A 57,127-nucleotide genomic window follows, 5' to 3' on the forward strand; every position below is an offset into this window, starting at 1 on the left:
GCCCGGCGCCCGGCGCCGCCATCAAGACGCTGGGCGATGCCCTGTGGTGGGCCGTCGTCACCGTGACGACGGTCGGCTACGGCGACGAGGTGCCCATCACGCCGCAGGGCCGGCTGATCGCGGCGGCGCTGATGTTCTGCGGCATCGCCCTCCTCGGTATCGTCACGGCCACGTTCGCCGCCTGGATCATCGAGAAGATCGCGGTGCAGGATGCCGCGCAGCAGGCGGCGACCGTCGCCCACATCAAGGATCTCGAGGCCAAGATCGACACGCTGCACGAGATGATCTCGACCCTCCGGCGGTGAGCGGGCTCAGTCGGGCCGGCGGCGCATCCTGATCGCCCGCACGTCCATCTCGATCCTCGCCGATCCATCGGCCGCGAACCCGTGCCGGCGATAGAACGCCTGTGCGCGCGGGTTCGGGTCGGCGACCCACAGGATGACGTCCTCTTCCGCGGCCACGACGGCCTCGAGCAGCGCGGCGGCGGCGCCCGTGCCCTGATGCGCGGCGAGCAGGTAGAGCACGTACAGCTGGCGCTGCGCATCCGCGGTCTCGGAGGGCCCGGACAGCGCGATGCCGACGATCTCTCCGTCCACCTCTGCGACCGCGGGGCGCGCTCTGCCGGTGTCGGCGACGGCGTTCGCCCACATCCGCTCGCGACGCTCCACGAAGCCGGGGTCGTCGAGCACCGCATCGGGGAACATCCCGCGGTACGTCTCCTGCCACGACCGCACATGCACCCGGGCCATCGCCGCCACGTCCTCGGGGCGTGCCGCGCGTACGCGGAACGACGCGAGACCCAGCGCGGCGGCCGTGCGCCGACCGATCCCGTGGGCGACGGCGGTGTCGAGCTGCTCGACCGTGTCGACGTCGCGGCGGAGGGTCGAGGCATCCGGGACCGCCAGCGGCACGCAGCCCAGCGCGACGTGGCGTGCGAACGAGCCGGCGCCGAACGCGCTCGCCCACGGCGTGCCCGGGGCTGCGGTGACGAGAGTCGTGCCGGTGCCCTCGGCATCCGCGACCACGCCCCGATCGACGGAGGTCGCCTCCGCGAGCGCCGCGGCCAGATCCTCCGGGCGCAGGGCGGGGAGGTCGCCGAGGAGTGCGGCGCGGAACCCGCCGGCCGGCGCACCCGCGGCGACAGCCGCATCGATCCCGCCGCCGGGGTCGTCGACGACGCGTGCGCCGAGCCGTGCCGCCTCGGCCGAGATCGTCTGATCCGCGGTCACCACGACGACCCGCGCTGCCTGTACGGCGGCGGCGATCGTATCCAGTGCGATCGCTCGAGCCAGCTCGGCGCGCCCGGCACCCGGCACCGTCAGCCGGGACTTGCCGTGATCCGCGCGTTTGACGGGGATGACGACGGTCCACTCCGTCCGGAATTCAGTCTGCGTGTCGATTCCGGCACCTCGCCTTCGCCTCGGGCCGCGGGATCGGGCGCCGACGCCCACCGTCGAGACTGAATCCCGAACGCGCCGGCGGCGTCACTCCCCGTACCGTGCGCGCAGACGCGGCAGGATCTCCGCCCCGTACATCCGCAGGAACTCGGGCTGATCGAAACCGGGGTCGTGGAAGACGAGGTGCCGGAAGCCGAGGTCGATGTACCGCCCGATCGCCTCGACATGCTCGTCGGGGTCGGTCGACACGATGAACCGCGAGGCGACGCGCTCGATCGGCAGCTCGGCGGCGCGCTGCTGCATGTCGATCGGGTCGTGCACGTCGCGCTTCTCCTCGGCCGACAGTGCGAGCGGCGCCCAGAACCGCGTCTTCTCGAGGGCGACCTCCTGGTCGGGATGGTGCGAGACCTTGACCTCCATCAGCGTGTCCACGGCGCCTGTGGCGCGACCGGCCTTCTCGATGCCCTCGCGCAGCGCCGGCAGCAGCGTGTCCGTGTACAGGGACGGGTCCTTGCCGCTCGTGGTGATGTAACCGTCGGCGATGCGACCGGCCAGCCGTGTCGCGGCGGGACCGGAGGCGCCGATGTAGATCGGCACGGGGTTCTCGGGGCGGTCGTAGACCGTCGCATCCTTCACCGAGTAATACGTGCCGTCGAACGTGACGCGCTCGTTCTCCCACAGTGCGCGCATGAGCGAGATGGCCTCCTTCATGCGCTGGAAGCGCTCAGGCGGCTCCGGCCAGTCGAGGCCGAGCGTGACCTCGTTGAGCGCCTCGCCGGTGCCCACACCCAGGATGATCCGGTCCGGGTACATCACGGCGAGGGTGGCGAAGGCCTGCGCGATGACCGCCGGGTGGTAGCGGAACGTGGGCGTCAGCACCGACGTGCCGAGCAGCACGCGCGAGGTCCGCGCGCCGACGGCGCCGAGCCACGGCAGCGCGGCCGGGGCATGCCCACCGTCGTGCATCCAGGGCTGGAAGTGGTCGGACAGGAAGACCGAGTCGAAGCCCATCTCCTCGGCGAGCACCGAGAACTCGATGAGCTCGTTCGGCCCGAACTGCTCGCTCGATGCCTTGTATCCGAACCGCAGCGGTTGCTGCCGGTCAGCCTGTCGAACCATCATGCGACCTCTTTCTGAAGGGGGGATGAGCCCGCACGCGTGGGCGCGGGGAGGAATTCCGACCCCTCGGCCTGGGCCAGGCGCTGGCGGAACGCGGTGACCGTCCCCGGCCACAGCAGGGTGAGCCGGCCGGAGCGCTCGTCGACGTACCAGTTGCGGCATCCGCCGGTGATCCAGGGAGTGGATGCCGCGGCCCGGTCGATCTCGGCGGTGTAGGCGCGCTCGGCCGCGGGGTCGACGCGCAGCACGCCGTCGAGGGTCGCCTCGTAGCGGAAAGCGAGCGTGCGCGCGAGGTAGGCGGCCTGCTCCTCGATCATCAGCACGGACGAGTTGTGTCCGAGCGACGCATTGGGGCCGTCGAGCACGAAGAGGTTCGGAAAGCCGCTCACCATCGTCGAGGCGTACGACGTCATGCCGTCCGACCAGTGCTCGGCCAGCGTGCCGTGCTCGCCCGTCACGAGGTCTGCGTAGGGCTGCTGCGTCGAGACGAACCCGGTGGCGAAGACGATGGCGTCGGCCTCGTGCCGTCGGCCCGAGGCGGCGACGAGCGTGCCGCCCTCGACGGACGCGAGCGCCGAGGCTTCGAGCGTGACGGCGTCGGACGCGACGGCGGGGTAGAAGTCGTCGCTGAGCAGCACGCGCTTGCACCCGAAGGCGTAGCCGGGCGTGAGGCTCGCGCGCAGCGCGGGCTCGGAGACCTGGTCGTGCAGGTGGTCCAGGGCGACATCGCGGGCGAGGGCCGATGCCGCGGCATCCCCCGATCGCGATGCGAAGCGCGCCTCGCCCTCGGTGAAGAGGTCCTCGCGCAGCGCTGCGAGCAGCTCGGGGCGCTCGCGGAAGCGGCGGCGCTCGGCGTGCGTGTACGCACGGGCGCCGCGCGGGACGATCCACGCCGGGCTGCGCTGGAACAGGGTGACGTGGGAGGTGCGGGCGAGCTCGGGCACGAGCTGGACGGCGCTCGCGCCGGTGCCCACGACCGCGATCCGCGCGCCGTCCAGGTCGATGTCGTGCCGCCAGCGCGACGAGTGGAAGACCGGTCCGTCGAACTCCGCGAGCCCGGGAACATCCGGGATGCGCGGCTCGGTGAGCCGCCCGCAGGCGAGGACGAGGGCGTGTGCGGTGACGTCGACGGGATGCGGTCCCCCGATGTGGAGGCGCCACACGCCCCACTCGTCGTCCCACGCCGCGGCGGTGAGCGGGCTCTCCAGCCGCGGGACGATGCCCTCGTCAGCGGCGACGCGCTCCAGGTAGGCGCGGATCTCCCGGCCCGTCGCATAGACGCCGGACCAGTCGGGGTTCGGGTGGTCCGCGAAGCCGTACAGGTGGCTCGGAATGTCGCACGCGACTCCCGGGTACGTGTTGTCGCGCCACGTGCCGCCGAGGGATGCTGCGCGCTCGAGGACCAGCACATCGTCGATGCCCGAGTGGCGCAGCGCCATCGTGGCGGCGAGACCGGCGAAGCCGGCGCCGACCACGACCGCCTCGTAGGGGCCTACGCGCCCAGAGGCTCCGCGGGACGCGCCGGCGGCGTCCGGAGGCGGTGTGGGGAGGGTCAGGGTCATCGAGCGACCCACCGGTAGTCCGTCGTGCGCAGGCGGAACGGCCGGAACATCCGGGCGGCGAGCGCCGCCGCGTCCTTCACGGGCAGCTCGAGGCCGTGCTCGATGCCCGCCGCCGGCTTCACGCGGCCGTCGAGGAGCACTCCTCCGAGGTCGTCGCCGCCCGAGCGCAGCAGCACGCCGGATGCATCGAGCCCGAGGCGGGTCCACGGAATCTGGATGTGCGGGATCGACCCGCTGAGCATGAGCCGCGCGACGGCGACCATCGCGCGGTGCTCGTCGAGCGGACTGCGTCCCGGGACGAGCGGCACGCCGCCGTCCGGACGGGGCAGGGGGATCGGCACGAACTCCGCGAACCCGCGGGTGTCGGCCTGGATGCGCAGCAGCTCGCGCAGATGCGCGATGCGCTCGGCCGCCGTCTCGACATGGCCGTAGAACAGGACGCTCGTGGAGCGGAAGCCCGCGCGGTGGGCGGCGGTGATGCCCTCGATCCAGCGGTCGATCTCGAGGTCGCCGGGTGCGACGAGTCTGCGGACGCGCTCGCTGAGCACCTTGACGCCGGTGCCGGGGACGGTGTTGACGCCCGCGTCGCGCAAAGCGCCAAGCGCTGCGTCGAGGCCGAGTCCGCCGCGGTCGGCGAGGTCCCACACATCCTGCGGGCGGTAGGCGTGCAGGTGCAGTGCGGGGTCCGCGGCGCGGGCGGCCCGCACGATCTCGACATATGCGGACGGGTCTTCGGATGCCGGCAGCCTGCCCTGCACGCACAGCTCGGTGGCGCCCAGGGCCGCGGCATCCATCGCGATCGCCGTGACGTCGTCGAGGGTGAAGGTCGCCGGATCGGGATCGGAGCCCAGCGCGGCGCGGAAGCCGGTCGACGTGAGGTTGCGGTTGACGACGAGCGTGACCGCCTCGCCGACCGTATACCGCCGGACGTCGTCCGCCGTCGCCGCGAGTGCATCGAGGTCCTCGCCGGCAGCGAGGAGCAGACTGCCCCACTCGGCGTCGTCGAGAGAGGCGGGGGATGCGGCGGCCCGCTCGATGAGCGCCTTGGCCGCGAGCCCACGCTTCATTCCCGAGCCCACATCGATTGTGCGCGAATCGGATGAGGGCTCGGGCATCGGATGTGGGTTCGCGGATGCGGCGGGGGATGCGGCGGCGGGGGTGACTGCCGCGAGGCCGTCAGGGGCGGCCAGGGACAGCACCTGCGGACGCAGTCCCTCATCGATCCACTCCTCAGCCGACACGACGTACGGCGGCTGGGCCGTCAGGCGCTCGCGCAGCTCGAACCCCAGCTCCGCCGTCCTCGCGGCGAGGTCGTCGAGGTGCGGCCACGGTCGTTCGGGGTTCACATGATCCGCGGTGAGGGGCGACACGCCGCCCCAGTCGTCGGCGCCGGCGCGGACGAGGAGCTCCAGCTCGGTCGGATCCGAGAGGTTCGGCGGCACCTGGATGCGCATGTCCGGTCCCATGACGACCCGGGCGACCGCGACGGCGGCCACGTACTCCAGGGTCTCGGCATCCGCCGCCGCGCGCATCGCCGTGTGGTCCTTGGCGCGGAAGTTCTGGACGATCACCTCCTGCACATGCCCGTGCCGTTGATGCGCGTCGCGGATCGCGACGAGCGACTCCGCGCGGTCGTGCGCGGTCTCGCCGATGCCGATGAGCACACCGGTCGTGAACGGGATGCGGGCGCGACCGGCATCCTCGATCACCGCGAGGCGGACCGCCGGATCCTTGTCGGGCGAGCCGTAGTGCACCTGACCGGGCTCCTCGAACAGGCGCCGGGACGTGGTCTCGAGCATCATGCCCATCGACGGCGCCGTCGGACGGAGGGCGACGAGCTCATCGTGCGACATCACGCCGGGGTTGAGGTGCGCGAGCAGACCCGTCTCGGCCGTGATGAGGCGGGCCATCGCGCCGACGTAGTCGAGCGTCGAGGCGTAGCCGTGCTCATCGAGCCAGGCGCGCGCCTCGGGCCAGCGCTCCTCCGGGCGGTCGCCGAGGGTGAGCAGAGCCTCCTTGCAGCCGAGCGCGGCGCCCTGGCGTGCGACGGAGAGCACCTGCTCCGACGTCATGTAGACCGGCTTGTGGAGCGTGCGCAGCTGCCCGGGCGTGTCGACGAAGATGCAGTAGTGGCAGCGGTCGCGGCACAGGGTCGTCAGCGGGATGAACACCTTGCGCGAGTACGTGATGACGTCGGGGCGGCCGGATGCGGCGGCCCCCGCATCCCTCGTCTGCGACGCGATGACGAGCAGGCGCTCCAGCCGGTCGCCGCGTGCGTGGAGCAGGATCTCGGCCTCGTCGGCCTCGACCCGTTCGCCCCGCGCGGCGGCATCCAGAACCGTTTCGATGTCGCTGTCGATGCGGTCCATGTCGGCGAACAGGGTCACCACCCCAGTCTTGCACCGTGCAGAGTGCGCACGGGTCGGAGGCCGGTCCAGGATCGTTGCCGCTCCGTGAGGAAACCGGGGTCCCGCCCGGGAGGAGCGCTGGCAGACTAGGGGCATGGTCACGCTGCTGCTCGATTCCGCGCAGCTGGAGGTCGTGCTCTCTCGCACTGAGCGGGCGGTCGCGTTCCGTCGCCGGAATATCACCATCGAACGGTCCACGATCGCGAAGGTGCAGCTGACGGACGATGCGTGGACGTGGCTGCGCGGCGTCCCCGACCCGGGCACCTACCTGCCCGTCGCCCTGGCCGCGGGCTCGTGGAAGTCCGCGGGCGGCCGCGATTTCGTGCTGCTGCGCGGACGCAAGCCGAGTGTCGTCATCGACCTCGAGGGCCACCCGGAATTCCAGCGGATCATGCTGACGACGCGCCACGGCATCTCGCTCGTGCAGGCACTGCGGCTCGCCACCGGCGACCTCGGCGACGAGCCGGCCGACGTCGCCGAACTCGTCGCGGAGTAAGCGCGCTCAGCTGACGTCGCGGCGCCAGCTCGCCAGGTAGCCGAGGATGAGGAAGAAGACGGCGTAGCCGAGCAGGACCAGTCCGCCGACCCACCACTCGAGCGGGTGGCTCGCCGCGGCCTGCGTGCCGCCCGGGCTCGCGAGGGCCGAGTTGTAGATGCTCTGCCCGACGAGGGTGTCGCTCGCCGCCCCGGGAAGGAAGCGGGTGACGTCCGACAGGCCCGTGACGAAGGATGCCGCGACCCGTGCGATCGGCTCGAAGAACTGCGTGAACGCGAGCACGATGACGATCGCGGCGACCTGGTTGCGAACCAGCGTGCCGACGCCGATGCCCACGAGGGCCCACACGATGAAGGCCAGGACGATCCGGCCGAGCAGGGCCCACGTGTCCGTCTCGCCCAGCTTCGCGTCGATGCCGAAGCCCGTGAGCACGCCGGCGGCGGGACCGACGGTGGAGATCACCGCGAACACCGCGTAGAGCGCGCCGAGCAGGATGCCGACGAGGACCTTCGCGAAGAGCACGAGGCCGCGCCGAGGCGTCGCGAGGAACGTGGGGGTCAGCGTCTTGTGGCGGAACTCCGCCGTCACCATGAGGGTGCCGATCAGCAGCGGGAAGACGTATCCGACCGACGCGGCGAGGCTGTACAGCACGGGGACGATGGTGTCGGCAGGCAGCCGCGGCGCGTTCGCACCCGAGAGCTTGCCCGCGGCGGATGCGCCGAGCACGGCGCCGAGCCCCGCGGCGGTGCTGCCCACGTAGATGACGAGCACGAGTGCGAGCACCCACCACGCGGCTGTGGAGAACTGCTTCGTGATCTCGGACCGGCTGGCTGTACTCAGGCTCATCGCTCGGCCCCTTCCTCGTCGTGGCGAACTTCGGCGGAGTGCTCGTCTGGGCTCTCGGAGTGTTCGTCTGGGCCGTCTGCCTGGGCGTCGGTGCTCTCGGAGTCTTCGTCCGGGCGCTCGGCGTGCTCGGGGGAATCGTCGCTCGGCGCGGAATCGTCGCCTGCGTCCGCCGGATCCGAGGGCATCTCACCGCGGTCGAAAGCGGCGAAGAACGCATCGGCCGCGAGATCGGATTCGGTCCGTTCGTCCTCGCCGGCGTGTGCGGAGTTCGTCACGTACGCGGACTCGACGTCGTCCGATTCCTCGTCGTCATCCTCGGGCTCGTCGCCCTCGGGCTCCTCCTCCACGGGCTCGTCGCCCTCGGAGTCCTCCTCCTCGGGCTCCTCCTCGGGCTCCTCCTCCTCGGGCTGCTCGTGGACGGGCGGCAGGGGCGTCGCGACGATGTCGATCACGCCCGTGCCGGCCACGGCGAAGGCGGGCCGCGGTGCCGGTGCGGGTTCGGGCTCCGGCTCGGGTTCCGGCTCGGGTTCCGGCTCGGGCTCCGGCTCGGGTTCCGGCTCGGGTTCCGGCTGCGGCTCGGGTTCCGGCTCCGGCTGCGACTCGGGTTCCGGCTCGGGTTCCGGCTGCGGCTCGGGTTCCGGCTCCGTCAGCGCCGTCGGCACGTCGGCATCCTGATCCGGCGCCGGCGCATCGAATTCGGTCTGTTCGTCCGGGGTCTCGGCGGCTGCCGCGATCGTGGGGGCGACGACGACTCCGCCGGTGATCACGGCATCGTCGGCTGCGGCGTCAGCCTCGGGGGTTTCAGCGGCTGCAGGCTCCGCGGCCGCCGGTTCGGAGGACGCGGAGGCCCGGGACACCGCCGCGGCAGCGTCCACCGACGTCGTGCGATCGTCGTGACCCGCATCGGCGCTCGGGTGCACCCGGACACCGCTCACGAGATCGAGGAAGACCTCCTCGAGGGCCGGTCCGCGACGCTGCAGCGCGGTGAGCGGGATGCCGGCGGCAGCCGCGGCACGGCCCACCTCGGCGGGGTCGGCGGTGCGAACCGTCACGCCCGAGCGGAGCACCTCCGATGCGATCCCGGCGTCCCGGAGGGCCGCGACGAGCCCCGCGCGGTCGCCCGAGTCGACGACCGTGACCTGCTCTTCGGGATCGACGAGGTCCGAGATCGAGCCGTTGAACACGCGCCGCCCGTCGGCGAGGATCAGCACGGCGTCCGCCGTCTGCTGCACCTCCGTGAGCAGGTGCGAGGAGACCAGAACCGTGCGGCCCTCGCGGGCGAGCTGCTGCAGGAAGCCGCGCAGCCACTTGATGCCCTCGGGGTCGAGCCCGTTCGCGGGCTCGTCGAGCACGAGGACGCCCGGGTCGCCCAGCAGGGCGTACGCGAGTCCGAGGCGCTGGCGCATCCCGAGCGAATAGCCGCCGACTTTGCGCCCCGCCGCATCCGCGAGACCGACGAGCCCGAGTGTCTCGTCGATGCGCGAGCGCGAGAGGCCCGCCGCCTGCGCGTAGATCTTCAGGTGGTTCGCTCCGGTGCGACCGGGATGGAAGCTGGATGCTTCGAGCACCGCCCCGACCGTCTGCAGGGGCTTCTTCAGCGTCGCGTAGGGGGCGCCCCCGATGGTGGCCGTGCCGGAGGAGGGCCGGACGAGTCCGAGGAGCATGCGGAGGGTCGTCGTCTTGCCCGCGCCGTTCGGGCCGAGGAAGCCGGTGACCGCACCCGGCTCGACTCTCGCCGTCAAGTCGGAGACCGCATGCACGGAGCCGAACCGTTTGCTGAGACGCGCGAACTCCAGCACCAGTCCTTCGGGCATGCGGCACCTCTCCGTCGTCGCGGGCGTTCCCCCTATCCTGCCGGAAAAGCCCCGCCCGGACAGGGTGATTCGCGCGTGACGACACGCCCCCTCCGGCGCGCCTCTCGTCGGCTTCGCGCTCGCGCTCCGAGCGGGCGAGGCAGCGCAACACGCTCGCACACAGCACCCGGCGGTAGCGTTGCGTCGTGACCGACGACGAACCGACGGTCCTCGTCCGCGCCCGCGCGGGACTTGGCCGCATCACCCTGAACCGCCCGCGCGCGATCAACGCGCTGGACGTCGACATGCTCCGGACGATCGGAACCGCGCTCGAGGAGTGGCGGAACGACCCGTCGGTGGATGTCGTCCTCCTCGACGGCGCCGGCGACCGCGGCTTCTGCGCGGGCGGCGACGTCCGCAGCTTGCGCGAGATGGTCCTCGGCGGGCACGCGGATGCGACGGGCGAGTTCTTCCGCGTCGAGTACGCCGTGAACGACCTCATCGCCGAATATCCGAAGCCGGTCGTCGCCTTCGCCGACGGTGTCACGATGGGCGGCGGCATCGGCCTGGCGGGCCACGCATCCATCCGCGTCGTGACGGAACGCTCGCGCCTCGCGATGCCCGAGACCCGCATCGGCCTCACCCCCGATGTCGGCGGCAGCTGGCTGCTCGCCCACGCTCCCGGCCGCCTCGGCGAGTACCTCGCCCTGACCGGAGCGGTGATGGATGCCGCGGACGCGATCTACGCGGGACTCGCCGACACCCTCGTCCCGTCGGAGAGCCTGCCGGCCTTCCTCGACGCGCTCGAGACGCGCGCCGACCCGGGCACGTCCGAGCTCGTGCTGCTCTTCGACGAGACGCCCGAGCCCTCGAAGCTCGAGGCGGCCCGCGCCTGGATCGACGACGCCTTCTCGGCCGACACGGTCGCCGAGATCGTCGAGCGGCTGCGTGCGCGACCCGAGGCCGATGCATCCGCGGCCGCCGACACCCTCGCCGAGCTGTCGCCCACCTCTCTGGCCGTCACGCTCGGCGCCATCAGGAGCGCACGCGAGTTGCCGGACGTGCGTGCGGCCCTCGCCCAGGAGTACGGCCTCGTGCTGTGGTTCGCCCACACGCAGCCCGACCTGCCGGAGGGCATCCGCGCGCAGCTCGTCGACAAGGACCGCTCGCCGCGCTGGCAGCCGGCCACGATCGAGGAGGTCGCGCCGGATATCGCCGCATCCGCCCTCGCGTACGTGCCGCACGTGCCGCTCTGGGGCCACGGGGCGACGGGCCCGGGCGGCTCCGCCCTGCGCGGCGGCGACGGGTCGAGGGGGCGCGGGGAGGGCTAGATGTTCGACAGTCCGCTCTCCGCATCCGCCTACGAGATCCTCGGCGTCACGCCCGACGTCGACGACGAGGCGCTCCGGAAGGCGTATCGCCTGCGCTTGCGCGTGACGCATCCGGACACCGGGGGAGACGCCGCGCTCTTCGTGCAGGTCCAGCTCGCGTGGCAGCTGCTCGGCACGACGGATGCGCGTGCCGCCTACGATCGCGGGCACGGTTTCGCAGCGGCCGCCGCCCCGGAGTGGGGTGGATGGCGTGCGCCCGCAGCCCGCCCCGACACCCGCCCCCGTGCGCGCTCGTTCGGGCAGCCCGGCGGGTGGCGCCGCGAGCGGTACCTGACCCTCATCCGGGAGTGGGCCGGGCGCGGCGTCGAGCTCCCCGACCCGTACGATCCTGCCCTCGTCCGCACTGCTCCGTTCGAGGTGCGGCGCCTCCTCGCCGACGCGCTCGCCGAGGAGGCGACCGCTCGGACCGTGGGCGACCTCGGCATGGGCTACACCGTGTGGCACGACGTCGCGACCGACGGCGACCCCGAGGAGAAGCTCGACCACGTCGTTCTCGGGCCGAGCGGACTCTACGCCGTGATGTCGGAGGACTTCGGCGGTCCGGTCGGATTCCGCCGCGGCGAGATCGTCGGACCGGCGGTCGTCGGTGCGCCGGTGACGCGCCTGCTCGCGCGTGCGCGGTTCATCGCCCGTGCGGGCCGCGTGAAGTTCGGTGCGGCGCTCGTCGTGCTGCCCGACGAGGATCTGCCCCAGGCCATCACGGAGCTCGGACGCATCCGTGGGGTGCCGGTCGCCGTCGTCAGCCGATCCGGCCTGTCGACGGCACTGCGCCGGGGCATCAGCGGAGGGCGCGACATCGGCGGCAACGAGCTGTTCGACGTGCGCACGCGCCTGCAGGCCACCGTTCGCTTCGTCTGAGGCAGCGTGAGGGTCAGCTCGCGCCGAGCAGCGCGAGCGGGTGCGTGAGCCGCCACCACAGGCTCGGGCCGTCGAGGTCCGCCGCGAGCGCCACATCCGACGACGCCTTGTCGACGGGTCCGGCGACGCTCAGCGTCCCGACCTTGTCGCCCTTGGTCGCGGCATCCTTCAGGGCGAAGTCGGTGGCGACCGTCCCCTTGGCTCCGTTCCAGAGCACGACATCCGCGTCGGACGTCGTCACGATCGGGACCGTCTCGCCCCACTTCGTCGTGACCGTTCCGACCTTCGTGCCCTTCGGCACCGACGTGAAGGGCGTCAGCTCCTTCTGCAGCTCGGCGAAGAGGGCGTTCGCCGCGGCGACGCGTGCCTTGTCGTCGGCCTGCCCCAGCGTCGTGGCGTAGAGGCGGACCTTCGTGTCGCCGACGGTCACATCCTTCGCGGCGAGGAGGTCGTAGGTGTCCAGGGTGCCGGTCTTGATGCCGACGACTCCCGGCTCCGCCAGGAGTTCGTTCGTGTTCTGCACGAGACCCGCGCCGGGGAGGGTGACCGATCTCGTGCCGACGATCTCGGCGATCACGGGATTGGCCATCGCGAGCTTGCCGAGGGGGATGAGGGATGCCGGGTCCGCCTTGTTGAGCTTGCTGATGCCCGTCGGCCCGACCAGGCTGATGCCGCTCAGGCCGTGCTGGCCGAGCCACACGCCGGCCGCGCCGGCGAAGTCGGAGTCGTTCGCCCAGATCGATCCGGCGAGCTTGGCCGCATAGTTCCCCGCGGAGCCGATGAGCATCCCCTGCAGCAGCTGGTACTCGCTCAGCGAGCTGCCCACGGGGACCTTGAGGACCGACTCGCCGGCGTTCAGCATGCGGCGGTAGGTGGCGGCATCCGCCGACGTCATCCGATAGGACGGACCCTGCTCACCGACCTTGAGCGGCTTCTGGTCGAGCACCATGAGGGCCGTGACGACCTTGGTGATGCTCGCGATGGTGGTCGCATTCTGCGTCGAGGCGAGGGGTGCGCCGAATCCGTCCACCGCGACGGCGGCGCTGCCCTGCGTCGGCCATGCCGGGGCGGCGGCCGCGGCAGCGACGCCGTCGACGGCCGCGGGCGAGACCTGCGGGCGGAGGGCGTCCAGCGGCCACGCGGCCGCGGCGCCGACGTAGGCGAGCACGAGGAGCAGCACGACCACGATCGGCAGCACCGTGACGGGACGCAGCGCGGAGCGTCGCGGACGCTCGGCCAGGAGGTCGCCGTCGGATTCGGCCAGCCAGCTGGTCGAGCTCGAGCGGCCTGCGGCGAAGACGCGCTCATCCACCCACGCGAGCGCCGTCGGCGAGGGCGCCGGCACCGTCGTCGACGTCGTGGACACGGGCGAGGGCGCGAGCAGCGGCATCGTCGACGCCGTGACGTCCCCGTCCCCCCCGGCGGAGGAAGCCGCACGCCCGGAGGCGCCGGGCACTGCACCGGCGGCGTCGGGAGAGGGCGTGGGAAGCACGACCCAAACCTACTGGACAGGCGGGTTATACTCTCCCCACACACACGGGAGCCCGCTTGGGCTGAGAGGAAGCACCCGGCTTCGACCGTCGAACCTGATCTGGATAATGCCAGCGCAGGGAGGAGAGGAATATGCACGCGTCCGCGCCTGCCGAAACGTCCGCCGCCACAGCCCGCCCCGGGCGACTCCGCTGGAGAGTCGTCGACATCGTCGTCGCCGCCGTGCTCGGCGTCGCGATCGGGCTGATCTTCTGGGCATGGAACACCATCGGCTATGCCTGGTTCACCGCGATGGATGCCCTGACCCCGGGGCTCGGCGGCATCGCCGTCGGCATCTGGCTGCTCGGCGGAGTGATGGGCGGCCTCGTCATCCGCAAACCCGGGGCCGCGATCCTCGTCGAGGTGATCGCGTCGGTCGTGTCGATGCTCATCGGCAACGTGTGGGGCGTCTCGACGGTGTTCGAGGGCTTCGTCCAGGGCGTGGGGGCGGAGCTCGTCTTCGCGATCTTCCTGTACGCCCGGTTCACGCTGCCGGTCTCGATGCTGGCGGGCGCCGTCGCCGGCGTCGGCTCGTGGGTCTTCGAGCTCTTCTACGGCCCCGGCGCGAACATCCAGAAGTCGCTCGAGTTCAACCTCATCTACCTCGGCACGATCCTCGTCTCCGGCGCACTGCTTGCCGGACTCGTCGGGTGGCTGCTCGTCCGGGCGCTCGCCGCCACGGGGGCCCTCAGCCGCTTCGCCGCCGGGCGGGAAGCGCGCCGCGAGGTCTGACATGACCCGCATCCCTGCGGGACGGCTGACCGCGGAGGGCTGGGGCTGGCGGTACGCCGGCCGCCGCGCGCCCGCCGTCCGCGATGTCACCTTCACCGTCGAGCCCGGCGAGCGGGTGCTGCTTCTCGGAGCCTCCGGCTCCGGGAAGTCGACCCTGCTCGCCGGGATCGCAGGCCTGCTCGGCGGTGCCGACGAGGGCGAGGAGACCGGCGCTCTGCTGGTCGACGGCGAACGGCCCGAAGCCCATCGCGGGCGGGTGGGACTCGTGCTCCAGGACCCCGACACCGGGATCGTCCTGTCCAAGGTCGGCGACGACGTCGCCTTCGGATGCGAGAACCTCGGGGTGCCGGCATCCGATATCCCCGCCCGTGTCGCCGAGGCGCTCGAGGCGGTCGGACTCGACGTGCCGCCCTCCCGCGCCACCAACGCGCTGTCGGGTGGCCAGAAGCAGCGGCTCGCGATCGCGGGCGTGCTCGCGATGCGGCCGGGAGTGCTGCTGCTCGACGAGCCCACGGCGAACCTCGACCCCGACGGCGTCCACGAGGTCCGGCGGTCGGTCGAGCATGCGGTCGGCGAGTCCGGCGCGACCCTCGTCGTGATCGAGCACCGCACGGAGGCGTGGGTCGACCTGATGACGCGGGTGATCGTGCTCGATGCCGGGGGAGGCCTCGTGGCCGACGGCACTCCGGACGCGGTCTTCGCGCGGCACGGCGCCGCGCTCGCGGCGGCGGGGGTCTGGGTGCCGGGGCACGCGATCGAGCTTCCTGTGCTCGATCCGGTGCCGAGCGGGACGGATGCCGTGCTCTCCGCCGAGGACCTCGCCATCAGCCGCGACGGCCGGACCGTCGTACGCGGCGGCATCCATCTGCGGGTCCCCCGCGCCGCAGCCACCGTGGTCACGGGTCCGAACGGCGTCGGCAAGTCCACTCTTGCGCTGACCCTCGCCGGGCTCCTGCCCGAGGCCGCAGGCGAGATCCAGTCCGCGCCCGATCTCGCCGGACGGTCGGGCCGGCGCCCCATCCGCTGGACATCCCGCGAGCTGCTCACCCGCATCGGCACGGTGTTCCAGGAGCCCGAGCATCAGTTCCTCGCCCAGACGGTGCGCGACGAGCTCGCGGTGGGTCCGCGGGCGCTGAAGCGCCCCGCGGCGGAGGTCGACCGCATCGTCGACGAGCTGCTCGAGCGCCTGCACCTCGCACCGCTCGCCCTGGTCAACCCCTTCACCCTGTCCGGCGGGCAGAAGCGGCGGCTGTCCGTGGCGACGGTGCTCGCCGCATCCCCGCCCGTCGTCGTCCTGGACGAGCCGACGTTCGGCCAGGATCGGACCGGATGGATCGAGCTCGTGCGCCTGCTGCAGGACGAGATCGCGCGGGGCACGTCGATCGTCGCCGTGACGCACGACGGCGGGGTCGTCCACCACCTCGGCGGGCAGCGGGTCGCCTTCGAGGCCGAGGTCCACGCATGACCCTCGTCGAGGCTCCCGCGCGCCGCGCCTGGCTCGACGGGGTCAATCCCGTCACCAAGGTCGTGGCCGCGCTCATCCTGGCCGTTCCGCTCATGGCGTCGATCGACGCGACCAGCGCGGCGCTCGTCATCGTGCTCGAGCTGCTCTGCATCCCGCTCACCGGCCTCGCTCCGGCGGCCGTCGCGCGTCGCATCCTGCCGGTCGTCCTCTTCGCCCCGATCGCCGGCGTGAGCATGCTGCTCTACGCGCAGCCGTCCGGCGAGGTCTACTGGAGCTTCGGCTACGCCACCATCAGCAGCGGCTCGATCGTCCTCGCGATCGCCGTGAGCCTGCGCGTCTTCGCGCTCGCCCTTCCGACGATCCTCCTGTTCGGCCGTACGGATCCGACCGAGCTCGCGGACGGTCTGGCGCAGGTCGCGCATCTGCCCAGCCGCTTCGTGCTCGGTGTGCTCGCCGGGGCCCGCACTCTCGGGCTGTTCCTCGACGACTGGCGAAGCATGGGTCTTGCACGTCGCGCGCGCGGCGTCGGCGATCGCGGAGCGCTCCGACGTCTCGTCTCGATGGCCTTCGTGCTGCTCGTGTTCGCGGTCCGGCGCGGCACCAAACTCGCGACGGCGATGGAGGCGCGCGGGTTCGGCTCTGGCATCCCGCGCACATGGGCGCGGCGGTCCACGGTGGGGCACCGGGATGCGGTCGCCCTCACAGGCGCCGTCGCGATCATCGTCGTCGCGCTGAGCGTCGCCGTCGCCCTCGGCACCTTCCGCTTCGTCTGGAGCTGACGGCGGCGGCGTTTAGGCCGCTTCCAGGTGCTTCGCAACCCCCTTCCAGGCTGACCGGATCGGCGTAGCATCCCGGGGCATGGAGAACACGAAGGCCGGGCTCCTGGAGGCGCTCGACACACGCGACATCGGCCGGTTCTACATCTACCTGGCGGTTCTGGCCACCATCGGCGGATTCCTGTTCGGGTTCGATTCCGCGAACATCGGCTCCGCCCTCGTCTTCCTCCCGTTCACCCTCAGTCCGCTCGCCATCGGCGTCATCGTCGCCGGCGCGTCGCTCGGCTCGTTCGTGGGGGCTCTCGCGGCGGGGCCGCTCACCGACCGCTTCGGTCGCAAGTCCCTGCTGCTCATCGACTCCGGCCTGTTCGCGCTCGGGTCGCTCATCTCGGCGTTCGCGTTCGAGCCGGTCACGCTCATCATCGGGCGGCTGATCATCGGCATCGCGATCGGCGCCGACTCCGCGATCGCGACGGCCTACATCTCGGAGTTCGCGCCGAAGCGCAGGCGCGGCTCGCTCGCGATCATCCAGCAGTGGATGATCACGATCGGCATCCTGGCCGCCTACGTGATCGCGCTCATCGTGCTGTGGATCGCGCCCGGTGCCGCGAAGAGCGTGGACTGGCGCATCCTCCTCGGCGTCGGATTCATCCCCGCGATCATCTCGCTCGCGATGCGCGCCAGGATGCCGGAGTCCCCGCGCTGGCTGCTGGAACGGGGCAAGGAGGACAAGGCGCTCAAGGCGTTCCAGACCCTCGGAATGGACGTCACCCCGGCACAGGTCCACGCCGAGGCGGTGGCGGCGCACGAGGCGAAGACGCGGGCCGAGCACCAGACGACGTGGACCCGTCCGGTCAAGCGCGCCCTCCTCGTCGTGTGCGTCTTCTTCGTCCTCCAGCAGATCACCGGCATCAACGTCGCGTTCTACTACGGCCCCCACCTGCTCACGCCGTACTTCGCCGGTCACGGGACGTCCGCGATCCAGTCGGAGATCTCCGGGGTGGTCGCGGCGGGCATCCTCGCCGTGGTCAACGTCATCGCGACGTATTTCGCGTTCCGCTTCATCGACACCGTCGGACGCCGCCGGCTCGCGATCGGCGCCTACATCGGCATGGCGGTCTTCCTCGTCATCGGAGCGTGGGGCGCCTCGTTCCTCTCCGGTGTCGCTCAGCTCGTCGTCATCATGATCGGCTTCGCGCTGTTCATCTCGTGCTTCGCGATCGGCATCGGCGGAACCGGATGGCTCCTGCAGGGAGAGGTCTTCCCGACCGGGGTGCGCGGCCGCGCATCCGGGATCGGGGCGGCGGTGGACTGGCTGGCGAACTACGGGCTCGTGCTCGCCTTCCCGCTCATGCAGGTGGGCATCGGCCTCGGCTGGACGATGATCGTGTTCGCGATCCTGTGCGTCGTCGGCATCTTCTTCGTCTACTTCTTCCTGCCGGAGACGAAGGGAAAGTCGGTCGAAGAGGTCGTGCAGCTCTTCGAGGGGCCGGTCAACCGGAAGGATCCCTCGACGCCGTCCGTGGTCCGCCGCTGAGCGGGCCTCGCCGGATCACATGGCGTTCCACAGGTCGCGGTAATACGCGAGGCGCTCGCGGTCGGGCGGGATTCCGTATGCCTCGATGAGCGCGTCGGCCCAGCCCGGCCCGTAATTCCATTCGGTGCTCATGGATGCGACGGCGATGTCCGCCCACCGATCGGCGACGCCGAGCGAGCCGAGGTCGACGTGCGCCGTCCATCGGCCGTCGTCGCCGAGGAGCGTGTTCGGGCAGCACGCATCCCCGTGGCACACGACGAGGCGGTCGATCGCGGGCGGGTCGCGCAGCGTCTCGGGGATCGGGATGCCGCGGCCCTCCGCGCCGCGGATGCGCGTCGCCACGCTCCAGTCGAAGGGGCACTCGTCGACGGGGAGCGCGTCGTGAAGCGCGCGCAGGCCCTCGCCGACGGCGCGAACGGCGACGGCGGGCTCCGCGATCCACAGCGGCGCGACCGCGGACTCCCCGCGGATCGCCTGCGTCACGAGCCACTCGTGCTCGTGGTCGGCGCCGACCTCGAGCACGCGCGGCACGGGCGTGAACGCACGCGCCCATTCGAGCCGCTGCACCTCGTCGATCACCGACGTCTCGACGTTGTACGGCTGCCACTTGACGTAGCGGCCGTCGCCGATGCGGAACGTCCTCCCGCCGAGCTCGTTGAGCCAGACGGCATCCACCGGCGCCGCGCCGGCGAGTTCGCGCACGGCGGCCGGCACGGCGACCGGCTCGATCGGGATCGTCACTCGGTCGCGGCTCCAGGCTCGAGGGCACGGTCGATGAGAGCCTCGCGCAGCAGCACGGCGTGGTTGTGCTCGGCGTCGTGGACGCTGTGCAGCAGCGTCACGACGCCGTGCCCATCCAGCTCTTCCCGCAGCCCGGGGACCGCGGGGTTCTCGGCGAGTTCTGCGCGGTAGGCGGCGGCGAAGGCGTCCCACGACATGTCGTCGTGGTGGAACGCCTTGCGCAGCTCCGTCGAGGGCGCCACCTCCTTGGCCCAGAGGTCGAGGGCGGCCCGCTCCTTCGAGAGACCCCGCGGCCACAGCCGGTCGACGAGGACGCGGAATCCGTCCGAGGGCGACGCATCCTCGTACACGCGCTCGATCCGGATCTCCATACGTTCCAGTGAACACCCATCGGTAGCCTGGTGGGGATCGGATGCGGTCCGCGGTGACACCGAGTCTCGCCTAGACTGACACGCGATCCCAACCCTGGCAGTTCGAAGGAGAGCGCATGGACATCGCAGGAGCCGCAGCCCTCGTCACGGGCGGCGCGAGCGGACTCGGCAAGGCCACGGCGGAGCGCCTCGCAGCCGCCGGCGCCCGGGTCACGATCGTCGACCTCCCCACCTCGACGGGCTTCGAGGTCGCCGGCGAACTGGGCGGCATCTGGGCCCCCGCCGACGTCACGAGCCCCGAAGAGATCGCACTCGCGGTGGATGCCGCATCCACCGCCGGCCCCCTCCGTGCCGTCGTCAACTGCGCGGGCATCGCCCCGCCCGCCAAGGTGCTCGACCGCGACGGCAAGCCCTCGTCGCTCGCGGACTTCGAGCGGATCATCCGCATCAACCTCGTCGGCACGTTCAACGTCATCGCCCAGGCGGCCGCGTACATGTCGCGCACCGAGCCGACCGCGGACGGCGACCGTGGCGTCATCGTCAACACCGCGAGCGTCGCCGCGTTCGACGGCCAGATCGGCCAGCCGGCGTACTCGGCGAGCAAGGGCGGCGTGCACGCGATGACGCTGCCGATCGCGCGCGAGCTCGCCCGCTACGGCATCCGTGTGTGCACGATCGCCCCCGGCATCATGGAGACGCCGATGCTCATGGGCCTCCCCCAGGCGGCGCAGGATTCGCTCGGCCAGCAGGTGCCGCACCCCGCACGCCTCGGCCGGCCCGACGAATACGCGCGCATGGTCATGGCGATCGTCGACAACGGCTACCTCAACGGCGAGACGATCCGCCTCGACGGCGCGATCCGGATGGCACCGCGATGAGTGACAGCCCGATCCTCTTCTCCGTCGAGGACGGCTTGGCCCGGCTCACCCTGAACCGGCCGACGCGACTGAACGCGTTCAACGCCGAGCTCGCGCACGCGTGGGCCGAGGTCACGGTCGCGGCCACGAGTCGCGACGACGTCGGTGCGATCGTGCTGGATGCCGCGGGCCCCGCGTTCTGCGCGGGCGGCGACGTCCTCGACATGGCCCAGACGATGGGCTCCGGCAGCCAGATCGAGGAGCTCGCCGGCGTCATCAACCGCGGCATCCGGGCGCTCACCGAGTCGTCCATCCCGGTCGTCGCGGCCGCGCACGGCACGACCGCCGGCGGCGGACTCGGCATCCTGATGTGCTCGGACTATGCGATCATCGGCGCCGACTCACGCATCGGCAGCCTGTACGCGAACATCGGCCTGACGCCCGACCTCTCGGTGTCGGCGCAGCTCGCGCACGCCGTGGGCCAGCGCCGAGCGCTCCAGCTCGTGCTGCAGGATCGCCTGCTCACCGCGCAGGAAGCGCTCGACTGGGGGCTCGTCGCGGAGGTCGTCGGCGCAGACGGTGCGGCGTCCACCGCCGCCGACATCGCCGCCGCGGTGAAGGCCCGTGCCGAGGAAGTCGCCCGCTTCTGGCTGTCCAACGCATACGCCGCGTACGGCCAGGCGAAGCGCCTCGTGCGCTCGCAGCCCGCCCGCTCCTTCGAGGAGCAGCTCGCCGAGGAGGCGCGCTCGATCGGGGCGGCCTTCGAGACGGCCGACGCGAAGGCGCGGGTCGCGGCGTTCGCCGCCGCATCCTCCCGACGACCTCAGCGCCCGAAGACCGAGGAGACACCATGATCCCCACGCCCCCTCCAGCCGCCGCCGGCGCGTCGCCCGGAGCCTCCGGGCGCGTGGGCCCGCTTGCCGGCAAGACCATCCTGATGTCCGGCGGAAGCCGCGGCATCGGCCTCGCGATCGCCCTCCGCGCGGCGCGGGACGGCGCGAACGTCGCGCTCCTCGCGAAGACCGATACCCCGCACCCGAAGCTCGAAGGCACGGTGCACACGGCCGCCCAGCAGATCCGGGATGCGGGCGGCAACGCCCTCGCGATCGTCGGCGACGTGCGCGAGGACGACGACATCACCCGCGCCGTGCTCGAGACGAAGGGCGAGTTCGGCAGCATCGACATCGTCGTGAACAACGCCTCGGTGATCGACCTCTCCGGCTCGCTCGACCTCGCCGCGAAGAAGTACGACCTCATGCAGGACGTCAATGTCCGCGGCACCTTCATGCTCAGCCGCGCGGCGCTGCCGGTGCTGAAGGAGGCGCCGAACCCGCACATTCTGTCGCTGTCGCCGCCGCTGAACATCACACCGCGCTGGCTGGGCGCGCACACCGGCTACACGCTGGCGAAGTTCGGCATGACGATGGCGACCCTCGGCATCGCCGCCGAGTTCGCGAACGACGGCATCGCCGCCAACACGCTGTGGCCACGGACCACGATCGCGACGGCGGCCGTGCAGTTCGCGCTCGGCGGCGACCGGATGATGAAGGTCAGCCGCACGCCGGAGATCTACGCCGACGCTGCATACGAGGTGCTGCAGCAGCCGGCGCGCGAGTACACGGGGCAGACGCTGATCGTCGAGGACGTGCTGGAGGCGGCCGGAATCACGGACTTCTCGGGCTACGCGGCTGCGCCGGGCACACCCGACGACGAGCTGTTCCCGGACATCTTCCTGTAGCAGCCGGGCGCACACCGGCTCGGAGGCTCAGGACTTCGAGCCGGTGAAGAGCAGGATGCCGCCGAGTCCGATCATCATCCCGCCGCCGGTCGCGGTCAGTCGCTCCATGCGCCGCGGGGAGCGGCCGAACCAGTCCCGCGCCCCAGACGCGATGAGGGCCCACGTGCCGTCGGACAGCAGCGCGAGAACGAAGAAGACCAGGCCGAGCTCGATCATCTGCGTCGGGACCATGCCGGCGTTCAGATCGACGAACTGCGGCAGCACGGCGACGAAGAAGGCGATCGTCTTCGGGTTCGTGATGCCGACGACGAAGCCCTGACCCAGCTGCTTCCCGTGCGACCGCGGCATCTCCGCGGCGGCGGCCGCGCGCTCCTTGCGGTGCCGGATCGCCTGCACGCCGAGATAGGCGAGGTAGAGCGCGCCGACCACTTTGAGGATCGTGAACAGCACAACCGACTCGGCGACGATGCCGCCGATGCCGAAGGCGACCGCCGCGATGATGGGCAGCAGCCCGAGGGCGTTGCCGAGCACGCTCAGCAGGCCGCCGATGCGGCCGAGGGCGAGGGAGCGGCCGATCGTGAAGAGCACGCTCGGGCCCGGGATCACGATCAGCACGAGCGCCGCGGCGGTGAAGGCGAGGAGGTGGTCGGTGGGCACCATCGCGCCAGGATAGTACCGTCGCGAGCCCACCCCCGATTCCCGAGCCCATACCCGATCGACCTCATTCGAGTGAGGGTTCGGGAAACGAATGAGGGCTCGCGCAAGGGGGATGAGGGCACCCGGCACTCGTCCAGTGGCCGCCGGTAGCCTGGACGTATGACCGACACCCCTCCCGTCCGCCCCACGAAGGCCCGCCCGGCGGATGCGGCTGCACCCCAGGTGCGGCCGAAGACGGAGGGCTGGTCGCAGAAGAAGGATGCCGACGGCCGGCCGCTGCTGCAGTTCGCGAGTCCCCGCCGAGGCAAGCCGCCGGTGCACCTCGCCGACCTCACGCCCGACGAGCGCGTCGCGAAGGTGATGGAGCTCGGGATGCCCGGCTTCCGCGCGAAGCAGCTCGAGAAGCACTATCTGAACCACTACACGTCGGATGCCGCGGACATGACCGACCTGCCGGCATCCGGTCGCGACGAGCTGGTCGCGGGACTGCTGCCGCTCCTGCTCACCGAGGTGCGACGGCTCGAGACCGATCGCGGCGACACCATCAAGTTCCTCTGGCGCCTGCACGACGGAGCGCTCGTCGAGTCGGTGCTCATGCGCTACCCCGGGCGCATCACCCTGTGCGTGTCGTCCCAGGCCGGTTGCGGCATGAACTGCCCGTTCTGCGCGACCGGCCAGGCGGGGCTCACCCGCAACATGTCGGCCGCCGAGATCATCGAGCAGGTCGTGCGTGCCAACGCGCTCATCCGCGCCGGCGGGCTCGGCGATCCCCGCGGCGTGGGGCACGACGAGGAGCGCGTGACCAACATCGTCTTCATGGGCATGGGCGAGCCTCTCGCCAATTACGCCCGCGTGATGCAGGCCGTCCGCGTGATGACCGACAAGAAGCACGGCATGGGGATGAGCGCCCGCGGCATCACGGTCTCGACCGTCGGTCTCGTACCCGCCATCAAGAAGCTCGCCGACGAGGACATCCCGGTGACCTTCGCGCTCTCGCTGCACGCCCCCGACGACGAGCTGCGCGACGAGCTCATCCCGGTGAACTCGCGCTGGAAGGTCGACGAGGCGCTGGATGCCGCGCGCGGCTACTTCGAGCGCACCGGCCGCCGCGTCTCGATCGAGTACGCGCTCATCAAGGACATGAACGACCACGCCTGGCGCGCCGACCTCCTCGCGGACAAGCTCAACGCCCGCGGCCGCGGCTGGGTGCACGTGAACCCGATCCCACTGAACCCGACTCCGGGTTCGATCTGGACGGCGTCCGAGAAGCACGTTCAGGACGAGTTCGTCCGCCGCCTCAACGACGCGGGCATACCGACGACGCTGCGCGACACGCGCGGCAAGGAGATCGACGGCGCCTGCGGTCAGCTGGTCGCGACCACGGAGGACGAGGCTGCGGCGGCCGCGCTCGCCTGACGCGCCCCAGAGGATGTCCCGCTGAGCGGACGTGCGCGTGAACGCGCGGTGGATGTGCAGCTTTGCACATCGCCCCTGCCTCCGACCCTGCATTAGTGTGCAGACATGGCGACGGGGCTGGGGACCGCAGTGGGGGCCGAGTTGGAGGGCCGTACCGCACTCGTGACGGGTGGGGGAAGCGGCATCGGCGCCGCGTGCGCGGTCGCACTCGCGCGTGCGGGAGCGCACGTGGTCGTCGTGGACCGCGACGCCGATTCGGCAGCCCGGGTCGCCGCGGAGATCGGTGGCGAGGACGTCACACTGGACCTCAGCGATGTCGACGCTCTGGCGGAGCGGTCGTTCGACGCCGACATCCTGGTGAACAATGCCGGCATCCAGACGGTCGCCCCGATCGTCGAGTTCGACCCGGCCGTCTTCCGGCGCATGCTCGATCTCATGGTCGTCGCGCCGTTCCTTCTCACCCGAGCGGTCCTGCCGGGAATGTACGAGCGCGGCTGGGGCCGCATCGTCAACATCAGCTCGCTGCACGGCCTGCGCGCGAGTCCCTACAAGGTGGCGTATGTGACCGCCAAGCACGCGCTGGAGGGCCTGTCCAAGGTCACCGCGCTCGAGGGCGGGCCGCGCGGCGTGACCAGCAACTGCATCAATCCCGGCTACGTGCGCACGCCGCTCGTGGAGAAGCAGATCGCCGATCAGGCGCGGGTGCACGGCATCCCCGAATCCGACGTCGTCGAGAAGGTCATGCTCGTGGAAGCCGCGATCAAGCGCCTGCTGGAACCCGAGGAGGTCGCAGACCTCGCTCTCTGGCTCTGCGGGCCCACCGCGTCCTCGGTCACCGGTTCGTCGTACACGATGGACGGCGGGTGGAGCGCCAAATGAGTCTCGCCGTCACGACCTTCGGTCCGGAGTCCGGGGGACCGGCCATGCTCGCCGTACACGGGATCACGGCGAACGGACGCTGCTGGGACACCGTGGCGGCCCACCTGCCGGATCAGCGGATCATCGCGCCGGATCTGCGTGGCCGCGGACGCAGCAACAGGATGCCCGGTCCCTACGGACTCCGCCGGCATGCAGCCGACCTCGCCGAGCTGATCGACGCCGACGCAGGCGGAGGGAGGACGGTGATCGGGCACTCGATGGGTGCCTTCGCCGTGGTGATGCTCGCGGCCCAGAGGCCCGACCTCGTCGACAGGCTCGTGCTCGTCGACGGCGGCTTCCCGCTCGAGCTGCCGCCCGGCGCCACGAGCGTGGACGACCTCGACCCCGGCGTGCTGCTGGGTCCGGCGGCCGCCCGGCTCGCCATGGAATTCTCCGACCCGGAGGCCTACCTCGACTTCTGGCGCGCGCATCCGTCGTTCGCGCGGGACATGACGCCCGCGGTCGAGGCGTACGCCCTGTACGACCTGGAGGGCGAGCCGCCTCACCTGCGGCCCTCCACCGTGGCCGCAGCCATGATGCAGGACGCCCTCGAGCTGTACGGACCGGAGTGGTACCTCGACGCCCTGCGCGGGCTGCGCATGCCCGTCACCGTGCTGCGCGCTCCACGCGGTCTCCTGGATGCCGAGCCCATCTACGCGCCCGGCGTTCTCGAGTCGTTCCGCGACCTGATTCCCCAGCTCGAGATCGTCGAGGTCGACGACGTCAACCACTACACGATCCTCTTCGCGGACCGCGGCGCCGAGCGCGTGGCCGAAGCCGCATCCCGCTGAAGCCGCATCCCGCTGAACCCGCATCCCGCTGAACCCGAGCCGAAGGAGCCGACATGACGGAGCTGTTCGAGGGCATCACCGTCTACCGCATCGAGACGGACCGCTATACGGCCAACGTCCTCGAGCGGCCGGCATCCGATCCCTCCGCGCCCGACACGACGGTCGTGTTCGTGCACGGCAACGTCTCGTCGTCGCTCTTCTACCAGCCGACGATGCTCGCACTTCCCGCGGCGGTCCGCGCGCTCGCGATCGACCTGCGCGGCTTCGGCGACAGTGAGACGAAGCCGGTGGATGCGACGCGAGGCCTCCGTGACTTCGCGGACGACGTCCGTGCTGTGCTCGACGCCCTCGACCTCGACGCCGTGCACCTGGTGGGCTGGAGCATGGGCGGGGGAGTCGTGCTGCAGGTTGCGCTCGATGAGCCGGAGCGCGTGCTGTCGCTCGTCCTCGAGTCGCCGGTCTCGCCGTACGGCTTCGGCGGCACTCATGGACCCCACGGTGAGCGCAACGACGCCGAGGGAGCGGGCACGGGCGGCGGCGGAGCCAACCCGGACTTCGTCGCGCGGCTGGAGGCCGGGGACACCTCTGCCGACGCCCAGACCTCTCCGCGCACGGTATACCGCACGGCGTACGTCGCCAAGCCCGAACTGCAGGATGCGTACGAGGACGCGTGGGTCGCCTCGATGCTCACCACGAAGACGGGCGTGGACAACTACCCGGGCGACGCGGCCGTCTCGGAGAAGTGGCCGGGCTTCGCCGCAGGAACGAGGGGCGTGCTCAACACCATGACCCCCCAGCACCTGAATCTCTCCGGGATCGTCGAGCTGGAGGTGAAGCCGCCGATCCTCTGGATCCGCGGCGAGAAGGACGCGATCGTCTCCGATGCCTCGTTCTTCGACCTCAACCAGCTCGGCCTGCTCGGCGTCATCCCGGGATGGCCGGGAGCCGAGGTCGCGCCGCCTCAGCCGATGGTCACGCAGACGCGCGCGGTGCTCGAACGCTACGCGGCGAGCGGCGGCACGTACCGTGAGGTCGCGCTGCCGGACGCCGGTCACGCGCCGCACCTCGACGAGGCCGAGACGTTCGATCGGGAGCTCGCCTCGCACATCGGCGCCGCCTGACGCCGAGCGCACAGCGGGGGCCCCGGGGCGGTCGCCCATAGGCGGCGTCCAGGGGACGCCCACGAGATGCCCAGGCGGGCTTCTCTAGCGTGGTGGGATGTCGTTCTCCGCGCACCGCCCCGGCCGCATGGACTCCCAGGGACGGATCTCGTTCGAACTCGACGAACCCGGCAGCGGCGAGGACGCAGATGAGTGGGCGTTCCTGAGGGAGTTCGAGCCGGACGCGACGCAGGCCACCGAGCCGGTCGAGCCGATCGCGGTCGAGCCGCAGGCTGCCCCGCATCCCGAGCCCCGCGCGCCGCGCCCGCCGCGCGAGAAGCGGGAGCGCATGCCGCTGCGGCCCGCGCGCACCCTCGCGATCCTCGGCGGCGCGGAGGGTGCGATCCTCGACCGCGTGCCGGGCGAGACCCCCAAGTTCGTGCAGATGTTCTTCGTGCTGCTGGGCACGGCGGTCGTCGCCGCGATCTCGATGCTGTTCGCGCTGACCACCGGCGCGCAGGCGTGGCTCTGGATCGCGATCCCGCTCGCCCTCCTCTGGGCGCTCCTGATCTTCAACCTCGACCGCTTCCTCACGTCGACGATGTCGTCGACCCGCAGCATCCCGAAGCTCATCGCCCTCGCCATCCCTCGTGTGCTGATGGCCGCGCTGATCGGATTCGTGGTCGCCGAGCCCGTCGTCCTGCAGGTCTTCCACAACGACATCGCCCGGGAGGTCGCCTCGACCAACATCGTGCAGGCGCAGTCCGACCAGAACGCGCTGGAGCGAGGCCCGGAGAAGAAGGCGATGGATGCCGCCGCCCAGCGGGTCTCGGCACTCCAGCAGCAGGCCAAGACCGGCATCGTCGCGGGCACATCGGGCAACTCCGCATCCCAGTCCGCCGCCCAGAGCACGGTCGACGACCTGACCGCGAAGCTCGCTGCCCAGCAGAAGGTCATCGACGCGGCCCGTGCGCTCTACCAGTGCGAACTGACCGGGCAGGGCGTCGGCACCGTCCCGGGCTGCACCGGAGTGAAGGGTCAGGGCGCGAGCTCGTCGGCCGCCCAGGCTCAGCTCGCTCAGGCCCAGCAGACCTACGACGCGCTCGCCGCCCAGCTGCGCGATGCGAACTCGCAGCTCGGCGCGGCGACCGCGGCCGAGAAGAGCCAGACCACGGCATCCGAGTCGACCAACCGCGCCGCGGCCAAGAGCGAGCTCCCCGCCGCGCAGAGGCAGTACGACGCTGCGCTCGCGGCCTACAACGCGAGAGCGGATGCGGTGGCCCAGGGCAACGCCGGCGCGGTCGGTCTGCTGAGCCAGATCACGGCGCTGGGCACGCTGGGCGAGAAGCAGCCGGCGATCCTCTGGGCGCACTGGCTGATCGCGGGGCTGTTCTTCATGATCGAGCTGCTGCCGGTTCTCGTGAAGGTGCTGACGAGCTACGGCGAGCCCAGCCTGTACGAGCGCACGGCGGCCATCCGCAAGAGCGTCGAGCTCGACCGGGTGAGCGCGGAAGGGTTCCGCGACAGGGCGGCCATCGTGACGACCGCCGCCCAGGAGGCGGAGCCCGCCTGAGGACCGAGCCCGCGCCCGGAACGCGCTCTGGGAGGTGTCGTCGACACGGTTCGAGGGTGCAGGATGTCCGCATGGAGACCTGGGACGCGATGAGATCACGGCGCAATGTCCGGCAGTTCACGGATCAGCCCGTCAGCGACGACGCGCTCGACAGGATCCTCGAGGCCGGAAGGCGCGCACCGTCTGCGGGCAATTGGCAGCCCTGGGATTTCGTGCTCGTGACGGACGGGGCGCAGCTGGGCGAGCTGTCCAAGGTCTGGCGAGGAGCGGGGCATGTCGCGCGAGCCGCCGCGGCGATCGCGATCGTCGCGCCCGAGCCGAAGGACGCCCAGCAGGCGGCCCTGCTGCATTACGACCTGGGTCAGGCGACATACGCCATGATGGTCGCGGCCGCGGACCTCGGCGTCGGAACCGGTCATGCCGCGGTCGCCGATCAGGAGCAGGCGAAGCGGGTGCTCGGCTTCCCGGAGGGACGATTCCTCGCCTATGTGCTGTCCGCCGGCTATCCCGCCGACAAGCCGCTGACCGTCATCAAGCGGCTTGACAGGCGCCCGTTCGACGAGGTCGTCCACCGCGGGACCTGGAACGCCGCATCCTCCGATGCGGCGGCCGAGCCCGCCGATCGGGCCTGAGGCCCGACCCCGCTCCCGGGCGCATTAGCGTGGAGACATGAAGTATCGCTACCTCGGAAACAGCGGCCTGAAGGTCTCGGAGATCACGTACGGAAACTGGGTGACGCACGCGTCCCAAGTCGACGACAGCGCGGCGATCGCCACCGTGCACGCGGCCCTCGACGCCGGCATCACGACGTTCGACACCGCCGACACCTACGCCAACACCGCCGCCGAGGTCGTGCTCGGCAAGGCGCTCGCCGGTCAGCGCCGGGAGTCGCTGGAGATCTTCACGAAGGTCTACTGGCCGATCGGACCGAAGGGCGCGAACGACGTCGGCCTCAGCCGCAAGCACATCTTCGAGGGCATCGACGGGTCGCTGAAGCGGCTCGGCGTGGATTACGTCGACCTGTACCAGGCGCACCGCTTCGACTACGAGACCCCGCTCGAGGAGACCTTCCTCGCCTTCGCCGACATCGTCCGCCAGGGCAAGGCGCTCTACATCGGCGTCTCGGAGTGGACGGCCGACCAGCTGGTCGCCGGCGCCGAGCTCGCACGCGAGCTGAAGGTCCCGTTCATCTCGAACCAGCCGCAGTACTCCATGCTGTGGCGCGTGATCGAGGAGAAGGTCGTCCCCACGAGTGAGGAGCTCGGCCTCTCGCAGATCGTGTGGTCCCCCATCGCGCAGGGCGTGCTCTCGGGCAAGTACCTGCCGGGCCAGCCGCTGCCCGAGGGCTCGCGCGCGACCGACGAGAAGAGCGGCGCGGCCTTCATCCAGCGCTTCATGACGGACGAGGTCCTCACCGCGGTCCAACGCCTGCAGCCGATCGCCGAGGACCTCGGCCTCGCGATGCCGCAGCTCGCGATCGCGTGGGTGCTGCAGAACCCGAACGTCGCGGCGGCCCTCGTGGGCGCCTCGCGGCCGGAGCAGATCGCCTCGAACGTCGCCGCATCCGGAATCGTCCTCGACGGCGACGTCATGTCGGCCATCGACGAGGCGCTCGGCGACGTCGTGGTGCGCGACCCGAAGCTGACCGACGAGGTCTCGCCGCGGACCCGTCCGTGACGGCGCCGTCGCGGCCCTGATCGGATGATCACCAGCGCCGGCATCCTCCTGTACCGGCGTGCGCCGGCGCTGGAGGTGTTCATCGCGCACATGGGCGGGCCGTTCTGGGCCCGCAAGGACGCCGGCGCGTGGTCGATCCCGAAGGGCGAGTACGACGCGGCGACCGAAGACGCGTGGGATGCGGCGACCCGCGAGTTCCGAGAGGAGCTCGGGGTCGCCCCTCCCGACGCGCACGTGCTCGACCTCGGAGCGTTCACGGTCACGTCGGGCAAGCGGCTCGCCGTGTTCGCACAGGACGGCACGGACTGGGGCCCCGGTCCGTTCGAGTTCGGCGAGTTCGAGCTCGAATGGCCGCCCCGTTCCGGCAAGCTGCAGAGCTTTCCCGAGGTCGACCGCGCGGAGTGGGCGACGACGGATGCGGCGCGCCTGCGCCTCGTCAAGGGCCAGGTGCCGATCCTGGACGTCTTGCAGCGCCTCGTCTGACGTCAGGCGACGGACCGGTCTGCGCGCTCGCCGGCGGCCCTCCGTTCGATCGCGTCCCGCACGAGCAGAAGCCGGGCCGCCGCATCCTTCTGGAACTTCTTCGCGAACAGCGGGAAGAGCACCTTGAACGCCCCGTGCGGCGTCGCGTCGAAGACCGACGTGAAGCGCGTGCCACCGTCGGCCGGCTCCACGGCGAACGTCACCGTCACTTCGAGCGTCCCGCCGTTATGGCGGACGATGCGGTTCGGCCGATCGAACTCCACCGTGTCGACCCGCACTCGCTCGGGCGCGCTCTTCCACTTCGCGAAGTAGGACGTTCCCGCACCGGGGTCTCCCTCGGTGATCAGCTCGAGCGATTCCAGGTCCTCGTTCCATTCGCGCTCGTTCCGCGGATCCGCGGCGAAGTCGAAGACGACCTCTGGTGCGGCGTTGATGACGACCGAGTTGGTGAAGACGGGCATGGCGACTCCTTTCCCCAGTTCGCTAGTGGTGTCACTAGTGAAGTCATCAATAGAATGAACCCGTGAACGCCGCACGTCAAGACCCGGTCGCGCGCAAACCCTCGCGCGCCGAGAGGGCGCGCGGGACGAGGCATCGCATCGTCGAGGCGGCGGCGGCGCTGTTCGCAGCCCCCGGCTATCCCGCGACCACGATGGAGCGCATCGCGCAGGACGCCGGGGTCGCGGTCCAGACCGTCTACTACACGTTCGGCACGAAGGGTGCGCTGCTGTGCGCCGCGATGGACTACGCATCCGCGGGGCAGCATGATCCGGATCCCGTGATGCAGCGTGCGTGGATCGCCCGCGTGATGAACGCTCCCACTGGCGGGCGCGCGCTCGCCATCGCCCTGTCCAACGGTGTGGACATCTACGCGCGCGCTGCGCCGCTCTGGCCCGCGATCCGCGCCGCGTCGAGCGACCCCACCGTGGTGTCGTACTGGGAGGGCGTCGGGCGCGGCCGGCGCATCGGCATGCAGCAGGTCGTCGACCGCCTGGCCCGCATGGGCGCCCTCCGCGAGGACGTCGATGCGGCACGGGCAGGCGACATCCTGTTCACGCTGCACAGCCATGACTCGTACACGACGCTCGTGACGGATGCGTCGTGGCCGCTGCCCGAGTACAAGTCGTGGCTGCACGGTGTCTGCGTCCAGCAGCTGCTCCGGCTGGATGCGGTAGGCCCGCTCGATCTCGACGGCTTGGGTTACGCCTCGAGCTGAGCGTCGGCCGCGCGCTGCTCCTCCCACTCGGAGACGATCTCGGGGAGGCGCTTCGCCATGAAGCGCAGGAACGCCGCCATCTCGGAGGAGCGGGTCGTGATGGCGGGGTCATCGGCCGCCGACGCGCCGATCCGCTCGATGTAGTCGGCCATCCGCTCGTACACGGGCGTGTTGCTCATGAGCACCGTGTGCCACGTGTCCGCCGCGAGGTCGTACCGGTCGCGCCGATCGCCGGGCACCGACCGGCGGAGGATGAAGTGGGTGGTCAGCAGGTAGCGCACCGCGCCGGAGACAGCGCCGGCGCTGATGCCGAGGCGGTCGGACAGCTCGGCCGCGGTGTAGCCCCCCTCGGGCGCGGCGATGAGCGCCATCATGACCCGGGCGGGCATGCGTGGCATGCCCGCCGCCGTCATGACGGTCGCGGCCTGTTCGGCCGGCTCGATGCCCCGGTGCTCCATGCTGTCCCCCGGCTCCACGCTAGCCGTCGCTCGCGAGCTCGCGCCGCCGCATGAGCAGGAGGGATGCCGCGGCCCCCGCCGCGATGATCAGGATGAGCCACCAGAGGCCCTGGATGTCCACGTTCCCGTTGGACACGATCGGCGACACGGCGAACGGCGAGAACTTCGTCGTCCACTCGGGAAGGCCGAACAGCGGGCCGAAGAGCCCGAACACCGTGGCGAGGAACACCAGCCCCCACGCCACGGGGATCGTCGCCCGCGGCAGGAGGACGAACACGACCGCCGCGAGCACCGCGAAGACGAGCGCGGCGACACCCTGCCCGAGCCCGACGATCGCGACGACCTTGAACAGGTCCGACTTCGGGTGTCCGGCGAGCCCGAGCCACCCCGTCGCCACCGCGGCGGCGACGATGATCAGGATGGCGAACAGCGCGACAAGCAGGTAGTCGGCGAGCCATCGCACCCGGTCGACGGGACGGGCGAGCACGTTCTCGGCGGTGCCGTGGGCCTCCTCCTGCCGCGCGCGTGCGATGGTCTGCACGGCCGCACAGGCGGCGAGGATGCCGAGCATCGTGAAGAAGACCGTCACCACGGTCTCGTCGAGCGAGCCCGCCTTGGCGATCTTGTTCAGGATCTGCTCCACCGCAGGATTCTGGCCCGAGATCTGCCCCGCGAGCCCGCTGAGGGTCGTGGCGAGGATGCCGGTCAGTGCGCCGCCGATCGCCCATCCGATGATCGACCCGGATGTCAGCCGCCAGACCAGCGCGTGCGGCGTCCCCAGTGCCGGGCGCGCGTGGGCGCGTCCGCGCCGCTCCGGGATGAAGCCTGCGCCCATGTCGCGGATCGACTGGAGAGCGGTCGCCGCGATGGCGAGCACGAGGCCGAAGACGAGACCGAGCAGCGCCGGCCGGTAGTCGTTCGTGTCGTACGGCCGTGCCTGCTCCGCCCACCCGAACGGCGAGAGCCAGACGAGCCACGAGCTCGTGATGCGGGTCAGGTCGTTGCTGGGTGTCCCGGCGGCGTTGCCGATGCCGTTGATGAGGAACGTCGCGACGAGGATCCACACCGTGAGCGAGTTCGCTCCCCGTGACGTGCGCATGAGCTGCGCCGCCATGAGCCCGATGCCGAGGAAGGCGATGCCTGTGGTCCCGGTGACGACGCCCATGACGACCGAGCCCTGGGCGTCGACCTTGGATGCGATGAGGGCGAGAGTGACGAGCACGCCGAGCACCACGTTGGCCCCCGCGCCATGGATGATCGTCGCCACCGTCGGCCGCGTGCGGCCCGTGGGAGTGGCGGCCACCAGCTCGGAGCGCCCGGCCTCCTCGTCGCCGCGCGTGTGGCGCACCGCCAGGAAGGTGCTCATGAGCGCCGCGAGCATCGTCAGCCAGGGCAGGATCTCGAACGCCATGAACTGGCCCTCGGATGCGCCCGACGGCAGGCCGCGGAACATCATGATGACCGGGTTGGCCATGACCGCCGCGAGCACCTCGACGCGGTCGGCGTGGGTGCCGTAGGACTGCGTGACGCCCGCATAGCCCGAGAATGCCAGGAGCACGATGGCGAGGATCCACAGCAGAAGCTGAAGCCAGTCCCGCCGCAGCCGCTGTCGGAGCAGGGCGCCCATCAGGACTCCCGGGCGGCGGCCCGCCGCGATGCACGCGTGTCGCCGTTGTCTTCGGCGCGCCGCAGCGCTGCGACGTCGTCGCCGTAATGCCGCAGGAACAGCTCCTCGAGCGACGGCGGCTCGATGCGGAGCCCCGCCACGTTGTGCTGCGCGAGCAGCGGCAGCACGCCCGTGACCTCGTCGCTGTCCACGGTGAAGCGCGCGCGGCCCTCCGCCACCGAGCCGTCGTGCGCCTGCGGGATGCCGGCGAGGGCCGAGACATCCGTCGCCTCGAAGGAGACCTGCGTGCGCGTGAGGTGCCGCAGATCCGCGAGCGTGCCCGTCTCCACGACGGTGCCGGCCCGGATGATGCTGACGCGATCGCACAGCAGCTCGACCTCGGACAGGATGTGGCTCGACAGCAGGATGGTGGCGCCGGCGCTGCGCAGCAGCTCGACCTCGTCGCGGAACACGACCTCCATCAGCGGATCGAGGCCGCTCGTCGGCTCGTCGAGGATGTAGAGGTCCGCCGGAACGGCGAGCGCGGCGATCAGGGCGACCTTCTGCCGGTTGCCCTTCGAGTACGCGCGGCCCTTCTTGCGCGGGTCGAACTGGAAGACGCTCATGAGGCGTTCCCGCTCGGACCGGTAGGCGGCATCCTTCGTCTTCGCCCCGCGCAGACGCGCGAGGAAGTCGATCGCCTCGCCGCCGGAGAGGTTCGGCCAGACGCTGACATCGCCGGGAACGTACGCGATGCGCGTGTGCAGGGCCGCCGCATTGTGCCACGGCTCCTCGCCGAGGACGCTCACGTCGCCCGCCGTCTTGCGAGCGAGGCCGAGGAGGATGCGGATGGTGGTCGTCTTGCCCGCCCCGTTGGGGCCGAGGAAGCCGTGGACCTGCCCCTCCTCGACGGTGAGGTCTAGGCCGTCGAGGGCGTGCACGGCGCCGTAGTGCTTCGTGAGTCCGCTCGTGCGGATGACTTCGCTCATGGGCGAGAGCGTACGCCGATTTCAGGAAATCGTGAAACTTCTAAACGAAATCCATACGGCGGGTCTCGGGATCCCCGGCTCAGGGGCCCGACGACAGGTGGTCGTGGCGCGGTACAAGCGGTGCCGCTTTCCGTTGCGCGGTCGAAGAGGGCATCATCGAACAGGAGTGGAACCATGACCCGGATCGCCTGCTGCCAGCTCGCACCCGTCTTCGGCGACGTCGACGGCAACGTCGCGCGTTCCGTCGAGGCTGTCCGGGATGCGGCGGCCCGCGGCGCGCGCATCATCGTGCTGCCGGAGCTCATGACCACCGGGTATGTCTTCGCCGACGCCGACGAGGCGCGCAGCCTGGCCGAGCCCGTGGACGGTCCGTCGGTGACCGCGTGGCGCCGGCTCGCAGACGAGCTCGACGTCGTCGTCGTGGGTGGGTTCTGCGAACTCGGCGACGACGGCCGGGTGTACAACAGCGCCGCCGTGCTCGTTCCGCAGAAGCCCGCCGTCGTGCACCGCAAGACGCATCTGTGGGACCGCGAGCGCCTGGTCTTCACCGCCGGCGACGCGGCACCGCCGGTCGTGGAGACGCTGCACGGGCGGATCGCGCCGCTGATCTGCTACGAGCTCGAGTTCCCCGAGTGGGTCCGGATCCCCGCCCTCGCGGGCGCGGACCTCATCGTCGCTCCCGGGAACTGGCCGGACCTCCCACGGCCCGACGGCGAGCGGCCGGGAGAGGTGATCCGCGTGCAGGCGGACGCATCCATCAACCGCGTCGCGATCGCCGTCTGCGACCGTGTCGGAACCGAGCGAGGCGTCGACTGGACGTCCGGATCCCTCATCGTGGATGCCGACGGCTGGCCGCTCGCCATGGCCGACTACACATCGTCCGAGGTCACGACGCTCGTCGCCGACGTCGACCTGCTCGACAGTCGCACCAAGAAGCTGGCCGGGCTGAGTGATGCCTTCGCGGACCGGCGCACCGACCTGTACCCCGGAGGCTGACGACAGCTCCTGGAATCGCGTCGCTCACGCGACGGCGGTCTCGCGGGCGGCTCGAATCCGATGGAGGCTGTTCTGATAGCGCTCCTGGTGGATGCGGGCATGCATCCACTCGTCGACATGCCGGACGCCCGGACTGGTGCGCAGGCGGGCCAGCAGGTCGCTGAACTCGGCGAGGGTGTGGAACGTGATGGTCGCGACCATGTCGTAGCGCCCGACGCCGGAGGCGAGGAATTCGAGCGTCGGCTCGGCCAGCAGCACCTCGAGGGCGGGGGCGTCGTCGCCGTGCAGCACGATGCCGAAGCCGAAGGCGAGGCCCTCGGCATCCGCCTCCTCGCGCTGCAGGATGGCGCCGATCTGCATGGCGCCGGATTCGATGAGCCGAGCGACCCGGATGCGGCACCCGCTGATCGAGAGCCCGACCTGCGTGCTCATCTCGGCGTAGCCGAGGCGGCCGTCCGCCTGCAGCAGCTCCATGATCTGCAGATCCGCCTCGTCGAGCGAGTGCGGGATCAGCCGGGGCTCCTCGCCGAGGAAGAAGCTGCGCAGCATCCGCTCGTACAGCATCACGGCGACCTCCGTGACACCCGGGAGAGCGCGTACCTCGCGCACCGCGCTCTGCAGCTCGGTGAGCGTGGTCAGATGCAGCTCCGCGACGATCTGCATCACGCCGGTGATCTCCGAGATGAAGACGGTCGAGTCGATCTGCGCGATCCGCTTCGCGAGTGCGCTGACGTCGCCCTCGGCGCGCACCATCAGGTGGGCGAGGACATCCAGTCCGAGCAGGCGCGGATGCACCGCTGCCACGATCCGCAGCGACCCGTCCTCGAGCAGCGGCCCGATGCGGCGCGTCACGTTGGCGCGCGTCGTGCCGAGGCGGCGGGCCAGATCGCTGAAGGAGGCGCGACCGTCGCGGCGCAGCAGAGCGATGGCGCGTTCGGTGAGCTCATCCACGGTCCAAACGTATCGCACGGGCGCCGTCTGTGGTAGCAACTTTGCTCCATTCCGCATCGTCGGTGGTGCGATGAGCCACCGTATCAGCTCCAAAGCAAAAGAAAACGCACGAAACAGTCTCCAAAAATGCAAAACTGCATTGACAGACCGCATCCCAGCAGGCATGATCGATCTCACCCGCCCCCGCTTACCTCTTCAAGGGAGAAGAACCATGAACCAGCGTGTCCTCGGTCTCGCAGCGGTCGCCGCTGCTGCCCTGCTCCTGAGCGCGTGCTCGAGCGGAGCGTCCGACAGCGGCGCCTCCCACCCGACCGCCGCGGCCGCCAAGGCTCCGGCCGGCCTCATGCAGGCAGGCACCCTCTCGGTCTGCATCGACCCGGAGTACGCCCCGCTCGAGTACTACAAGAACGGCTCCAGCGGCGATGTCGTCGGGTTCGACGCCGACGGCGCCCGCGCTCTCGCGACCTACTGGGGGGTGACGCCGAAGTTCGACGTCACCTCGTTCGACGGCCTCATGCCGGCTCTGAATGCGAGCCGCTGCGACATCGTGTGGAGCGGCCTCTACCAGAGCGAGGCGCGCAAGGCCATCGCCGACTCGTCCGCCTATATGCAGGCCGGCCCGACCGTCGTCGCAGCGCCCGCGCTCGCCGCCAAGCTCAAGGCGAAGGACGACCTGTGCGGTCTGCGCGTGGTCACGCAGTCGGCATCCGCGAACTCGGACGACGTCGCCGCGCTCTCGAAGGCCTGCGAGGCCGGCGGCAAGAAGCCGATCACCCAGAGCAACTACCCCCAGACTGCGCAGACCGTGCTGGCGCTGATCAACGGCAAGGCCGACGCGCTCGTCGAGACCAACGTCGGCGCGGCGTACATCGTGTCGCAGAACGAGGGCAAGCTCGCCGTCGCCAAGAACGTCTTCCCCTCCGAGACGACCTTCGGCGTCTTCACGCGCAAGGGCGACAAGCTCAGCGAGCCGGTCGCCGCCGCGCTCAAGGCCCTCTACACCGACGGCACGTTCGCGAAGATCGCCGCGCAGTACAAGCTCGACCCCGCGTCGCTCGACGTCTCCCAGTGACGGTCGACCGGCTCGAATACGGAGGTTGAGACATGGGTTTCGATCCGCAGATCTTCTTGGGGCAGTTGCTCAATCCGCAGTACCTCTGGGGAGCGCTCTTGTCCATCGGCGTCGCCGTGGTTGCCCTGGTCATCGCCACGGTCCTCGGGTTCTTCCTGGCCCTCGGGCGGACGTCGCCGAACCGGTGGGGCAGCGCCGCATCCGGCGCGTACATCTGGCTGTTCCGGGCGATCCCGGCGCTCCTCGTGCTGCTGATCATGTGGAACGCCCTCCCGCAGCTGCTGCCGATCTTCAAGGCCGACTGGTACACGCCGTTCATCGCGGCATCCGTCGGACTGGGTCTGGTCGAAGCCGCGTTCATGGCGGAGATCATCCGATCCGCACTCAACAGCGTGGACGAAGGCCAGGGTCTCGCGGGACGCGCGCTCGGGATGACGCCCGCATCGGTGATGCGCAAGGTGATCCTTCCGCAGGCGATCCGCACCGCACTGCCCCCGACCGGCAACGAGTTCATCGGACTCGTGAAGTACTCGTCCCTCGCCTCCGTCATCTCGTTGCAGGAGCTGCTGACCACCGCCCAGGTGGGCGTGAACACGACCTTCCGCTACGCGGAGTACTACGCGGTCGCGATCATCTACTACCTCGTGATCGTCAGCATCATCACGCTGATCCAGGGGCGCATCGAGAAGCGGTTCGCCTGGAGCTCGCGCGGCACCAGGAAGCAGCTGTCCGCGACGGCGACCGACACCCAGCTCATCGCGGTGGGCACGTCTCGCGGCACACGAAAGGGCGTGAACGCATGACCGCCATCCCAGACGCGGCCACCCCGACCCTCCAGGTCAGGGGGCTGCACAAGAGGTACGAAGGCCTCGAGGTGCTCAAGGGCGTCGAGTTCCAGATCCACCGCGGCGAGGTGAAGGCGGTGCTGGGCCCGAGCGGCTCCGGCAAGTCGACGATGCTCCGCCTGATGGCCCTGCTCGAGCCGGCCGACCAGGGCGAGGTGCTGCTCAACGGCACCCGCATCGGAGCCACGGGCACGGCCGACAAGCCGCATCACCACCACGAGCGCAAGCTGGCGATCGAACGGCGGCAGATCGGGATGGTGTTCCAGCGGTTCAACCTGTTCCCCCATATGAACGCCCTGGACAATGTCGCGCTCGCGCTCGTCAACGTCCAGAAGGTCGACAAGGGACAGGCGCGGGAGCGGGCGTACGCCATGCTCGAGCGCGTCGGACTGGGGGAGCGCGACGGCCACTTCCCGTCCGAGCTGTCCGGCGGTCAGCAGCAGCGTGTGGCCATCGCCCGTGCGCTGGTGCTCAACCCGCAGGTCATGCTGTTCGACGAGCCCACCTCTGCGCTCGACCCGGAGCTCGTGGGCGAGGTCCTCGATGTGATGGAGCAGCTGGCCGCGGACGGCATGACGATGATCGTCGTCACGCACGAGGTGCGCTTCGCTCGCCGCGCCGCCGACGAGGTGTCGCTGTTCGATTCGGGCGTCCTGGTCGAACAGGCCGCCCCGGACGAGTTCTTCGACAACCCGCAGCACGATCGCACGAAGAGGTTCCTCAGCCATGTCCACTGAACGCCCCCTGGCCCTCTATCTCGACACCGACGACATCGACCCGACACCGGGCGTCGACATGCTCGAGGCCGCCGGGTTCCGCGTGGAACGTGTCAAGAGCCACGACCCGGACGAGATCGTGGCCGCCGCCGCCGAGGCGGAGGCCCTCCTCATCGGATACGACCCGATCACCGCCGACATGATCGAGCGGATGCCGCGGCTGCGCATCATCGCGACGCTATCGATGGGCGTCGACGGCGTCGACGTGCAGGCGGCGACGGATGCCGGCGTCTGGGTGTCGAACGTCCTGGGTGCCGCCACCGACGAGGTGGCCGCGCACGCCCTGGGCCTCGTGCTCGCGGCCCGCTCGATCGACCGGGCCGCGCGGGCCACGCGCTCGGGCGCCTGGCGCGCGGAGGATGCCCCGCGGGCGACCACCGAGTGCACCGTGGGCGTCGTCGGCCTGGGCCGGATCGGGCGTCGGTTCGCCGAGTTCGCCGCGCCCCTGTTCCGCGAGGTGATCGGCACCGACCCGATGCTTCCGGACGACGCCGACACCCGCGACATGCTCCGTCGCGCCGGCATCCGTCGGGTGGACCTCGACGAGCTGATCGCGAGCTCGGACGTCCTGTCGCTGCATGTCCCGCTCACCGACGAGACCGCCGGCATGGTCGACGCGGACGTCCTCGCGGCGATGCCCGACGGCGCCGTGCTCGTGAACGTCAGCCGCGGCGGCCTGATCGATGAGGATGCGCTGCTGGCGGCCCTCGACTCGGGGCACATCGCCGGAGCAGGTCTCGATGTGCTGGCGACCGAGCCGGCTGCCGCCGACCATCCCTTCCGCACCCACCCCCGCGTGGTGCTGACCCCGCACATGGCCTATCTGTCCTCGCGGACCGGACGCGAATACGCCACGCGTCAGGCGCAGAACGTGGTCTCCCTGTTCACCGACGGCGTTCCGGCCACGCCGGTCAACCGTCCGGCGTCGCCGGCCCTCACCTCCTGATCCAAGGTCTCCCATGCGCAAGCTCTCCCTTCCCGATCGCCCGCTCGACGAGCAGGGCGCGAAGATCGTCGTCGCCCGCCGCATCCGCACGCTGGACGACGCGGACACCGTCGTGACCGCGATGCTCATCGTGAACGGCCTCATCGCGGCCACCGGCACACTCGACGAGTGCCTGGATGCTGCCGAACGCCGCGTCGCGGCCGTGCCCGAGGTGCACGATCTCGGCGATGCCGTGGTCGTGCCGGGGTTCGTCGACGCGCATGCGCATCCGCTCATGCTGGGTCAGATGATGAGCTGGGTGGACTGCGGACCCGACAGGGCCGGCAGCATCCCGGAGATCGTCGCCCTGCTGCGCAAGGCCGCCGAGCGGACGCCCGACGACCTGCCGGTGCGCGGCTACGGATACGAGCAGCGCAACCTGGTCGAGCGGCGGCACCCCACCCGGTTCGAACTCGACGAGGTCGCCACCGACCGCGAGGTCTACCTCATGAACGCGTCCGGTCACGGCGGCGTCGTGAACAGCTTCACGTTCGAGAAGTACGGCGTGACCCGCGACACCCCCGATCCCCAGGGCGGCGAGTTCTTCCGCAGCGCCGACGGGGAGCTCACCGGGGAGCTGTCGGATGCCGCGTGCAACATCCTCACCGGGCTGAGCGGCGTGAAGATCGGCCACCACGGCCCGAACTTCCACCTCGGCGATGCCCCCGAGGAGCACGTCCGCCAGCTGGCCGCTGCGCAGCGCAACTTCCTCGAGGGCGGCGTCACCACGATCGGGGATGCGCAGGTGTCGAGCCGCGAGTTCGACACCTATCTGCGCCTGGCCGAGCGTCGGGGCCTCCACCTGCGCGTCTCGATGTACCTCCTGTCGCACCTGCTCGACGATGCCCTCGACATGGGGCTGCGGGGACAGTTCGGCAACGCGCAGCTCAGCTTCGCGGGCATCAAGCTGTACGCCGACGGCACGCTCGGCGGTTGGACGGCCTACTTCCCCGACGGGTACGTCGGCGACCCGTGCCGCACCGGCCAGCTGTACCACGAGCCCGCCGAATACCGGGCGCTGATCGCCCGGGCGCACGAGGCGGGCCTGCAGACCGCGACCCACGCGCAGTCGCCCACCGCCATCGAGATGGTCGTGGCGGCCATCGAGGCGGCCCAGGCCGCCGACTCGCGGCCGGATGCCCGTCACCGCATCGAGCACTGCGGTCTACCCACCCCCGAGCAGATCGAGCGGATGGCGGCCGCCGGCATCCGGCCGGTGAACCAGCCCCAGCACTACTACAACTGGGGCGAGGGCGTGGAGCAGGCCATCGGCACGCCCGGTGAGCGCTTCAACCCGCTCGGCGAGTTCGTGCGCGCCGGCGTCCCGGTGACGATCTCCTCGGATGCCCCCGTCGCCGAGCCGCGCCCGCTCGAGGCGATCCAGGCATCCGTGACCCGGGTGACGCGCCGGGGCCGCAAGCTCGGTCCCGACGACCTGGCCATCGATGCGATGACGGCGCTGCGCGGCCACACGATCGAGGCCGCCCGCACGATCGGCCGCGAGGACGACCTCGGCACCCTCGAGGTCGGCAAGCGCGCGGACTTCGCGGTGCTGGCGGCCGATGTCGACGAGGTCGCCCCCGAGACCATCGGCGAGATCGCCGTGCTGCAGACGTGGATCGACGGAACCCGCCACCACATCGCGGCGACGGCAGAGGGAGAGAACTGAGCCATGACCCTGACCACGTACTTCGACGCTGTCGACGCGGCCGAGGCCGAGGCCGCCGGCGCCGCGGGCGTCGCGATCGACAACACCGGTCTCGCGGTGCTGCAGACGCTGCGCGGCTACGGGGTGGACACCGTCTTCGGCATCCCCGGCACGCACAACCTCGAGTTCTACCGGCACCTCTCGCGCCTCGGCATCCACGCGGTGACCTCTCGGCACGAGCAGGGGGCCGGCTATGCGGCCGACGGGTGGGCCCAGCGCACGGGTCTGCCCGGGGTCGTCATCACGACCTCCGGACCGGGGCTGCTGAACGCCCTCTCCGCCGCAGGCACGGCGTACTGCGAGTCGCGACCGCTCATCATCCTCTCTCCGGGTGTTGCGCTCGGCGCGGAGTTCGCGGACGTCGGAACGCTGCACGAGACGAAGGATGCGACGGCGGCCAGCGGAGCGATCGTCGAGTGGAGCCGGCGGGTCGCCACCGCCGCGGAGGCCGTGCAGGCGGTGCACGACGCCTTCGCCATGTTCCGCACGGGGCGCCCGCGTCCCGTCCACATCGAGGTGCCGCTGGACGTGCTCGAGGGCGCGGCGGATGTGCCGGCCGCGGACCGCGAACCGCGTCCGCACCCGGGCTTCACTCTGGCCGACGACGCGCTCATCGCTCAGGCCGCGCAGATCCTGGCGGGCGCGTCCCGGCCGGCGATCATCGCCGGTGGCGGCTCGACCAGGGCCGCGGCGTCCCTGACGGCCCTCGCCGAGCGCCTCGGCGCGCCCGTCGTCACGACCCTGAACGGCAAGGGCGTCGTACCCGAGTCGCACCCGCTCGCCGTCGGCGCCGAGCTGCGGCTGGAAGCCGCACGCGATGTCGTCAACGGCTGCGACGCACTGCTGATCGTCGGCGCGAAGATCGGCGAGGCCGAGCTCTGGGGCGGTGTGATCCAGCCGGACGCACCCGTCATCCGGATCGACATCCTCGCCAGCCAGGGTCACAAGAACGTCGCGTCCGACCTCGTCCTTGTCGGTCACGCGCAAGCCGTCGTGCCTCAGCTCCTCCAGGCCGTCGGCGCCGGATCGACGCCCGCGTGGGCAGACCTCGACGCCGTGCGCCTCGCCTGCGCCGAGGAGGCGGCCGAGTTCAACGCGCTCACGGCCCTGGCCGCACGCGCGATCGCGGCGACCCTGCCGCGCGATGCCGTCGTGGCGGGCGACTCCTCGCAGATCACGTACCTCGGCATGGCGAGCGCCGTGCGCCAGGATGAGCCGCACGCCTTCCTGTACACGCCGGCCTATGCCACCCTCGGCTACGGCCTGCCCGCTGCGATCGGCGCCGCCGTCGCGGAGTCCTCCCGGGGCGCCGCGGCCAGGCCCGTGGTCTGCGTCGTCGGGGACGGCGCGCTCATGTTCGCGGTGCAGGAGTTCGCCACCGCCGTCGAGCAGCGCCTCGATCTGATGGTCGTCTGCTACGACAACGGAGGCTACGCGGAGATCCAGCAGAACGAGCTCGATCGCGGCATCCCGGCGATCGGCGTGCAGCTGGCACAGCCGGACTGGGCCGCGCTGGCCGATGCGTTCGGCGCGCGTGGCTGGCGCGTGCGATCGGCCGACGAGCTCGACGGTGTCGTGTCGCGGGCCGCGCGCGCGGGCGGAGTGAACCTCGTCCACGTGCCGTCGCACCTGTTCGAGCCGCACATCTGAAACGGTTCGCCGTCGCCTCACGACGGCAGGAAGGGACACCATGACGACCCCGGTCGGCCCCATCGACAGCTCCCGCACCCCCCGCTATGCCGGGCGCGACGGGTTCGCCCGCCTGCCGCGGCTCGACCAGGTCGCCCGCGCCGACATCGTCGTGGCCGGCGTGCCGTTCGACAGCGGCGTCTCCTACCGCTCCGGCGCACGGTTCGGCCCCAACCACGTGCGCGAGGCATCGCGGCTCCTGCGTCCCTACAACCCCGCGCTCGACGTCTCGCCGTTCGAGATCGCCCAGGTCGCCGACGCCGGCGACATCGCCGTGAACCCTTTCGACATCGGCGAGGCGATCGAGACGATCGAGCAGGCGGCGCTCGACCTGACCGCGGGCGACACGCGCCTGGTCACCCTCGGCGGCGACCACACGATCGCCCTGCCGCTGCTGCGCGCGGCGGCCCAGCGACACGGGCCGGTCGCCCTGCTCCACTTCGATGCCCACCTGGACACGTGGGACACGTACTTCGGGGCGGAGTACACGCACGGCACCCCGTTCCGCCGCGCGTTCGAAGAGGGCATCATCGACACCGAGGCGCTCTGCCACGTCGGCACGCGGGGTCCGCTGTACGGGAAGCGCGACCTCGAGGACGACCGCCGATTCGGCTTCGGAATCGTGACCAGCGCCGACGTCTACCACCAGGGGGTGAACGAGGTCGTGGCCAAGCTGCGAGATCGCATCGGCGCTCGTCCGCTGTACATCTCGATCGACATCGACGTCCTCGATCCCGCGCATGCGCCCGGTACGGGCACGCCGGAGGCCGGCGGCATCACGAGCCGCGAGCTGCTCGAGATCCTCCGGGGTTTCCAGGGCCTGAACCTCATCGGCGCGGACGTCGTCGAGGTCGCACCCCCGTACGACCACGCGGAGATCACCGGGGTCGCCGCATCCCACGTCGCCTACGACCTCGTCTCGCTCCTCGCCCTCCGGCGCGGGCAGCAGAGGTAGCCCGACACGTCAGGCGCCGACGAGGTCGCCCTCTGTATACCTTCGACCACCCTCAAGCCCCTGAGTAGCGCAATCTGTCCTGTTGTGTATACACTGACCTCGGCGTGATCCGAGGGGGGTGCGTATGAGAGCGAGCGACCGCACGTACCGGGCGCTCCTCGACGAGATCCAGTCCGGCGCGCTCGCGCCGGGGACGGCGCTCGCCGAGGCCGAGCTCGCGACCCGGTTCGGGGTCAGTCGCACGCCGGTGCGCGAAGCGCTCGGACGCCTGGCCGCCGACGGCCTCGTGATCGAGGTGTCGCCCCGGCTGACCGTCGTGGCCGATCTCGCTCCGGACGACATCCGAGCGCTGTTCGAGCTGCGCCGGGCGCTCGAGGAGACGGCCGTCCGCATCGCCGCGATGCGGGGGGATGCCTCTGCCTTCGCCACGCTGGCGGACGCGTTCGAGGCGACGGATGCCGCGTCCGGCCAGGGCATGGACGACTACTACGCCCTGATCGCCGACTTCGACGCGGAGGTGGATGCCGCGGCATCCAACGCGTATCTCGCCGCCGCCCTGCGGACCGTGCGCACGCACTTGGTCAGGGTGCGCAGACTCGCCCGTGACAAGCCGGCGCGGCTCGCCGCATCCGTCGCGGAGCACCGCCTCATTGCGCACGCGATCGCGACGCGCGACGCTGATCTCGCGGCCCATGCCACGCACGTGCACCTCCACAACGCCCTGGCGAGCATTCTGGACGGCACGCTGCTCGGCTCCGGCGACGCGGCCGGGGTCCACTCCACGAACCACACGCGACCGACAGGCTCGAGAGAAGGAGCACCATGACCGTCACGCACCACCTCCGTGTGCACCGCAGCGACGAGAACCTCGCGCGCGAGGGACAGCTCGCGTGGGCGATCGCCCGCGTCGCCGCCGATCCGGTGGAGGTCGACTCCGACGTCGTCGACATGATCGTCAACCGCATCATCGACAACGCGGCGGTGGCCGCCGCATCCCTCACCCGCGCACCGGTGAGCGCCGCGCGCCAGCAAGCGCTCGACCACCCGGTGTCGGTGGGCGGTGAGGGCTCGACGATCTTCGGGTGCGCGCTCGAGCGCCGCACGAGCCCGGAGTGGGCGGCGTGGGCGAACGGCGTCGCCGTGCGCGAGCTCGACTACCACGACACGTTCCTCGCCGCGGAGTACTCGCACCCCGGCGACAACATCCCGCCGATCCTGGCGGTCGCCCAGCACGTCGGATGCGACGGCACCGCGCTCGTGCGCGGCATCGCGACGGGCTACGAGATCCAGATGGACCTCGTGCGCGCCATCAGTCTGCACAAGCACAAGATCGACCACGTGGCCCACCTCGGCCCGTCGGCCGCTGCCGGCATCGGCACGCTTCTCGGGCTCGACGTCGAGACGATCTACCAGGCGATCGGTCAGGCGCTGCACACGACCACCGCCACACGGCAGAGCCGCAAGGGCGAGATCTCGACGTGGAAGGCCTTCGCCCCCGCCTTCGCCGGCAAGATGGCCGTCGAGGCCGTCGACCGCGCGATGCGCGGCGAGACGAGCCCCTCGCCGATCTACGAAGGCGAGGACGGCGTCATCGCGTGGATGCTCGACGGCCCGGACGCGTCGTACGACGTGCCGCTGCCCGGCGAGGGCGAGCCGAAGCGGGCGATCCTCGACTCGTACACGAAGGAGCACTCCGCCGAGTACCAGGCGCAGGCGTGGATCGACCTCGCCCGCAAGCTGCACAACGAGCGGCCCGAACTGAGGTCGGTCCCTGAGCCTGTCGAAGGGCAGGGACCGGGATCCCAGATCGAGTCGATCGTGCTGCACACGAGCCACCACACGCACTACGTGATCGGCTCCGGAGCGGGCGACCCGCAGAAGTACGACCCGCACGCCTCGCGCGAGACGCTCGACCACTCGATCCCGTACATCTTCGCGGTCGCGCTCCAGGACGGCACGTGGCACCACGTCGACTCGTACCTGCCCGAGCGCGCCCAGCGCCCCGACACGGTCGAGCTCTGGAAGAAGATCACCACCGCCGAGGACGAGGAGTGGACGCGCCGCTACCACTCCGAGGACCCCGACGAGAAGGCGTTCGGCGGGCGCGTCGTCATCCGCTTCGCCGACGGCTCGGAGCTCGTCGACGAGATCGCCGTCGCCGACGCCCACCCGCTCGGCGCCCGCCCGTTCGCGCGGGAGGATTACATCCGCAAGTTCCGCACGCTCGCCGAGCCCGTGCTGGAGCCCGCGGAGATCGAGCGGTTCCTCGAGCTCGTGCAGCGCCTCCCCGCACTGAGCCCCGACGAGGTGCGCGAGCTGTCGATCGTGGCGAAGCTCGGCGTGCTCGCCCTCGCCCCGGCCCCCAAGGGACTCTTCTGATGCTGTACTCGCAGGTTCCGGCGCACGAGAAGCGCCGGGCATTCCGCGAGCGCCTCGCCTCCGGTGAGCTGCTCCGGTTCCCCGGCGCCTTCAATCCGCTGTCCGCGCGGCTCATCGAGCGGAAGGGCTTCGAGGGCGTGTACATCTCCGGCGCCGTGCTGTCCGCCGACCTCGGCCTGCCCGACATCGGCCTGACGACGCTCACCGAGGTCGCCGGCCGCGGGCAGCAGATCGCACGGATGACGGATCTCCCGACCCTCATCGACGCCGACACCGGCTTCGGCGAGCCGATGAACGTCGCCCGCACGATCCAGACGCTCGAGGACGCGGGACTGTCCGGCATGCACATCGAGGACCAGGTCAACCCGAAGCGGTGCGGTCACCTCGACGGCAAGGCCGTGGTCGACGAGGACACCGCGGTCAAGCGCATCCGCGCCGCCGTCGATGCCCGTCGCGATCCGGACTTCCTCGTCATGGCCCGCACCGACATCCGCGCCGTCGAGGGCCTGTCGGCCGCGAAGGACCGCGCACGGGCGCTCGTCGACGCGGGGGCGGATGCGATCTTCCCCGAGGCGATGCGCACGCTCGACGAGTTCGCCGCCATCCGAGAGGCGGTGGATGTGCCGATCCTCGCGAACATGACCGAGTTCGGCAAGTCCGACCTGTTCACGGTCGACCAGCTGCGCGACGTCGGCGTCAACATCGTCATCTGGCCGGTCTCGCTCCTGCGCATCGCGATGGGGGCGGCGGGCCGTGCCCTCGACACGCTCCGGGATGAGGGGCACCTCACGGGACTGCTCGATCAGATGCAGCACCGTGCGGACCTGTACGACCTGCTCGACTACGAGCGGTACAACCACTTCGACACCAGCGTCTTCAACTTCACCATTGCGAAGGACTGATATGACCGACATCAAGAAGGGCCTCGCCGGGGTCGTCGTCGATTACACGGCGATCAGCAAGGTCAACCCCGAGACCAACTCGCTGCTGTACCGCGGTTACCCCGTGCAGGAGCTCGCCGCGACCCAGCCGTTCGAGGCCGTGGCGTACCTCCTGTGGCACGGCGAGCTGCCGACCGAGGAGCAGCTGGCGGACCTCGTCGCCTTCGAGCGGGCGAACCGCACGCTCGACCCCGCCGTCAAGACGGCCATCGATCTCCTGCCCCTCGAGGCGCACCCGATGGATGTCGTGCGCACCGCCGTCTCGGTGCTCGGCGCCGCCGACCCCGCAGCCTTCGACAACTCGCGCGAGTCGGACGTCGAGAAGTCGCGCCTGCTGCTGGCGAAGATCCCGGCCATGGTGGCGTACGACCAGCGACGCCGGCGCGGTCAGGGCCTCGTCGAGCCGCGCGACGACCTCGACTACGCGCACAACTTCTTGTGGATGACGTTCGACGAAGAGCCGGACCCGGTCGTGGCCGCGGCGTTCAACGTGTCGATGATCCTGTACGCCGAGCACTCGTTCAACGCGTCCACGTTCACGGCTCGGGTCATCACGAGCACGATGGCCGATCTGTACTCGGCCGTCGTGGGGGCGATCGGTGCGCTGAAGGGCCCGCTGCACGGCGGCGCGAACGAAGCCGTGATGCACATCCTCGACGAGATCGGAACGGCGCAGAACGTCGGCCCGTGGCTCGACGAGGCCCTCGCCTCGAAGCGCAAGATCATGGGCTTCGGCCACCGCGTGTACAAGAGCGGCGACTCCCGTGTGCCGACGATGAAGGCCGCGCTCGACACCCTCGTGGAGCACTACGACGCCGACGAGCTCGCCGAGCTCTACGACGCTCTGGAGTCCGACTTCGTCTCCCGCAAGGGCATCTACCCCAATCTCGACTACCCTTCGGGTCCCTCGTACCACCTGATGGGCTTCGACACCCTCACGTTCACGCCGCTGTTCGTCGCGGCGCGGGTCGCGGGGTGGACCGCGCACATCATGGAGCAGGCGGCATCCAACGCCCTCATCCGCCCGCTGTCGGAGTACAACGGTCCCGACGAGCGGCACCTCGACGGGCATGTGCCGGATGCCGCGACCGCCGCCACTGCGGACCGTCCGGAGGAAGCCGCGGGCTGAGTCCCCCGACACGAAGTCCGCCCCGTCGCGCCGGCGCCGGGGCGGACTTCTGCATTTCTGCGGACGGGACGGGATGCGGGGGTCCGCTGCAATGCGAATCTCCGTCGTTATCGTGGCGGTCCGCGGGAGCTCCTCCCCACTGAAAGCGCTTGCGTTTCTATGCATCCCTGAACGCGACTTCCGTCGAGAACGCAGGAACCGTGAGGAGATTCTCATGTAAGCGCTTGCGGTCAGAGCCGCGCCGCTGTTAGCTTCCTGAGAAACCGAACCTCTCAGGAGCACCCGTGTCGAAGACGACCCGCGCCTGGCGCGCACTCGCTCTGTCCCTCACCGCGGCCCTCGTCGCCGTCGGCGGCATCGTCGCAGTGACCACCCCGGCCACCGCCGCCGCGCGGACCTTCACCCTCGTCGGCGATCTGCAGAGCGAGCTCGGCTGCGCCTCCGACTGGGCTCCCGACTGCGCCCAGACCGCCCTCGTGTCCACCGACAAGCCGGGCATCTACGCCGCGGACTTCACGGTTCCCGCCGGCACCTGGAACTACAAGGTCGCCGTCAACGGCACGTGGGACGAGTCGTACGGCCTGAACGGCGGGGGCGACAACATCCCTCTGACGGTCGCGGGGCCGACGCAGCTGCGCTTCGAGTTCGACGACAACGCGCACAAGGTGGGCGTCGAGGTCGCTCCGGCGGCGCTGCGCGCCGGCTACACGTCCGACGACGACGCGCTCGTCGCCGCTCCCGCGCGTCAGAAGGGCGCCGACCAGCAGTTCTACTTCGTGATGACCGATCGGTTCGCGAACGGCGACACGTCGAACGACACCGGCGGTCTCACCGGCGACCGGATGACCACCGGGTTCGACCCGACCGACAAGGGCTTCTACGAGGGCGGCGACCTCGCCGGCCTCCACTCGAAGCTCGACTACATCCAGGGTCTCGGCACGACCGCGATCTGGCTCACGCCGAGCTTCAAGAACAAGCCCGTGCAGGGCACCGGCGCCGACGCGAGCGCCGGCTACCACGGCTACTGGATCACCGACTTCACGCAGATCGACCCGCACCTCGGCACGAACGACGAGCTCAAGTCGCTGATCGCCGACGCGCACGCGCGGGGCATCAAGGTCTACTTCGACATCATCGTGAACCACACCGCCGACGTCATCTCCTACGCCGAGAACCAGTACTCGTACATCGACCAGGCGACCAAGCCGTACAAGGATGCATCCGGCAAGGCGTTCGACCCGGCCGACTATGCGGGCGGTGACACCTTCCCGACCATGGATCCGGCCACGTCGTTCCCCTATACACCGGTCGTGTCCGATGCCGAGAAGGACATCAAGGTGCCGTCGTGGCTGAACGACGTGACGCTGTACCACAACCGCGGCGACTCGACGTATACCGGGGAGTCCACGACATACGGCGACTTCAGCGGCCTCGACGACCTCATGACGGAGAACCCGAAAGTCGTCAACGGATTCGCCGACGTCTACGACACCTGGATCGACACGGGCATCGACGGATTCCGCATCGACACGGCCAAGCACGTGAACTTCGAGTTCTGGCAGAAGTGGACCACGAAGGTCCTCGACTACGCGCACAGCCACGGCAAGCCCGACTTCTTCATGTTCGGCGAGGTCTACGACGCCGACCCGGTGAAACTCTCGCCGTACGTCCGCAAGACCGACATGAACTCGGTGCTCGACTTCACCTTCCAGTCGTCGGCGACCAGCTACGCCTCCGGCAACTCGGCGAAGGGTCTGCGGACGCTCTTCGCCGGCGACGACCACTACACGACGTCCACGACCTCGGCCACGGCGCTGCCGACGTTCCTCGGCAACCACGACATGGGTCGCATCGGATACTTCCTGCGCAACACGTCCCAGCCGCTGCAGCGCGACCTGCTCGCCCACGACCTCATGTTCCTGAGCCGTGGCCAGCCCGTCGTCTACTACGGCGACGAGCAGGGCTACGCGGGCGCGGATCCGGGCAACGACAAGAGCGCACGCCAGTCGCTGTTCCCGACCCAGGTGGCGGAGTACGCGAACCAGAGCCTCGTCGACGGAACGCCGCTCGGCACCGGTGCGCACTACGGCACGAGCACGCCCGAGTACACGCAGATCGCCGCGCTCTCCGCCCTGCGCAAGGCGAACCCCGCGCTGCAGGACGGTGCGCAGATCGAGCGGTACGCCGCCGACGGCGCGGGCGTCTACGCCTTCTCGCGCGTGGACCGCTCGGACAAGCTCGAGTACCTCGTCGCGCTGAACAACGCGACCACGCCGCAGACGGTGAGCCTCGCGACCCTGACGGCCGGCGCGCACTACGCGTCGATCTACGGCGGGGGAGCGGCGCTCACGACGGATGGCGCCGCCAAGACGTCCGTCACCGTGCCGGCGCTGTCCGCCGTGGTGTACAAGGCCGACCGCTCGGTGAGCGCGCCGGATGCGGCATCCGCCGTCACGATCTCGGCGCCCGCCGCCGGGGCCGCCATGACCGGATCGGCCGCCGTCTCGGCGACGGTCGACGACGCCTGGCGCGAGACGAGCTTCGCGTGGCGTGTGGTCGGATCGAGCGACTGGCACGCGCTCGGCACGTCCGAGACGACCACGCCGCGCGTCTTCCACGACGTCAACACGCTCGCGAAGGGCACGCTGGTCGAGTACCGCGCGGTGTCGACGGATGCCGCGGGCCACCGCTCCGCCGCCTCGACCTACGCCTCGGTCGGCAATGCGGTGAACCTCGGCGCCGCCGACCAGCCGACGGCCGGGTACGGCTCGGTCAGCATCCCGGGAGATCTCGACACCGAGATGGGATGCGCCGGCGACTGGCAGCCCGACTGCGCCGCGGCTCACCTCACCAAGCGCGCCGACGGCATCTGGGCCGGCACGTTCGACCTGCCCGCGGGCGACTACCAGTACAAGGTCGCCATCGACGACAGCTGGACCCTCAACTTCGGGGCGAACGGCGTGAAGGACGGACCGAACATCTCGCTGCACCACCCGGGCGGCACGGTGACGTTCTACTTCGACCCGCGCTCGAACCAGGTGCAGACGACGGACGACGGTCCGATCGTGACGCTGCCCGGCTCGTTCCAGGCCGCGATCGGATGCCCCGGCGACTGGGCGCCGGACTGCCTCGCCTCGCTCATGAGCGACGGCGACCGCGACGGTGTGTACGAGTTCTCGACCGACCGGATCCCGACCGGCGCCTACGAGGTCAAGGTCGCGCACAACCTCGGCTGGGACGTCAACTACGGCGCGAACGGCGTGCCGGGCGGAGCGAACATGTCGTTCAGCGCCACCACCGGCAAGCAGGTGCTGTTCCGCTACACCCTGGCGACCCACATCCTGGAGATCATCGTCACCGACCCGCCGCTGGCCGGACTCGGGGAGTCGCGTGCGCAGTGGATCGACGCATCCACCATCGCGTGGCCCGCCGATCTCGGATCGAAGGATGCCGCGGCCACGTGGCAGCTGTACGGCTCCGCCGACGCGAGCCTCGAGGTGAAGGACGGCGCCGTCACGGGCGGCGGCGACCCGATCGCCCTCACGAAGGTCGCCGGTGGCCTGACCGACGCGCAGAAGGCGAGGTTCCCGGCGCTCGCGGGGTACACGGCCCTGCACGTCGAGGGTCAGGACCGCGCTGGGGTCGCCACCCTGCTGAAGGGACAGCTGCGCGTCGCGCAGCGCGACGGCGCGGATGCGCTGAGCGCGTTCACCGGTGTGCAGATCCCCGGCGTCCTCGATGACCTGTATGCGAAGGCCGTCGGTGCGGTGCCCCTCGGCGTCGCCTTCCAGGGTGCGCAGCCCACGTTCCGCGTGTGGGCGCCGACGGCGCAGACGGCGACGCTGCTGACGTGGGACCCTTCGACGGGCTCAGGGACCGCCGCCGCCGGTGATCCCGTCCGTCGCGAGGCGACGTGGGATGCGGCATCCGGTGTCTGGACGGTCAAGGGCGGTGCTGCGCTCAAGGGCTCCGAGTTCCTGTGGGAGGTGAAGGTCTACGCCCCGACCACGGGCAGGATCGAGACGAACCGCGTCACCGACCCGTACTCCGTCGCGCTCACGACGAACTCGACGCGCTCGGTCGCCGTCGACCTCGACGACCAGAAGTGGCGGCCGGACCAGTGGCGCAAGACGGCGTCGCCGGTCGTGGCGAAGCCCGTGGACCACACCATCTACGAGCTGCACATCCGCGACTTCTCGATCTCGGACACGACGGTTCCTGCCGCCCTGCGCGGCACGTACTCGGCCTTCACCCGAGACAGCGCGGGAACGAAGCACCTGCGCGAGCTCGCCGACGCCGGCATCAACACCGTGCACCTGCTGCCGTCGTTCGACCTCGCGACGATCCAGGAGGATCGCTCGAAGCAGAGCACCCCGGACTGCGACCTCACGACGATGGGGGCGGCATCCCCCGACCAGCAGGCGTGCGTGATGGCCCAGGCCGACACGGACGGCTACAACTGGGGCTACGACCCGTTCCACTACTCGACTCCCGAGGGCTCGTACGCGGTGGACCCGAACGGTGGATCCCGCGTCTCGGAGTTCCGGCAGATGGTCGGCGCGCTGCACGGCATGGGGCTGCAGGTCGTCCTCGACCAGGTCTTCAACCACACCACGGCCTCCGGCCAGGCCGACACCTCGGTGCTCGACCAGGTCGTGCCGGGCTACTACCAGCGGCTCAATGCGGCGGGGGCGGTCGAGACCTCGACCTGCTGCCAGAACGTCGCCACCGAGCACGCCGTCGCGCAGAAGCTCATGGTCGACTCGATCGTCACGTGGGCCAAGGAGTACAAGGTCGACGGCTTCCGGTTCGACCTCATGGGACACGCATCCAAGGCGAACATGCTGGCGATCCGGTCGGCGCTCGACGCCCTGACCCTCAAGAAGGACGGCGTCGACGGCAAGGCCGTCTATCTGTACGGCGAGGGATGGAACTTCGGCGAGGTCGCGAACAACGCGCTGTTCGAGCAGGCCACGCAAGGTCAGCTGGGCGGGACGGGCATCGGCACGTTCAACGACCGGCTCCGTGACGCGGTGCACGGCGGCAGCCCGGTCGACGGCGGATCCACGTTCGTGCAGGGCTTCGGCACCGGGCTGGCGACGGACCCGAACGGCGACGCGATCAACGGGTCGGGCGCCCAGCAGCTCGCGGCCCTCGGGCACGACACCGACCTCGTGAAGCTCGGCCTCGCCGGCAACCTGCGGTCGTACTCGTTCCTGACGTCGGACGGCACGGTGAAGCAGGGCTCGCAGATCGACTACAACGGCCAGGCCGCCGGTTACGCCGACCAGCCTGACGAGGTGATCAACTACGTCGACGCCCACGACAACGAGACGCTGTACGACCTGTCGGTGTTCAAGCTGCCGCGTGGCACGTCGATGGCCGACCGCGTGCGGATGAACACGCTGCAGCTGGCGACCGTCACGCTGTCGCAGACGCCGTCGTTCTGGCAGGCCGGCACGGAGCTCCTGCGCTCGAAGTCGCTCGACCGCAACAGCTACAACTCGGGCGACTGGTTCAACCGCATCGACTGGACCGGAAAGCAGAACACGTTCGGCTCCGGTCTGCCGCCCGCCGCCGACAACAGCGGCAAATGGTCGATCATGGCGCCGCTGCTCGCCGACCCGACGCTGAAGCCGAAGGCGGCCGACATGGCCGCCGCCGACGCCGCCGCGATGGACCTGCTGAAGGTGCGCTCGCAGGTGGGCCTCCTGCGGCTCGGCTCCGCCGATCTGATCTCGCAGAAGGTGTCGTTCCCGAACGGCGGCGCGCAGGCGACGCCGGGAGTCCTCGTGATGCTCGTCGACGACGAGGCCGGTGCCGACGTCGACCCGGCGCTGGATGGCGCGCTCGTCGTCTTCAACGCGTCGCCCCAGGCGACCACGCAGACGATCGGCTCCCTCACCGGGCGCGACTTCCGGCTCGTCGCCGCCCAGGCGAACGGTTCGGATGCGGTTGTGAGGACGACGACGTGGGACACCGCGACCGGTACGGTCACCGTCCCCGCTCGCAGCGTCGCGGTGCTCGTGCAGAAGGAGGCGCCGCTGCGGGGCAGCCTGCGCTGACACCGCATCCCCGCGGGATCGAGAGTCCGTCGCACTGCCGCGCAGTGCGGCGGACTTTCCCGTGAACAGCTCGTGAACGCTCGATGCGATGGCCGTTCCGGGCGTCGCGGAGCGGACAGAGTGGTTCCGATGAAGACCACGCCGGCTCCGCTGTCGCGGTTCTCGGCCCGACTCGAGCCGGCTGCGACCGCGATGGTGTGGTGGGAGCCGGGGCGGCGCCTCGAGCCGATGGCGGTGCTCGAGGTTCCGCTGCGGCCCGGAGATTCGCTGGTCACCGTGGAGCTGTCCACCATCTGCCGCTCAGACCTGGCGATGATCCACGGCGACCTCTCCGCCTCGGCGCCCCTCGTCCTCGGGCACGAGAGCGTCGGGCGCGTCGTCACGGCGGGATCGGAGGCCGTCGACGTCGACGGTGAGCCGCTGCGCTGCGGCGATCGCGTCGTGTGGTCGATCGCCGCTCCGTGTGGCGCGTGCGCGGACTGCGCCCGCGGTGCGTGGCACGACTGCCTCTCGGCACGCGAGTACGGCCATGAGCGCGTGCGTGCGGGATGGGAGCTGAGCGGCGCCTTCGCGACGCACATCCATCTGCGCGCGGGAACGGACATCGTGAAGTCGGATGCGGCCGTGCCCGCCGTGCTGCTCGCTCCGCTGGGGTGCAACGTCGCCGCCGGCCGGCCGGCGCTTCCCGGCACGGAGCCCGCGAGCGATCTGCGGTCCGCCGTGCGCCAGGTCGAGCGCGCGTGGCGCCACCTCCCCTCGCGCGAGCTGACCGCGGCGACGCTTCCCCTGTCGCGCGTCGACGAGGCGTTGGCCCTCGCCGAGACCGACGACCGCGCACGGGTGGGCGTCGACCCGCGAAGCTAGGGTGGGAGCGGCGGGCGAGACCCCTGCCCGTGCGATCGAGCACCAGTGAGCGGAGAAGCATGACCGATTACGAGACGATCCTCATCGAGATCCGGGGGCGCGTGGGGTGGATCACGCTGAACCGCCCCGAGGCGCTGAACGCACTGAACTCGCAGGTCATGGCCGACGTCGTCGATGCGGCGACCCGCTTCGACGCCGACGACGGCATCGGCGCGATCGTGGTGACCGGGTCGGAGCGGGCGTTCGCCGCCGGTGCCGACATCAAGGAGATGGAGTCCAAGAGCGGCCTCGACATGCTCATGGGTGACCATTTCGGCGGGTGGGCGCGGTTCGCTGCGGTCCGCACGCCGGTGATCGCGGCGGTGTCCGGCTACGCGCTGGGCGGTGGATGCGAGCTCGCGATGATGTGCGACATCATCCTTGCCGCCGACACGGCGAAGTTCGGGCAGCCCGAGATCAACCTCGGCGTGATCCCCGGCATGGGCGGCACACAGCGCCTCGTGCGGGCGGTCGGCTACTACAAGGCCGCGGAGCTCGTGCTCACCGGACGGCTGATGGATGCCTCGGAGGCCGAACGTGCCGGCCTCGTCTCGCGGGTGGTGCCGGCATCCGAACTGCTCGAGGAGGCCGGGAGGGTCGCCGACACGATCGCCGCGAAGTCGCTGCCGTCGCTCTACGCGGCGAAGGCGGCGATGGATGCGGCGCTGGAGACGACGCAGGCCGAGGGGCTGCGCTTCGAGCGGCAGGCGTTCGCCGCGCTGTTCGACACCGAGGACCAGAAGGAGGGCATGGCGGCCTTCCGTGAGAAGCGCGCGCCGGCCTTCGGCAATCACTGATACTCAGGTTCACGTATTCTGAGACTGAGGTTCAATCGCACGGCCCATGTCAGGCCCGAGAACCGTTTATAGACTCGTCACGACGAAGGAGTGCTCATGAGGATCGTCGTCCTGGTCAAGGAAGTGCCGGACACCTATGGTGACCGCAAGCTCGACCTCGAGACCGGTCTCGCCGACCGCGGGGCCAGTGAGACCGTGCTGGATGAGATCGGCGAGCGCGCCCTCGAGGTCGCGCTCTCGCACGCCGACGCGCATCCCGGGACCGAGGTCGTCGTGCTGTCGATGTCGCCGGAGTCGGCGGCCGCGACGGTCCGCAAGGGGCTCGCGATGGGCGCGGCGTCGGCGGTGCATGTGGTCGACGAGCGTCTGGCGGGCGCGGATCTGGGTCTGACGGCGGAGGTTCTCGCAGCGGCAGCCCAGCGCACGGGCTTCGAC

The 57,127-nt window shown here is 70.7% G+C and carries 51 protein-coding genes and 1 riboswitch (2 of these 52 cut by a window edge); of the genes, 36 read left to right on the plus strand and 15 right to left on the minus strand.

The features are described from left to right. Window positions 1–305: the end of a potassium channel family protein gene (locus SM116_RS03170; protein WP_320943014.1), read on the plus strand. The gene continues 406 nt to the left of window position 1, outside the view; the window shows 305 of its 711 coding nt (coding positions 407–711); the start codon falls outside the window, past its left edge; the stop codon is at window positions 303–305. A gap of 6 nt (window positions 306–311) precedes the next feature. Here SM116_RS03170 and cofC read toward each other — a convergent pair whose 3' ends face one another. The 4 genes from cofC to cofG are packed head-to-tail and all read right to left on the minus strand — an operon-like array spanning window position 312 to window position 6,447. Beyond that, complete coding sequence (cofC, locus tag SM116_RS03175; protein ID WP_320943015.1) at window positions 312–1,451, minus strand: 2-phospho-L-lactate guanylyltransferase; 1,140 nt, start codon at window positions 1,449–1,451, stop codon at window positions 312–314. A gap of 33 nt (window positions 1,452–1,484) precedes the next feature. Then, a complete protein-coding gene (gene fgd, locus SM116_RS03180) occupies window positions 1,485–2,519 on the minus strand; it encodes a glucose-6-phosphate dehydrogenase (coenzyme-F420) (RefSeq protein WP_320943016.1) in 1,035 nt (344 codons plus the stop codon). Then, window positions 2,516–4,078 carry a flavin-containing monooxygenase gene (locus tag SM116_RS03185; RefSeq protein WP_320943017.1) on the minus strand — a complete coding sequence of 521 codons (1,563 nt, stop codon included), beginning with the start codon at window positions 4,076–4,078 and terminating at the stop codon, window positions 2,516–2,518. Before SM116_RS03185 ends, fgd begins: the two co-directional genes overlap by 4 nt. Beyond that, window positions 4,075–6,447: a 7,8-didemethyl-8-hydroxy-5-deazariboflavin synthase CofG gene (cofG, locus tag SM116_RS03190; protein WP_425563301.1), complete on the minus strand. Its 2,373-nt coding sequence runs from the start codon at window positions 6,445–6,447 to the stop codon at window positions 4,075–4,077. Before cofG ends, SM116_RS03185 begins: the two co-directional genes overlap by 4 nt. A 133-nt stretch (window positions 6,448–6,580) precedes the next feature. Here cofG and SM116_RS03195 point away from each other — a divergent pair, with 133 nt between their 5' ends. Then, on the plus strand, window positions 6,581–6,982 hold the full coding sequence (locus SM116_RS03195) for a hypothetical protein (protein ID WP_320943019.1): 402 nt from the start codon (window positions 6,581–6,583) through the stop codon (window positions 6,980–6,982). Window positions 6,983–6,988: 6 nt separating this feature from the next. On the opposite strand, the gene SM116_RS03200 is transcribed toward SM116_RS03195, so the two are convergent. Beyond that, complete coding sequence (locus SM116_RS03200) at window positions 6,989–7,828, minus strand: ABC-2 transporter permease (RefSeq protein ID WP_320943020.1); 840 nt, start codon at window positions 7,826–7,828, stop codon at window positions 6,989–6,991. Continuing rightward, entirely contained in the window at window positions 7,825–9,642 is a 1,818-nt protein-coding gene (locus tag SM116_RS03205; protein ID WP_320943021.1) for an ABC transporter ATP-binding protein, read from the minus strand. The genes SM116_RS03200 and SM116_RS03205 overlap by 4 nt, the downstream gene beginning before the upstream one ends. A 185-nt stretch (window positions 9,643–9,827) precedes the next feature. Here SM116_RS03205 and SM116_RS03210 point away from each other — a divergent pair, with 185 nt between their 5' ends. Both SM116_RS03210 and SM116_RS03215 read left to right on the plus strand, forming a co-directional pair. Continuing rightward, window positions 9,828–10,952 (plus strand): enoyl-CoA hydratase/isomerase family protein, encoded by a 1,125-nt coding sequence (locus SM116_RS03210; protein ID WP_320943022.1) that lies wholly within the window; start codon window positions 9,828–9,830, stop codon window positions 10,950–10,952. Then, entirely contained in the window at window positions 10,953–11,870 is a 918-nt protein-coding gene (locus SM116_RS03215; protein WP_320943023.1) for a J domain-containing protein, read from the plus strand. Window positions 11,871–11,883: 13 nt separating this feature from the next. Here the strand turns inward: SM116_RS03215 and SM116_RS03220 are convergent, their stop codons facing one another. Beyond that, the gene (locus SM116_RS03220) at window positions 11,884–13,362 is read right to left on the minus strand and encodes a D-alanyl-D-alanine carboxypeptidase (RefSeq protein WP_320943024.1); all 1,479 of its coding nucleotides are present in this window, start codon (window positions 13,360–13,362) and stop codon (window positions 11,884–11,886) included. A 34-nt stretch (window positions 13,363–13,396) separates the two neighbouring features. Next, window positions 13,397–13,501: riboswitch (TPP riboswitch) on the plus strand. On the opposite strand from SM116_RS03220, the gene SM116_RS03225 reads away from it, so the two are divergent. The 4 genes from SM116_RS03225 to SM116_RS03240 all read left to right on the plus strand — a co-directional run bounded on the left by SM116_RS03225 (window position 13,494) and on the right by SM116_RS03240 (window position 17,910). Then, window positions 13,494–14,132, plus strand: coding sequence for an ECF transporter S component (locus SM116_RS03225; protein WP_320943025.1), 639 nt, complete (start codon window positions 13,494–13,496; stop codon window positions 14,130–14,132). (Overlaps the previous riboswitch by 8 nt.) Before the next feature lies 1 nt (window position 14,133). Continuing rightward, window positions 14,134–15,597 carry an ABC transporter ATP-binding protein gene (locus tag SM116_RS03230; RefSeq protein WP_320943026.1) on the plus strand — a complete coding sequence of 488 codons (1,464 nt, stop codon included), beginning with the start codon at window positions 14,134–14,136 and terminating at the stop codon, window positions 15,595–15,597. Next, the gene (locus SM116_RS03235; protein ID WP_320943027.1) at window positions 15,594–16,376 is read left to right on the plus strand and encodes an energy-coupling factor transporter transmembrane component T family protein; all 783 of its coding nucleotides are present in this window, start codon (window positions 15,594–15,596) and stop codon (window positions 16,374–16,376) included. Before SM116_RS03230 ends, SM116_RS03235 begins: the two co-directional genes overlap by 4 nt. A gap of 79 nt (window positions 16,377–16,455) precedes the next feature. Further along, complete coding sequence (locus SM116_RS03240) at window positions 16,456–17,910, plus strand: sugar porter family MFS transporter (RefSeq protein WP_320943028.1); 1,455 nt, start codon at window positions 16,456–16,458, stop codon at window positions 17,908–17,910. Window positions 17,911–17,925: 15 nt separating this feature from the next. Here the strand turns inward: SM116_RS03240 and SM116_RS03245 are convergent, their stop codons facing one another. Both SM116_RS03245 and SM116_RS03250 read right to left on the minus strand, forming a co-directional pair. Beyond that, a complete protein-coding gene (locus SM116_RS03245) occupies window positions 17,926–18,651 on the minus strand; it encodes an aminoglycoside 3'-phosphotransferase (protein WP_320943029.1) in 726 nt (241 codons plus the stop codon). Then, window positions 18,648–19,022: a DUF488 domain-containing protein gene (locus SM116_RS03250; RefSeq protein ID WP_320943030.1), complete on the minus strand. Its 375-nt coding sequence runs from the start codon at window positions 19,020–19,022 to the stop codon at window positions 18,648–18,650. Before SM116_RS03250 ends, SM116_RS03245 begins: the two co-directional genes overlap by 4 nt. Before the next feature lie 116 nt (window positions 19,023–19,138). Between SM116_RS03250 and SM116_RS03255 the strand changes: the two genes are divergently transcribed. Genes SM116_RS03255 through SM116_RS03265 form a run of 3 tightly spaced genes read left to right on the plus strand, consistent with a single transcriptional unit; the run spans window position 19,139 to window position 21,617 of the window. Further along, window positions 19,139–19,900: an SDR family NAD(P)-dependent oxidoreductase gene (locus SM116_RS03255; protein ID WP_320943031.1), complete on the plus strand. Its 762-nt coding sequence runs from the start codon at window positions 19,139–19,141 to the stop codon at window positions 19,898–19,900. Next, complete coding sequence (locus tag SM116_RS03260; protein ID WP_320943032.1) at window positions 19,897–20,733, plus strand: enoyl-CoA hydratase/isomerase family protein; 837 nt, start codon at window positions 19,897–19,899, stop codon at window positions 20,731–20,733. The genes SM116_RS03255 and SM116_RS03260 overlap by 4 nt, the downstream gene beginning before the upstream one ends. After that, window positions 20,730–21,617 carry an SDR family oxidoreductase gene (locus SM116_RS03265; protein WP_320943033.1) on the plus strand — a complete coding sequence of 296 codons (888 nt, stop codon included), beginning with the start codon at window positions 20,730–20,732 and terminating at the stop codon, window positions 21,615–21,617. The genes SM116_RS03260 and SM116_RS03265 overlap by 4 nt, the downstream gene beginning before the upstream one ends. A 27-nt stretch (window positions 21,618–21,644) precedes the next feature. Here the strand turns inward: SM116_RS03265 and SM116_RS03270 are convergent, their stop codons facing one another. Further along, window positions 21,645–22,277: a LysE family translocator gene (locus SM116_RS03270; RefSeq protein ID WP_320943034.1), complete on the minus strand. Its 633-nt coding sequence runs from the start codon at window positions 22,275–22,277 to the stop codon at window positions 21,645–21,647. A 156-nt stretch (window positions 22,278–22,433) separates the two neighbouring features. Here SM116_RS03270 and rlmN point away from each other — a divergent pair, with 156 nt between their 5' ends. From rlmN to SM116_RS03310, 8 genes are all read left to right on the plus strand, one after another. Beyond that, window positions 22,434–23,690: a dual-specificity RNA methyltransferase RlmN gene (rlmN, locus tag SM116_RS03275; protein ID WP_320943035.1), complete on the plus strand. Its 1,257-nt coding sequence runs from the start codon at window positions 22,434–22,436 to the stop codon at window positions 23,688–23,690. Between the two features lie 105 nt (window positions 23,691–23,795). Further along, on the plus strand, window positions 23,796–24,569 hold the full coding sequence (locus SM116_RS03280; RefSeq protein ID WP_320943036.1) for a 3-hydroxybutyrate dehydrogenase: 774 nt from the start codon (window positions 23,796–23,798) through the stop codon (window positions 24,567–24,569). Further along, window positions 24,566–25,399, plus strand: a complete 834-nt coding sequence (locus SM116_RS03285; protein WP_320943037.1) for an alpha/beta fold hydrolase — start codon at window positions 24,566–24,568, stop codon at window positions 25,397–25,399. Before SM116_RS03280 ends, SM116_RS03285 begins: the two co-directional genes overlap by 4 nt. A gap of 53 nt (window positions 25,400–25,452) precedes the next feature. Beyond that, window positions 25,453–26,520, plus strand: a complete 1,068-nt coding sequence (locus SM116_RS03290; RefSeq protein ID WP_320943038.1) for an alpha/beta hydrolase — start codon at window positions 25,453–25,455, stop codon at window positions 26,518–26,520. Between the two features lie 97 nt (window positions 26,521–26,617). Next, the gene (locus SM116_RS03295; RefSeq protein WP_320943039.1) at window positions 26,618–28,072 is read left to right on the plus strand and encodes a DUF4407 domain-containing protein; all 1,455 of its coding nucleotides are present in this window, start codon (window positions 26,618–26,620) and stop codon (window positions 28,070–28,072) included. A 71-nt stretch (window positions 28,073–28,143) separates the two neighbouring features. Next, entirely contained in the window at window positions 28,144–28,704 is a 561-nt protein-coding gene (locus SM116_RS03300; protein WP_320943040.1) for a nitroreductase family protein, read from the plus strand. A 37-nt stretch (window positions 28,705–28,741) separates the two neighbouring features. Further along, complete coding sequence (locus SM116_RS03305) at window positions 28,742–29,749, plus strand: aldo/keto reductase family protein (protein WP_320943041.1); 1,008 nt, start codon at window positions 28,742–28,744, stop codon at window positions 29,747–29,749. Between the two features lie 24 nt (window positions 29,750–29,773). Continuing rightward, complete coding sequence (locus SM116_RS03310; RefSeq protein ID WP_320943042.1) at window positions 29,774–30,232, plus strand: NUDIX hydrolase; 459 nt, start codon at window positions 29,774–29,776, stop codon at window positions 30,230–30,232. A 2-nt stretch (window positions 30,233–30,234) separates the two neighbouring features. On the opposite strand, the gene SM116_RS03315 is transcribed toward SM116_RS03310, so the two are convergent. After that, window positions 30,235–30,693 carry an SRPBCC family protein gene (locus SM116_RS03315; RefSeq protein WP_320943043.1) on the minus strand — a complete coding sequence of 153 codons (459 nt, stop codon included), beginning with the start codon at window positions 30,691–30,693 and terminating at the stop codon, window positions 30,235–30,237. A 62-nt stretch (window positions 30,694–30,755) separates the two neighbouring features. On the opposite strand from SM116_RS03315, the gene SM116_RS03320 reads away from it, so the two are divergent. Further along, window positions 30,756–31,448 (plus strand): TetR/AcrR family transcriptional regulator, encoded by a 693-nt coding sequence (locus tag SM116_RS03320; RefSeq protein ID WP_320943044.1) that lies wholly within the window; start codon window positions 30,756–30,758, stop codon window positions 31,446–31,448. On the opposite strand, the gene SM116_RS03325 is transcribed toward SM116_RS03320, so the two are convergent. Genes SM116_RS03325 through SM116_RS03335 form a run of 3 tightly spaced genes read right to left on the minus strand, consistent with a single transcriptional unit; the run spans window position 31,433 to window position 34,501 of the window. Next, window positions 31,433–31,906 (minus strand): GbsR/MarR family transcriptional regulator, encoded by a 474-nt coding sequence (locus SM116_RS03325; protein ID WP_320943045.1) that lies wholly within the window; start codon window positions 31,904–31,906, stop codon window positions 31,433–31,435. The two genes, SM116_RS03320 and SM116_RS03325, sit on opposite strands and share 16 nt — an antisense overlap. Before the next feature lie 19 nt (window positions 31,907–31,925). Next, window positions 31,926–33,533, minus strand: a complete 1,608-nt coding sequence (locus SM116_RS03330) for an ABC transporter permease (RefSeq protein WP_320943046.1) — start codon at window positions 33,531–33,533, stop codon at window positions 31,926–31,928. Continuing rightward, window positions 33,533–34,501, minus strand: a complete 969-nt coding sequence (locus tag SM116_RS03335) for an ABC transporter ATP-binding protein (RefSeq protein ID WP_320943047.1) — start codon at window positions 34,499–34,501, stop codon at window positions 33,533–33,535. Before SM116_RS03335 ends, SM116_RS03330 begins: the two co-directional genes overlap by 1 nt. A gap of 174 nt (window positions 34,502–34,675) precedes the next feature. Here SM116_RS03335 and SM116_RS03340 point away from each other — a divergent pair, with 174 nt between their 5' ends. Then, window positions 34,676–35,497, plus strand: a complete 822-nt coding sequence (locus tag SM116_RS03340) for a nitrilase-related carbon-nitrogen hydrolase (RefSeq protein WP_320943048.1) — start codon at window positions 34,676–34,678, stop codon at window positions 35,495–35,497. Window positions 35,498–35,521: 24 nt separating this feature from the next. Here SM116_RS03340 and SM116_RS03345 read toward each other — a convergent pair whose 3' ends face one another. Continuing rightward, complete coding sequence (locus SM116_RS03345) at window positions 35,522–36,448, minus strand: Lrp/AsnC family transcriptional regulator (RefSeq protein WP_320943049.1); 927 nt, start codon at window positions 36,446–36,448, stop codon at window positions 35,522–35,524. Window positions 36,449–36,659: 211 nt separating this feature from the next. Here SM116_RS03345 and SM116_RS03350 point away from each other — a divergent pair, with 211 nt between their 5' ends. The 15 genes from SM116_RS03350 to SM116_RS03420 all read left to right on the plus strand — a co-directional run. Further along, window positions 36,660–37,520, plus strand: coding sequence for a transporter substrate-binding domain-containing protein (locus tag SM116_RS03350; protein ID WP_320943050.1), 861 nt, complete (start codon window positions 36,660–36,662; stop codon window positions 37,518–37,520). Between the two features lie 32 nt (window positions 37,521–37,552). After that, window positions 37,553–38,323, plus strand: coding sequence for an amino acid ABC transporter permease (locus SM116_RS03355; RefSeq protein ID WP_320943051.1), 771 nt, complete (start codon window positions 37,553–37,555; stop codon window positions 38,321–38,323). Next, entirely contained in the window at window positions 38,320–39,102 is a 783-nt protein-coding gene (locus SM116_RS03360; RefSeq protein WP_320943052.1) for an amino acid ABC transporter ATP-binding protein, read from the plus strand. The genes SM116_RS03355 and SM116_RS03360 overlap by 4 nt, the downstream gene beginning before the upstream one ends. Continuing rightward, on the plus strand, window positions 39,092–40,087 hold the full coding sequence (locus SM116_RS03365; RefSeq protein ID WP_320943053.1) for a C-terminal binding protein: 996 nt from the start codon (window positions 39,092–39,094) through the stop codon (window positions 40,085–40,087). The genes SM116_RS03360 and SM116_RS03365 overlap by 11 nt, the downstream gene beginning before the upstream one ends. A 13-nt stretch (window positions 40,088–40,100) precedes the next feature. Further along, on the plus strand, window positions 40,101–41,795 hold the full coding sequence (locus SM116_RS03370; RefSeq protein WP_320943054.1) for an amidohydrolase: 1,695 nt from the start codon (window positions 40,101–40,103) through the stop codon (window positions 41,793–41,795). A 3-nt stretch (window positions 41,796–41,798) separates the two neighbouring features. Next, complete coding sequence (locus SM116_RS03375) at window positions 41,799–43,484, plus strand: thiamine pyrophosphate-binding protein (RefSeq protein WP_320943055.1); 1,686 nt, start codon at window positions 41,799–41,801, stop codon at window positions 43,482–43,484. Between the two features lie 40 nt (window positions 43,485–43,524). Continuing rightward, a complete protein-coding gene (gene speB / locus SM116_RS03380) occupies window positions 43,525–44,478 on the plus strand; it encodes an agmatinase (protein ID WP_320943056.1) in 954 nt (317 codons plus the stop codon). 124 nt (window positions 44,479–44,602) lie between these two features. Further along, complete coding sequence (locus SM116_RS03385; protein ID WP_320943057.1) at window positions 44,603–45,304, plus strand: GntR family transcriptional regulator; 702 nt, start codon at window positions 44,603–44,605, stop codon at window positions 45,302–45,304. Continuing rightward, a complete protein-coding gene (locus SM116_RS03390; RefSeq protein ID WP_320943058.1) occupies window positions 45,301–46,857 on the plus strand; it encodes an MmgE/PrpD family protein in 1,557 nt (518 codons plus the stop codon). Before SM116_RS03385 ends, SM116_RS03390 begins: the two co-directional genes overlap by 4 nt. Further along, window positions 46,857–47,759 (plus strand): methylisocitrate lyase, encoded by a 903-nt coding sequence (gene prpB / locus SM116_RS03395; protein WP_320943059.1) that lies wholly within the window; start codon window positions 46,857–46,859, stop codon window positions 47,757–47,759. The genes SM116_RS03390 and prpB overlap by 1 nt, the downstream gene beginning before the upstream one ends. Window position 47,760: 1 nt before the next feature. Further along, window positions 47,761–48,927 carry a bifunctional 2-methylcitrate synthase/citrate synthase gene (locus SM116_RS03400; RefSeq protein ID WP_320943060.1) on the plus strand — a complete coding sequence of 389 codons (1,167 nt, stop codon included), beginning with the start codon at window positions 47,761–47,763 and terminating at the stop codon, window positions 48,925–48,927. A gap of 284 nt (window positions 48,928–49,211) precedes the next feature. Further along, window positions 49,212–54,992, plus strand: coding sequence for a pullulanase-type alpha-1,6-glucosidase (gene pulA / locus SM116_RS03405; RefSeq protein WP_320943061.1), 5,781 nt, complete (start codon window positions 49,212–49,214; stop codon window positions 54,990–54,992). Window positions 54,993–55,121: 129 nt separating this feature from the next. Further along, the gene (locus SM116_RS03410) at window positions 55,122–55,856 is read left to right on the plus strand and encodes an alcohol dehydrogenase catalytic domain-containing protein (RefSeq protein WP_320943062.1); all 735 of its coding nucleotides are present in this window, start codon (window positions 55,122–55,124) and stop codon (window positions 55,854–55,856) included. A 59-nt stretch (window positions 55,857–55,915) separates the two neighbouring features. Further along, the gene (locus tag SM116_RS03415) at window positions 55,916–56,692 is read left to right on the plus strand and encodes an enoyl-CoA hydratase (protein WP_320943063.1); all 777 of its coding nucleotides are present in this window, start codon (window positions 55,916–55,918) and stop codon (window positions 56,690–56,692) included. Window positions 56,693–56,788: 96 nt separating this feature from the next. After that, window positions 56,789–57,127, plus strand: partial view of an electron transfer flavoprotein subunit beta/FixA family protein gene (locus tag SM116_RS03420; protein ID WP_320943064.1) — the 5' portion only. The gene runs 438 nt beyond the window's last position; the window shows 339 of its 777 coding nt (coding positions 1–339); the start codon lies at window positions 56,789–56,791; its stop codon lies beyond the right edge, outside the window.

This window comes from Microbacterium rhizosphaerae (assembly GCF_034120055.1).
GTDB classification, from domain to species: domain Bacteria; phylum Actinomycetota; class Actinomycetes; order Actinomycetales; family Microbacteriaceae; genus Microbacterium; species Microbacterium rhizosphaerae.

Coding starts and splice junctions, on each gene's coding strand:
- fgd (WP_320943016.1), bottom strand. CDS start 2,519: ATGATGGTTCGACAGGCTGACCGGCAGCAACCGCTGCGGTTCGGATAC.
- SM116_RS03185 (WP_320943017.1), bottom strand. CDS start 4,078: ATGACCCTGACCCTCCCCACACCGCCTCCGGACGCCGCCGGCGCGTCC.
- cofG (WP_425563301.1), bottom strand. CDS start 6,447: ATGGACCGCATCGACAGCGACATCGAAACGGTTCTGGATGCCGCCGCG.
- SM116_RS03195 (WP_320943019.1), top strand. CDS start 6,581: ATGGTCACGCTGCTGCTCGATTCCGCGCAGCTGGAGGTCGTGCTCTCT.
- SM116_RS03200 (WP_320943020.1), bottom strand. CDS start 7,828: ATGAGCCTGAGTACAGCCAGCCGGTCCGAGATCACGAAGCAGTTCTCC.
- SM116_RS03205 (WP_320943021.1), bottom strand. CDS start 9,642: ATGCCCGAAGGACTGGTGCTGGAGTTCGCGCGTCTCAGCAAACGGTTC.
- SM116_RS03215 (WP_320943023.1), top strand. CDS start 10,953: ATGTTCGACAGTCCGCTCTCCGCATCCGCCTACGAGATCCTCGGCGTC.
- SM116_RS03225 (WP_320943025.1), top strand. CDS start 13,494: ATGCACGCGTCCGCGCCTGCCGAAACGTCCGCCGCCACAGCCCGCCCC.
- SM116_RS03230 (WP_320943026.1), top strand. CDS start 14,134: ATGACCCGCATCCCTGCGGGACGGCTGACCGCGGAGGGCTGGGGCTGG.
- SM116_RS03235 (WP_320943027.1), top strand. CDS start 15,594: ATGACCCTCGTCGAGGCTCCCGCGCGCCGCGCCTGGCTCGACGGGGTC.
- SM116_RS03240 (WP_320943028.1), top strand. CDS start 16,456: ATGGAGAACACGAAGGCCGGGCTCCTGGAGGCGCTCGACACACGCGAC.
- SM116_RS03250 (WP_320943030.1), bottom strand. CDS start 19,022: ATGGAGATCCGGATCGAGCGCGTGTACGAGGATGCGTCGCCCTCGGAC.
- SM116_RS03255 (WP_320943031.1), top strand. CDS start 19,139: ATGGACATCGCAGGAGCCGCAGCCCTCGTCACGGGCGGCGCGAGCGGA.
- SM116_RS03260 (WP_320943032.1), top strand. CDS start 19,897: ATGAGTGACAGCCCGATCCTCTTCTCCGTCGAGGACGGCTTGGCCCGG.
- SM116_RS03265 (WP_320943033.1), top strand. CDS start 20,730: ATGATCCCCACGCCCCCTCCAGCCGCCGCCGGCGCGTCGCCCGGAGCC.
- SM116_RS03270 (WP_320943034.1), bottom strand. CDS start 22,277: ATGGTGCCCACCGACCACCTCCTCGCCTTCACCGCCGCGGCGCTCGTG.
- rlmN (WP_320943035.1), top strand. CDS start 22,434: ATGACCGACACCCCTCCCGTCCGCCCCACGAAGGCCCGCCCGGCGGAT.
- SM116_RS03280 (WP_320943036.1), top strand. CDS start 23,796: ATGGCGACGGGGCTGGGGACCGCAGTGGGGGCCGAGTTGGAGGGCCGT.
- SM116_RS03285 (WP_320943037.1), top strand. CDS start 24,566: ATGAGTCTCGCCGTCACGACCTTCGGTCCGGAGTCCGGGGGACCGGCC.
- SM116_RS03290 (WP_320943038.1), top strand. CDS start 25,453: ATGACGGAGCTGTTCGAGGGCATCACCGTCTACCGCATCGAGACGGAC.
- SM116_RS03295 (WP_320943039.1), top strand. CDS start 26,618: ATGTCGTTCTCCGCGCACCGCCCCGGCCGCATGGACTCCCAGGGACGG.
- SM116_RS03300 (WP_320943040.1), top strand. CDS start 28,144: ATGGAGACCTGGGACGCGATGAGATCACGGCGCAATGTCCGGCAGTTC.
- SM116_RS03305 (WP_320943041.1), top strand. CDS start 28,742: ATGAAGTATCGCTACCTCGGAAACAGCGGCCTGAAGGTCTCGGAGATC.
- SM116_RS03310 (WP_320943042.1), top strand. CDS start 29,774: ATGATCACCAGCGCCGGCATCCTCCTGTACCGGCGTGCGCCGGCGCTG.
- SM116_RS03315 (WP_320943043.1), bottom strand. CDS start 30,693: ATGCCCGTCTTCACCAACTCGGTCGTCATCAACGCCGCACCAGAGGTC.
- SM116_RS03325 (WP_320943045.1), bottom strand. CDS start 31,906: ATGGAGCACCGGGGCATCGAGCCGGCCGAACAGGCCGCGACCGTCATG.
- SM116_RS03330 (WP_320943046.1), bottom strand. CDS start 33,533: ATGGGCGCCCTGCTCCGACAGCGGCTGCGGCGGGACTGGCTTCAGCTT.
- SM116_RS03335 (WP_320943047.1), bottom strand. CDS start 34,501: ATGAGCGAAGTCATCCGCACGAGCGGACTCACGAAGCACTACGGCGCC.
- SM116_RS03340 (WP_320943048.1), top strand. CDS start 34,676: ATGACCCGGATCGCCTGCTGCCAGCTCGCACCCGTCTTCGGCGACGTC.
- SM116_RS03350 (WP_320943050.1), top strand. CDS start 36,660: ATGAACCAGCGTGTCCTCGGTCTCGCAGCGGTCGCCGCTGCTGCCCTG.
- SM116_RS03355 (WP_320943051.1), top strand. CDS start 37,553: ATGGGTTTCGATCCGCAGATCTTCTTGGGGCAGTTGCTCAATCCGCAG.
- SM116_RS03360 (WP_320943052.1), top strand. CDS start 38,320: ATGACCGCCATCCCAGACGCGGCCACCCCGACCCTCCAGGTCAGGGGG.
- SM116_RS03365 (WP_320943053.1), top strand. CDS start 39,092: ATGTCCACTGAACGCCCCCTGGCCCTCTATCTCGACACCGACGACATC.
- SM116_RS03370 (WP_320943054.1), top strand. CDS start 40,101: ATGCGCAAGCTCTCCCTTCCCGATCGCCCGCTCGACGAGCAGGGCGCG.
- SM116_RS03375 (WP_320943055.1), top strand. CDS start 41,799: ATGACCCTGACCACGTACTTCGACGCTGTCGACGCGGCCGAGGCCGAG.
- speB (WP_320943056.1), top strand. CDS start 43,525: ATGACGACCCCGGTCGGCCCCATCGACAGCTCCCGCACCCCCCGCTAT.
- SM116_RS03385 (WP_320943057.1), top strand. CDS start 44,603: ATGAGAGCGAGCGACCGCACGTACCGGGCGCTCCTCGACGAGATCCAG.
- SM116_RS03390 (WP_320943058.1), top strand. CDS start 45,301: ATGACCGTCACGCACCACCTCCGTGTGCACCGCAGCGACGAGAACCTC.
- prpB (WP_320943059.1), top strand. CDS start 46,857: ATGCTGTACTCGCAGGTTCCGGCGCACGAGAAGCGCCGGGCATTCCGC.
- SM116_RS03400 (WP_320943060.1), top strand. CDS start 47,761: ATGACCGACATCAAGAAGGGCCTCGCCGGGGTCGTCGTCGATTACACG.
- SM116_RS03410 (WP_320943062.1), top strand. CDS start 55,122: ATGAAGACCACGCCGGCTCCGCTGTCGCGGTTCTCGGCCCGACTCGAG.
- SM116_RS03415 (WP_320943063.1), top strand. CDS start 55,916: ATGACCGATTACGAGACGATCCTCATCGAGATCCGGGGGCGCGTGGGG.